The sequence below is a fragment of the Kribbella sp. NBC_00889 genome (genome assembly GCF_045207705.1).
In the GTDB taxonomy this organism is placed as follows: Bacteria; Actinomycetota; Actinomycetes; order Propionibacteriales; family Kribbellaceae; genus Kribbella.
The window spans coordinates 3,071,741-3,126,756 of the sequence record NZ_CP108783.1 but is presented as its reverse complement, the minus strand read 5'-3'; the positions used below and the strand labels follow the sequence as shown (position 1 = coordinate 3,126,756).

62 protein-coding genes (1 of these 62 cut by a window edge) are annotated in these 55,016 nt (G+C 67.7%); 23 read left to right on the top strand and 39 right to left on the bottom strand.

Annotated elements, in window-relative coordinates:
• Positions 1-87: 87 nt before the first annotated feature.
• Positions 88-954: a GNAT family N-acetyltransferase gene (locus OG817_RS15135; protein WP_406055162.1), complete on the bottom strand. Its 867-nt coding sequence runs from the start codon at positions 952-954 to the stop codon at positions 88-90.
• A gap of 266 nt (positions 955-1,220) precedes the next feature.
• Here OG817_RS15135 and OG817_RS15130 point away from each other — a divergent pair, with 266 nt between their 5' ends.
• Positions 1,221-1,775, top strand: a complete 555-nt coding sequence (locus OG817_RS15130) for a dihydrofolate reductase family protein (RefSeq protein WP_406055160.1) — start codon at positions 1,221-1,223, stop codon at positions 1,773-1,775.
• A 93-nt stretch (positions 1,776-1,868) separates the two neighbouring features.
• A complete protein-coding gene (locus OG817_RS15125) occupies positions 1,869-2,645 on the top strand; it encodes a maleylpyruvate isomerase family mycothiol-dependent enzyme (RefSeq protein WP_406055158.1) in 777 nt (258 codons plus the stop codon).
• 30 nt (positions 2,646-2,675) lie between these two features.
• On the opposite strand, the gene OG817_RS15120 is transcribed toward OG817_RS15125, so the two are convergent.
• The 11 genes from OG817_RS15120 to OG817_RS15070 all read right to left on the bottom strand — a co-directional run bounded on the left by OG817_RS15120 (position 2,676) and on the right by OG817_RS15070 (position 11,250).
• Positions 2,676-3,074 (bottom strand): class I SAM-dependent methyltransferase, encoded by a 399-nt coding sequence (locus OG817_RS15120; RefSeq protein ID WP_406055156.1) that lies wholly within the window; start codon positions 3,072-3,074, stop codon positions 2,676-2,678.
• Positions 3,071-3,343, bottom strand: coding sequence for a methyltransferase domain-containing protein (locus OG817_RS15115; protein WP_406055154.1), 273 nt, complete (start codon positions 3,341-3,343; stop codon positions 3,071-3,073). Before OG817_RS15115 ends, OG817_RS15120 begins: the two co-directional genes overlap by 4 nt.
• Before the next feature lie 48 nt (positions 3,344-3,391).
• Positions 3,392-3,907, bottom strand: coding sequence for a putative immunity protein (locus OG817_RS15110; protein ID WP_406055152.1), 516 nt, complete (start codon positions 3,905-3,907; stop codon positions 3,392-3,394).
• Between the two features lie 364 nt (positions 3,908-4,271).
• On the bottom strand, positions 4,272-4,991 hold the full coding sequence (locus OG817_RS15105) for a class I SAM-dependent methyltransferase (RefSeq protein ID WP_406055150.1): 720 nt from the start codon (positions 4,989-4,991) through the stop codon (positions 4,272-4,274).
• On the bottom strand, positions 4,991-5,329 hold the full coding sequence (locus tag OG817_RS15100) for a putative quinol monooxygenase (protein WP_406055148.1): 339 nt from the start codon (positions 5,327-5,329) through the stop codon (positions 4,991-4,993). Before OG817_RS15100 ends, OG817_RS15105 begins: the two co-directional genes overlap by 1 nt.
• Entirely contained in the window at positions 5,307-6,374 is a 1,068-nt protein-coding gene (locus tag OG817_RS15095) for a serine hydrolase domain-containing protein (protein WP_406055146.1), read from the bottom strand. Before OG817_RS15095 ends, OG817_RS15100 begins: the two co-directional genes overlap by 23 nt.
• Positions 6,367-6,762, bottom strand: a complete 396-nt coding sequence (locus OG817_RS15090; protein ID WP_406055144.1) for a tautomerase family protein — start codon at positions 6,760-6,762, stop codon at positions 6,367-6,369. The genes OG817_RS15095 and OG817_RS15090 overlap by 8 nt, the downstream gene beginning before the upstream one ends.
• Positions 6,763-6,789: 27 nt before the next feature.
• The gene (locus tag OG817_RS15085) at positions 6,790-7,863 is read right to left on the bottom strand and encodes an HAD family hydrolase (protein WP_406055142.1); all 1,074 of its coding nucleotides are present in this window, start codon (positions 7,861-7,863) and stop codon (positions 6,790-6,792) included.
• An 84-nt stretch (positions 7,864-7,947) separates the two neighbouring features.
• Complete coding sequence (locus OG817_RS15080) at positions 7,948-10,323, bottom strand: ATP-binding cassette domain-containing protein (protein ID WP_406055140.1); 2,376 nt, start codon at positions 10,321-10,323, stop codon at positions 7,948-7,950.
• 61 nt (positions 10,324-10,384) lie between these two features.
• Positions 10,385-10,795 carry a VOC family protein gene (locus tag OG817_RS15075; RefSeq protein ID WP_360448667.1) on the bottom strand — a complete coding sequence of 137 codons (411 nt, stop codon included), beginning with the start codon at positions 10,793-10,795 and terminating at the stop codon, positions 10,385-10,387.
• Positions 10,796-10,800: 5 nt separating this feature from the next.
• Complete coding sequence (locus OG817_RS15070; protein ID WP_406055138.1) at positions 10,801-11,250, bottom strand: helix-turn-helix transcriptional regulator; 450 nt, start codon at positions 11,248-11,250, stop codon at positions 10,801-10,803.
• Positions 11,251-11,330: 80 nt separating this feature from the next.
• Here OG817_RS15070 and OG817_RS15065 point away from each other — a divergent pair, with 80 nt between their 5' ends.
• On the top strand, positions 11,331-12,035 hold the full coding sequence (locus OG817_RS15065) for an alpha/beta fold hydrolase (RefSeq protein WP_406055136.1): 705 nt from the start codon (positions 11,331-11,333) through the stop codon (positions 12,033-12,035).
• 65 nt (positions 12,036-12,100) lie between these two features.
• On the opposite strand, the gene OG817_RS15060 is transcribed toward OG817_RS15065, so the two are convergent.
• Positions 12,101-13,111: a saccharopine dehydrogenase NADP-binding domain-containing protein gene (locus tag OG817_RS15060; protein ID WP_406055134.1), complete on the bottom strand. Its 1,011-nt coding sequence runs from the start codon at positions 13,109-13,111 to the stop codon at positions 12,101-12,103.
• A gap of 96 nt (positions 13,112-13,207) precedes the next feature.
• Here OG817_RS15060 and OG817_RS15055 point away from each other — a divergent pair, with 96 nt between their 5' ends.
• The 4 genes from OG817_RS15055 to OG817_RS15040 all read left to right on the top strand — a co-directional run bounded on the left by OG817_RS15055 (position 13,208) and on the right by OG817_RS15040 (position 15,930).
• Positions 13,208-14,149, top strand: a complete 942-nt coding sequence (locus OG817_RS15055; protein WP_406055132.1) for a helix-turn-helix domain-containing protein — start codon at positions 13,208-13,210, stop codon at positions 14,147-14,149.
• A 79-nt stretch (positions 14,150-14,228) separates the two neighbouring features.
• A complete protein-coding gene (locus OG817_RS15050; protein ID WP_406055130.1) occupies positions 14,229-14,648 on the top strand; it encodes a VOC family protein in 420 nt (139 codons plus the stop codon).
• Positions 14,645-15,439 carry an alpha/beta fold hydrolase gene (locus OG817_RS15045; RefSeq protein WP_406055128.1) on the top strand — a complete coding sequence of 265 codons (795 nt, stop codon included), beginning with the start codon at positions 14,645-14,647 and terminating at the stop codon, positions 15,437-15,439. Before OG817_RS15050 ends, OG817_RS15045 begins: the two co-directional genes overlap by 4 nt.
• A gap of 23 nt (positions 15,440-15,462) precedes the next feature.
• Positions 15,463-15,930 carry an NUDIX hydrolase gene (locus tag OG817_RS15040; RefSeq protein ID WP_406055127.1) on the top strand — a complete coding sequence of 156 codons (468 nt, stop codon included), beginning with the start codon at positions 15,463-15,465 and terminating at the stop codon, positions 15,928-15,930.
• An 11-nt stretch (positions 15,931-15,941) separates the two neighbouring features.
• On the opposite strand, the gene OG817_RS15035 is transcribed toward OG817_RS15040, so the two are convergent.
• The gene (locus OG817_RS15035; protein WP_406055125.1) at positions 15,942-16,250 is read right to left on the bottom strand and encodes an NIPSNAP family protein; all 309 of its coding nucleotides are present in this window, start codon (positions 16,248-16,250) and stop codon (positions 15,942-15,944) included.
• Between the two features lie 86 nt (positions 16,251-16,336).
• Here OG817_RS15035 and OG817_RS15030 point away from each other — a divergent pair, with 86 nt between their 5' ends.
• Positions 16,337-16,771: a GNAT family N-acetyltransferase gene (locus OG817_RS15030; protein WP_406055123.1), complete on the top strand. Its 435-nt coding sequence runs from the start codon at positions 16,337-16,339 to the stop codon at positions 16,769-16,771.
• 20 nt (positions 16,772-16,791) lie between these two features.
• Here the strand turns inward: OG817_RS15030 and OG817_RS15025 are convergent, their stop codons facing one another.
• Positions 16,792-17,580 (bottom strand): alpha/beta hydrolase, encoded by a 789-nt coding sequence (locus OG817_RS15025; RefSeq protein ID WP_406055121.1) that lies wholly within the window; start codon positions 17,578-17,580, stop codon positions 16,792-16,794.
• Positions 17,581-17,723: 143 nt separating this feature from the next.
• On the opposite strand from OG817_RS15025, the gene OG817_RS15020 reads away from it, so the two are divergent.
• The gene (locus tag OG817_RS15020; RefSeq protein ID WP_406055119.1) at positions 17,724-18,662 is read left to right on the top strand and encodes a helix-turn-helix domain-containing protein; all 939 of its coding nucleotides are present in this window, start codon (positions 17,724-17,726) and stop codon (positions 18,660-18,662) included.
• On the opposite strand, the gene OG817_RS15015 is transcribed toward OG817_RS15020, so the two are convergent.
• Positions 18,659-19,462 (bottom strand): MerR family transcriptional regulator, encoded by an 804-nt coding sequence (locus tag OG817_RS15015; protein ID WP_396390490.1) that lies wholly within the window; start codon positions 19,460-19,462, stop codon positions 18,659-18,661. The genes OG817_RS15020 and OG817_RS15015 overlap by 4 nt on opposite strands.
• A gap of 78 nt (positions 19,463-19,540) precedes the next feature.
• Between OG817_RS15015 and OG817_RS15010 the strand changes: the two genes are divergently transcribed.
• Together OG817_RS15010 and OG817_RS15005 are read left to right on the top strand one after the other, a co-directional pair.
• Entirely contained in the window at positions 19,541-19,870 is a 330-nt protein-coding gene (locus tag OG817_RS15010; protein ID WP_406055116.1) for a nuclear transport factor 2 family protein, read from the top strand.
• A gap of 106 nt (positions 19,871-19,976) precedes the next feature.
• Positions 19,977-20,741: an SDR family NAD(P)-dependent oxidoreductase gene (locus OG817_RS15005; protein WP_406055114.1), complete on the top strand. Its 765-nt coding sequence runs from the start codon at positions 19,977-19,979 to the stop codon at positions 20,739-20,741.
• 39 nt (positions 20,742-20,780) lie between these two features.
• Here the strand turns inward: OG817_RS15005 and OG817_RS15000 are convergent, their stop codons facing one another.
• A complete protein-coding gene (locus OG817_RS15000; RefSeq protein WP_406055112.1) occupies positions 20,781-21,464 on the bottom strand; it encodes a VOC family protein in 684 nt (227 codons plus the stop codon).
• A 59-nt stretch (positions 21,465-21,523) separates the two neighbouring features.
• Positions 21,524-22,294, bottom strand: coding sequence for a DinB family protein (locus OG817_RS14995; RefSeq protein ID WP_406055110.1), 771 nt, complete (start codon positions 22,292-22,294; stop codon positions 21,524-21,526).
• A gap of 84 nt (positions 22,295-22,378) precedes the next feature.
• Between OG817_RS14995 and pyrH the strand changes: the two genes are divergently transcribed.
• Positions 22,379-23,086 carry a UMP kinase gene (pyrH, locus tag OG817_RS14990; RefSeq protein WP_406055108.1) on the top strand — a complete coding sequence of 236 codons (708 nt, stop codon included), beginning with the start codon at positions 22,379-22,381 and terminating at the stop codon, positions 23,084-23,086.
• Between the two features lie 241 nt (positions 23,087-23,327).
• Positions 23,328-25,316: a GTP-binding protein gene (locus tag OG817_RS14985; protein WP_406055106.1), complete on the top strand. Its 1,989-nt coding sequence runs from the start codon at positions 23,328-23,330 to the stop codon at positions 25,314-25,316.
• Here the strand turns inward: OG817_RS14985 and OG817_RS14980 are convergent.
• From OG817_RS14980 to OG817_RS14970, 3 genes are all read right to left on the bottom strand, one after another.
• On the bottom strand, positions 25,273-26,094 hold the full coding sequence (locus OG817_RS14980) for a putative protein N(5)-glutamine methyltransferase (protein WP_406055104.1): 822 nt from the start codon (positions 26,092-26,094) through the stop codon (positions 25,273-25,275). The genes OG817_RS14985 and OG817_RS14980 overlap by 44 nt on opposite strands.
• Before the next feature lie 128 nt (positions 26,095-26,222).
• Positions 26,223-27,173: an SDR family NAD(P)-dependent oxidoreductase gene (locus OG817_RS14975; RefSeq protein ID WP_406055102.1), complete on the bottom strand. Its 951-nt coding sequence runs from the start codon at positions 27,171-27,173 to the stop codon at positions 26,223-26,225.
• 42 nt (positions 27,174-27,215) lie between these two features.
• Positions 27,216-28,106, bottom strand: a complete 891-nt coding sequence (locus tag OG817_RS14970; protein WP_406055100.1) for a LysR family transcriptional regulator — start codon at positions 28,104-28,106, stop codon at positions 27,216-27,218.
• 96 nt (positions 28,107-28,202) lie between these two features.
• Between OG817_RS14970 and OG817_RS14965 the strand changes: the two genes are divergently transcribed.
• The 8 genes from OG817_RS14965 (at position 28,203) to OG817_RS14930 (ending at position 34,283) form a co-directional block, all read left to right on the top strand.
• Positions 28,203-29,228, top strand: coding sequence for a hydroxyacid dehydrogenase (locus OG817_RS14965; RefSeq protein ID WP_406055098.1), 1,026 nt, complete (start codon positions 28,203-28,205; stop codon positions 29,226-29,228).
• Between the two features lie 12 nt (positions 29,229-29,240).
• Positions 29,241-30,383 carry an enolase C-terminal domain-like protein gene (locus OG817_RS14960; RefSeq protein WP_360439088.1) on the top strand — a complete coding sequence of 381 codons (1,143 nt, stop codon included), beginning with the start codon at positions 29,241-29,243 and terminating at the stop codon, positions 30,381-30,383.
• A gap of 10 nt (positions 30,384-30,393) precedes the next feature.
• On the top strand, positions 30,394-31,467 hold the full coding sequence (locus tag OG817_RS14955; RefSeq protein WP_406055095.1) for an ABC transporter substrate-binding protein: 1,074 nt from the start codon (positions 30,394-30,396) through the stop codon (positions 31,465-31,467).
• Positions 31,464-31,736 carry a carbohydrate ABC transporter permease gene (locus tag OG817_RS14950; RefSeq protein ID WP_406055093.1) on the top strand — a complete coding sequence of 91 codons (273 nt, stop codon included), beginning with the start codon at positions 31,464-31,466 and terminating at the stop codon, positions 31,734-31,736. Before OG817_RS14955 ends, OG817_RS14950 begins: the two co-directional genes overlap by 4 nt.
• A complete protein-coding gene (locus tag OG817_RS14945; protein WP_406055091.1) occupies positions 31,726-32,577 on the top strand; it encodes a carbohydrate ABC transporter permease in 852 nt (283 codons plus the stop codon). The genes OG817_RS14950 and OG817_RS14945 overlap by 11 nt, the downstream gene beginning before the upstream one ends.
• The gene (locus tag OG817_RS14940; protein ID WP_406055089.1) at positions 32,578-33,360 is read left to right on the top strand and encodes a sugar phosphate isomerase/epimerase family protein; all 783 of its coding nucleotides are present in this window, start codon (positions 32,578-32,580) and stop codon (positions 33,358-33,360) included.
• A gap of 44 nt (positions 33,361-33,404) precedes the next feature.
• Positions 33,405-33,848 (top strand): carboxymuconolactone decarboxylase family protein, encoded by a 444-nt coding sequence (locus tag OG817_RS14935; protein ID WP_396390505.1) that lies wholly within the window; start codon positions 33,405-33,407, stop codon positions 33,846-33,848.
• An 84-nt stretch (positions 33,849-33,932) separates the two neighbouring features.
• Entirely contained in the window at positions 33,933-34,283 is a 351-nt protein-coding gene (locus OG817_RS14930; protein ID WP_406055087.1) for a YciI family protein, read from the top strand.
• Between the two features lie 628 nt (positions 34,284-34,911).
• On the opposite strand, the gene OG817_RS14925 is transcribed toward OG817_RS14930, so the two are convergent.
• The 3 genes from OG817_RS14925 to OG817_RS14915 form a co-directional block, all read right to left on the bottom strand.
• Positions 34,912-35,463: a carbohydrate ABC transporter permease gene (locus tag OG817_RS14925; protein ID WP_406055085.1), complete on the bottom strand. Its 552-nt coding sequence runs from the start codon at positions 35,461-35,463 to the stop codon at positions 34,912-34,914.
• Between the two features lie 205 nt (positions 35,464-35,668).
• Entirely contained in the window at positions 35,669-36,718 is a 1,050-nt protein-coding gene (locus OG817_RS14920; RefSeq protein WP_406055083.1) for a LacI family DNA-binding transcriptional regulator, read from the bottom strand.
• 36 nt (positions 36,719-36,754) lie between these two features.
• Positions 36,755-37,465, bottom strand: coding sequence for an SDR family NAD(P)-dependent oxidoreductase (locus OG817_RS14915; RefSeq protein WP_406055081.1), 711 nt, complete (start codon positions 37,463-37,465; stop codon positions 36,755-36,757).
• Positions 37,466-37,520: 55 nt separating this feature from the next.
• Here OG817_RS14915 and OG817_RS14910 point away from each other — a divergent pair, with 55 nt between their 5' ends.
• Positions 37,521-38,054, top strand: coding sequence for a MarR family winged helix-turn-helix transcriptional regulator (locus OG817_RS14910; RefSeq protein ID WP_406055079.1), 534 nt, complete (start codon positions 37,521-37,523; stop codon positions 38,052-38,054).
• A 565-nt stretch (positions 38,055-38,619) separates the two neighbouring features.
• Here OG817_RS14910 and OG817_RS14905 read toward each other — a convergent pair.
• From OG817_RS14905 to OG817_RS14855, 11 genes are all read right to left on the bottom strand, one after another.
• Positions 38,620-39,435 carry an SRPBCC domain-containing protein gene (locus OG817_RS14905; protein ID WP_406055077.1) on the bottom strand — a complete coding sequence of 272 codons (816 nt, stop codon included), beginning with the start codon at positions 39,433-39,435 and terminating at the stop codon, positions 38,620-38,622.
• Between the two features lie 31 nt (positions 39,436-39,466).
• Positions 39,467-40,495: a winged helix DNA-binding domain-containing protein gene (locus OG817_RS14900; RefSeq protein ID WP_406055075.1), complete on the bottom strand. Its 1,029-nt coding sequence runs from the start codon at positions 40,493-40,495 to the stop codon at positions 39,467-39,469.
• A 45-nt stretch (positions 40,496-40,540) separates the two neighbouring features.
• Positions 40,541-41,329, bottom strand: a complete 789-nt coding sequence (locus OG817_RS14895; RefSeq protein WP_406055073.1) for an SGNH/GDSL hydrolase family protein — start codon at positions 41,327-41,329, stop codon at positions 40,541-40,543.
• A gap of 138 nt (positions 41,330-41,467) precedes the next feature.
• Entirely contained in the window at positions 41,468-42,514 is a 1,047-nt protein-coding gene (locus tag OG817_RS14890; RefSeq protein WP_406055071.1) for a mandelate racemase/muconate lactonizing enzyme family protein, read from the bottom strand.
• Position 42,515: 1 nt separating this feature from the next.
• Positions 42,516-43,829, bottom strand: coding sequence for an ABC transporter substrate-binding protein (locus OG817_RS14885; RefSeq protein WP_406055069.1), 1,314 nt, complete (start codon positions 43,827-43,829; stop codon positions 42,516-42,518).
• Between the two features lie 85 nt (positions 43,830-43,914).
• Positions 43,915-44,997, bottom strand: a complete 1,083-nt coding sequence (locus OG817_RS14880; RefSeq protein ID WP_406055067.1) for a mandelate racemase/muconate lactonizing enzyme family protein — start codon at positions 44,995-44,997, stop codon at positions 43,915-43,917.
• A gap of 2 nt (positions 44,998-44,999) precedes the next feature.
• Positions 45,000-45,857, bottom strand: a complete 858-nt coding sequence (locus OG817_RS14875) for a carbohydrate ABC transporter permease (RefSeq protein ID WP_396390520.1) — start codon at positions 45,855-45,857, stop codon at positions 45,000-45,002.
• Positions 45,847-46,800 (bottom strand): carbohydrate ABC transporter permease, encoded by a 954-nt coding sequence (locus tag OG817_RS14870; RefSeq protein ID WP_406055064.1) that lies wholly within the window; start codon positions 46,798-46,800, stop codon positions 45,847-45,849. The genes OG817_RS14875 and OG817_RS14870 overlap by 11 nt, the downstream gene beginning before the upstream one ends.
• Before the next feature lie 3 nt (positions 46,801-46,803).
• The gene (locus tag OG817_RS14865; RefSeq protein WP_406055062.1) at positions 46,804-48,231 is read right to left on the bottom strand and encodes an NAD-dependent succinate-semialdehyde dehydrogenase; all 1,428 of its coding nucleotides are present in this window, start codon (positions 48,229-48,231) and stop codon (positions 46,804-46,806) included.
• Between the two features lie 22 nt (positions 48,232-48,253).
• Complete coding sequence (locus OG817_RS14860) at positions 48,254-49,483, bottom strand: iron-containing alcohol dehydrogenase (RefSeq protein ID WP_406055060.1); 1,230 nt, start codon at positions 49,481-49,483, stop codon at positions 48,254-48,256.
• Positions 49,484-49,515: 32 nt separating this feature from the next.
• Positions 49,516-50,553, bottom strand: a complete 1,038-nt coding sequence (locus tag OG817_RS14855) for an Ldh family oxidoreductase (RefSeq protein ID WP_406055058.1) — start codon at positions 50,551-50,553, stop codon at positions 49,516-49,518.
• 138 nt (positions 50,554-50,691) lie between these two features.
• On the opposite strand from OG817_RS14855, the gene OG817_RS14850 reads away from it, so the two are divergent.
• Positions 50,692-51,396, top strand: coding sequence for a GntR family transcriptional regulator (locus OG817_RS14850; protein WP_406055056.1), 705 nt, complete (start codon positions 50,692-50,694; stop codon positions 51,394-51,396).
• Here OG817_RS14850 and OG817_RS14845 read toward each other — a convergent pair whose 3' ends face one another.
• The 4 genes in view from OG817_RS14845 to OG817_RS14830 are tightly spaced (at most 45 nt apart) and all read right to left on the bottom strand, a layout consistent with a single transcriptional unit that may run on beyond the window.
• On the bottom strand, positions 51,397-52,167 hold the full coding sequence (locus tag OG817_RS14845; protein WP_406055054.1) for an energy-coupling factor ABC transporter ATP-binding protein: 771 nt from the start codon (positions 52,165-52,167) through the stop codon (positions 51,397-51,399).
• Positions 52,164-52,922 (bottom strand): cobalt ECF transporter T component CbiQ, encoded by a 759-nt coding sequence (gene cbiQ / locus OG817_RS14840; RefSeq protein WP_406055052.1) that lies wholly within the window; start codon positions 52,920-52,922, stop codon positions 52,164-52,166. The genes OG817_RS14845 and cbiQ overlap by 4 nt, the downstream gene beginning before the upstream one ends.
• On the bottom strand, positions 52,919-53,938 hold the full coding sequence (locus OG817_RS14835; protein WP_406055050.1) for an energy-coupling factor ABC transporter permease: 1,020 nt from the start codon (positions 53,936-53,938) through the stop codon (positions 52,919-52,921). Before OG817_RS14835 ends, cbiQ begins: the two co-directional genes overlap by 4 nt.
• A gap of 45 nt (positions 53,939-53,983) precedes the next feature.
• A protein-coding gene (locus OG817_RS14830; RefSeq protein WP_406055048.1) for a dihydrolipoyl dehydrogenase family protein crosses the window boundary here: on the bottom strand, positions 53,984-55,016 show its 3' portion. It continues 326 nt past the right edge of the window; only the last 1,033 of its 1,359 coding nucleotides appear in the window; its start codon lies beyond the right edge, outside the window; its stop codon occupies positions 53,984-53,986.

The window sequence follows — 55,016 nt, the reverse complement described above, 5'->3', positions numbered from 1 at the left end:
CACGTCCGTTCGGCACGGCTTCCCGCTGGATGACCGTTTCGAAAGTCAAAGCCCCTGCTCCCCCGCCCGGTCGACGAAGTTCTTGCCTCAGGCAACGTAGAGCTGGGTTCTCGCGCCTGGTTCGAAGCCGATGGACTGGTAGAGCGCCCGTGCCTGCGGGTATCCGTCGTCACCGCGCGGACAGACCATCGCATCGGTGGCACCTGCCTCGCGCAAGGCGTGGAGCGCGGCAAGGTTGACCGCCTGCCCCAACCCTCGACGCCTGTACTCCGGGGCGCAGCCGACCGGCTCCACGAGACCGATGCCGTGCACCTCGTCGTACCAGATCAGCGCAGTGGCCACGAAGTCGCCGTTCGGGGCTTCGACGACCCAGTCGAGCTCGGGCCGGTAGGGCCAGGTGGTCATCACCGCGGCGAAATCCTCGTCGGTCACCTTCGACGGACCCCAGTCGGACCAGGCGGCGCGGTGCCCCGCGCCCCGCTTCTCCACCTCGTCGGGTCGCACGTGCCGGAGCGTCAATCCGTCCGGCACGACCGGACTACGGAGGTCGCTCAGCGAGATGCGGTGATGAGTGAAGAACGGGGCTTCTTCGTCCGGGTGGAAGCCGGCAGCCTCCAACGCGGCGACGAGGTGCGTCTCACTCTCGAGGATGCTGCAGGCTCCCGAGGGGGCGAGCGACCGGAACCACGCGATGACCTCGGCAGCGACCTCCGGCCGGACCGGATCGACCACCAGCGAGAGGTGATCGGGGAGCTCCGCCCATCCCCACGCGACCAATTGGCCGTTGTCCTCCCAGAGCGCAGTACGCCATGTGTCCCGGTGCCGGTGGAAGTTCACGCTGCGCTCCCAGGCGACGTCGCCGATGTGGAGCCGCGACCGCGGACTCCACGTCCGCTGGACCAGGTCCTGCATCAACCGGAGGTCGTCGGGGCCGTCGAAATCTCGTCGCCGCACTGCACCCTCCGATGGCTGGATCAGACCGCCCAGCATCACCTGAGCGTGGCCACTCCCTCAACCGATTTGGCTCCGAGTCCCTCCCGACTCACCTACTCCCCTGCCGGCCAACGGAGGCTATCCGGGCTGCCGCCGGAGATACGACCAAGTTCCAGCCTCCGCTCGAGCTTTCGGCTACGGGACGTAGATGAGATAGGAACGGTACTGCTCAGCGCCAGTCGTTCGACCGATGCGGACCGGGTGGGCCGGCTCCTAGCCTCGCTGGCATGGGAAAGGTCATCATTCACAACCAAGTCACCGTCAACGGCGCCTTCGAGGCGCCCACGCCCGATGAATGGCTGGAGCTCGACGCCGACAGCGGCGACGCCGGCCTCGAGCAGCTGATCCTGGCCGACGCGCTACTTCTCGGCCGCAAGACCTACGAGGGACTGGCCGCCGTCTGGCCACACCTCGGCGAGGATCCGGCGATGGGCCACTACGCGGAGCGGGTCAACGGCATGCCGAAGTACGTCGCCTCGCGGACCCTCACCGGACCGCTGGAGTGGAACGCCACCCTCATCGAGGGCGAGGTCACCCAGGCCGTCCCCGCACTCAAGAAGAAGCACACAGGCAACCTGATCGTCTCCGGCTGCGGGGAGCTGGCGGACACCCTCGCTCAGCAGGGTCTGGTCGACGAGTTCTGGTTCTGGGTGAATCCGCACCTCTGGCCGGCCGGGCCGCGGATCCTCGACGGAGTCGGCCCGATCCGCCTGCAGTTGGTCACGGCCACGACCTACCGATCCGGAGTTGTCTGGCTGCGCTACCGGCCTGCTGGGGTCTGAGGGGAACGATGATCGCATACGCTCTCGTATCGGCCGACGGCCCAGGCCCGGCTGCACCAGACAGTTATCCACGGAGCGCTTGGAGGGACAGCGATGGACACGTCCGCGTATTTGAACTCCGTTGTCGAGCAGACGGCTACGTTCGCCGAGTGGGTGGACGGCCGGGATGCGGCGACGCCGGTGCCGACGTGTCCGAAGTGGACGCTGGCCGATCTGGTCGACCATGTCGGTGCGACGCATCGGATGGTGGCGATGCTGGTGGGTGAGCAGCTGGCCGAGCCGAGTAAGGCGTTCGCCGCCTACGTTCCGGCCCCGGCCGATTCGGCCCAGTGGGGCGCCTGGATGATCGAGGGTGCGGCCGTGGCGCAGCGGGCGGTCGCATCGGTGGACGATGACGCGCCGGTGTGGGATCCGTCCGGTGCCGCGGCCGGGGTGCCGTTTTGGTCGCGGCGGTTGTTCGGGGAGGCGTGTGTGCATCGTGCGGACGCGGCGGCGGCGCTCGACCGGCGGTATGAGTTGGCGCCGGAGCCTGCGGTGGCGGCGCTGGAGGACTGGCTGGACACGATGACGTCGCGTGGCTATTGGGAGAACAGGGCGGACTTCGCTGCGGCGATGCGCGGCGACGGCCAGACCCTGCATTTCCATGCGACTGACGCGCCCGGGGAGTGGCTGGCCCGCCGGGAGGCGGACCGGGTGGTGCTGGAACACACCCACACCGAGGCCGACGTCACGCTCCGCGGCCCGGCCGCGGACCTCCTGCTCGTGCTCAGCAGGCGCCGCCGGCTGGACGCGGCACCCAGCCTGGAACTGGACGGCGACCGGGCACTGCTTGACCGCTGGATCGACCACATGGACTGGGTCAGCGACTGACCGACAGCACTGGCATCGAAGCCGGTCAGGTCAGGTGTCGCGTCGGGCTTGGAGCATGACGAGGGGACCGTACTGGCCGTCGGCTGGGATCCGCAGATCCGCCACAACGCGTAGCGCGGCGTCCTCCAGAAGGACGGTCAGCTGCTCGGGTCGCCATTGGTACGTCGTCCAGGTCACCGCGACCCCGCCGTACGCCTCGGTCCGAGCGACATCGTCATCGCCCCCGTGCGTCGCGATCATGAAGTGCCCGCCGGGCACGAGTGCGTCATGGAAGGCGGCCAGGACGTTCGGCAGGATCTCGCGTGGCAGGTTGAACAGCGACCACCAGCCGAGAATGCCGCCGAACGAGCTCGGCTCGAGGTCGAGTTCGGTGGACGAGGCAACGGCGAAGCTGCACTCGGGGTGAAGGCGCCTGGCGTGCTCGATCATCGAGGCGACAGGTCGACACCCGACACCTCGATCCCCCGCTCCTGCAGGTACGCCGTGACAGTCCCCGGACCGCAGCCGACATCGAGCACAGGGCCGAGACCGCGGACCGAGCCCGCGAATGCGTCGACAGCTGCCTGCAGCCACGGCTGGGTACGAATGTCCCCCATCCCCGTGGTTTCGAGCAGGTCGACATAGTTGTCGGCCACTCGGTCGTACGACGCGCGCACGACCTCGAGATCCGACGGCTGAACACTCGATGAAAGGGTCACCAGCCCGACCCTATCGACCACCTCTCCCCCGCTCCGGCACCGCCGCGCTCAGCAGTCGAAGACCGACCAGCAGATGGTGTTTCGTTGGTGCTGGTCGTCGAGGACGAGCGCGCGGATCGCCTTCGGGAGTTGGGCGCGCTGCCACTCGCACTCGGCTCGGCGTACTACCTCGGCCTCTTCCTTTGGCGCGGCAGCAACTGCGGCCTTGATGGCGTAGGCGGCCGCGCCCAAGTCGTGCTCGGCGACGTGAGCGACCGCTCCAGCTTGGCCGGCTGCGTATGCGGCATGCCGTGCTGCTCCACTCAGGTCTCTGGCCGCGCCCATCGCGTGGCCGCCCGCTGCGCGAGCCTCCATCATCTTGACCTCGCCACGCACCCAGGCACGGGCGTGCTCGATCGCCTGACGCGGCCGGGGGTCACCCGGCCGAACCGACTCGAACAGGGGCAGGACATGTTCCGCGCACGTGGCCGCCCAGAGAGCCAGGAGGTGGTGATCCGAATCGGTGAGGGTCCCACCTCGGCGGATCGTCACGAGGCGCGGGTCTCGGACCTTCGGAAGGATCATGGTCGGCACGCACCTCCGTACGGTGGCCAGGCACGATTCTTGTGTTGGGGTGTCGATTTCCGGGATCGCTGTTCGTCTTACTGCGACGATTCGGTAGGACGAGTCCGGTCATCGGAGGAGCCAGGCAATGAAGTACATCATGTTGATCTACCAAGGCGGCGCGCTCGAGCAGCAGGCCGCACTGTCCGAAGACGAGCAGAAGGAGGTCTACGCGACGACAGTGCGGGTCGAGGCTGGCAAGACCCTGACCACCGACCGGCCTGCGCATCGTCGACGGTCTCGGTCTGCACGACTTCCGCTACCTGCACTCGACCAGGGCCGAACTGCTGCGCCGCCTCGGCCGGATCGACGAGGCGCGCGACACCTACCGACGGGCCAGAGAACTCACCGAAGACGGCCCCGAACGCCGCTTCCTGGAACGCCGTCTCACCGAACTGGCAGCCACCACGATGCCCCACGGGACGGGCTCCTCGTCGGGCTCGGACACGTGATCGATCTGCAGTCCGGCAGCAATGAAGGCGTTGAGGAAGTCGGCTAGTGACAGGTGTCGCATGCCACCCACCTTGGTCCTGATGCCGTCGGTCCCCCACCACGGAGCCGACAGATGCCGTCGAGCCTCGCGGTAGATGGTGTGCACGAGCCGGCTGCCGTCCGGGCATGCCTCTACATGCGGGCCGTTGAAGCACGGATGTACGCCGTAGAAGAGGAATCGGCCTCCGGGCACCAGGACGCGCGCGACCTCGGACAGCATCCTGTCGAAGTGTTCGACATCGGTCGAGGTCCAGGAACTGACAGCCATCGGTACGACGGACGACTTGATCGGAAGCCGTTCGACATCGCCCTGGACCAAGCGATTCGACCGCCGGCGCGCCAGTCGCAGCTGATCGGTGGAGAGCTCGACACCGACAGGCGTCCAGCCGAACTCCGCGATCACGGCCAGATCCCGCCCTGTCCCGGAGCCGATGTCCAGGCAGGGACCTTGACCAGTCGGCAGGTTGGCTCGCAGTACGTCGTGCCGATGTGGAGCCGCGTCCAGTTGCGCGTCGTACCAGTCGGCCACACCGTCGTACCGGGCCGTCGCCATCAGGCCAACGGCGGAAAGGTCTTGGTGCCTGGCATGTTCTCGGCGAACGCCTGAAGCTCCGGTGAGATGTCGCCGTGCAACTGCATCGCCGTGAGCTCGCCGAGCTCGAAGGCCCGCTTCAGAAGGTCGTCGCAGTGCTCGTTGTGTGCGAAGGCTGCGGCGCTGTCGACGTACTCCTCGATCACAACGAAGCTGTCCGGGTCGGCGTCCTGATACCAGTCGTACCTGAGCGTCCCAGGCTCGTCCCGAGTTGCCGCAGCCAACGCCTTGGCCGCCTGAACGAACTCTTCCCGCCGCCCTTCACGAGCAGTGAACTCAACGCGCGAAGTGAGCGTCATTGTCAACCCTTTCCGTCGGAACCAGGTCGTCGTACAAAGCATCGAGCAGATCCGGCAGGCGCCGAGCTTGAGTGTCCGCGTCGGCCATCCCGTTCCAGTAGACGGCAACCACCACGTGCTCGGACGGGTCCGCGAAGCCGAGACTCCAGGTTCGACCGCCGTGGCCGAAGGTGCGAGCTGACGCACGAGTCCCGTAGCCGTGGGCCGGGTTGGACGAACCGAGCATGAACCCCAGTCCGCGGTCAACCGTCTCCTGCAAGTACTCGTCCCACCCGTCGCTCACCTGGCGGGCCGTCATCGCCTCGAGCGTTCGCGCAGACAGTAGGCGCTCGTCGAGAAGGGCCTCGTAGAAGTGGCCGAGTTGGGCGATCGGGCCGTGTCCTCCGCCGGTCGGGCGGCCCCAGGTGACCCAGGCTTCTGTGCCGGACGGACCAAAACCCGGGATGACGGCAATCCGGTCTCGGTGAGCCTGGTACGCATCGGCTGACATTCCGATCCAGCAGTCGTGCATGCCGGCCGGCTGAAAGATCTCGCTGCGGATGAACTCCGAGAAGGACCGGCCGCTGATTCTCGACACCAGCTCAGCGACGATCCACAGCGCGACCGAGTTGTAGGCATGGCGCGTGCCCGGGATCCAGCCGTCCGCCAACGGCGCCGCGCAGATGTCGGCCACCATTTCCTCCGGCGGCGCGATGCCGGTGATGGTGCTGGTCAGACCTCCCGTGTGGGTCAGCAGGTGCCGGATCGTGACGGCCTCCTTGCCGGCCGCGGCGAACTCGGGGATATGGAGACAGACCGGATCATCCAGGTCGAGCAAGCCTTGCTGCCACAAGAGTCCGATCGCAACCGATGGGATTGGTTTGGTCGCGGAGGCCCACTCGACGATGGTCGAGGTCGTCATCGGTACGCCGGGGCGCGCTTCGCCGACGGCCAGGCCGACACGCGTCTGCCCGTGCACGGAGGCGTACACCTGCGCTCCGGTGTGCCAGCCCCTATCTATGCCGTGCTGTACCTGGGCGAGGGTCCGCACCGGGGTGTCAGACATGCACGTCGAAGCCGAGGTCGACGTCGGAGGCTGCTTGGCCGCCGCGGATGCCCCAGTTCTCGGCCCCGCTTTCCCTGAGGGTGATGAGGACGTGGTCTTGGGGGATGCCGAATGGGGCGAGGCGGTCGACGATCTCGGCGTACAGGTTGCGCTTGGCTTGGACCGAGCGGCCGGCGAAGCAGTCGATCGTGACCAGGGTGAAGAATTCGGGTTGGGCCCGGTTCGGTGAGCAGGCGAATCGGTGCGGCTCGTGCGCGATCAGACGGACGTTCTTGTCCTCCGGTGGGATGCGGAAAGCGGCCACCAGCGCGCCGTGGACCGCGTCCATGAGGGCGACCTCCTCGGCCTCGGAGTACCGGCGGCGAACCTCGACGAGCGCGGTGGGCATGACGCGAATCCCTTCATCCAGCAAGAGTCACCGTTGGTACGCCGGGGTGACCTCGATGCCGTGGTTGGCGAGGAGGGTGATGAGGGTGGTGTGGCCCTGGGTGAAGTCCCACAGCTCGGCGGGGAAGCCGACGGATCGCGCAGACGCCACGTTGTCGGGGTTGTCGTCGATGAACAGGATGGTGGACGGGTCGGCTGCGATCCGGTGCGCGGCCTCGGTGAAGAAGGCGGGGTCGGGCTTGGCGGCGCCGAGGTCGTAGGAGTAGCAGCTGACGTCGAAGATGTCGTCGTACCCGAGCGTCGTACGCATGTGTCCGCCGCGATACTTCTCCTGGTTCGTGCCCAGGTGTACGCCATACCCGTGGCGCCGGAGCTGCTCCACGATCGCGAAGGACTCCTCGATACGGTCGACGCGGTGCCACACGTCCTGGTAGACGACGTCGACTGGTGTCTCGACGCCGTACTCCGCGAGTGTTGCCGCCAGCAACGGCATGTAGTCCCCCCGGCCCGCCAGCATCGGCAACTCGTCCTTCCAGGTCCGATGCAGGAACTCTCGCGTTCGCTCACCGAGGTAGGGCTCCATCGCGGCGTACCACCCGCCGGGGAGGTCCTGCAGTACGCCGTCCGCGTCGAACAGCACATGCCGGATCGGCGATGCGACGACCCCACGCTTGGATCCCGCGCTGGTCGGCGCCAGGACCAGGCCTTCCGGCAGCGGCGTCGGCTCACCGCGCTCGGCCGGGATGACGCCGATCTGGTACGCGTCCTCGTAGATCACCTCGCCGGGGCGGTCGGAGTGCACGACATCGAACGGGACATCGTGGGCGGCGAGGACCGCGCACAACCGGTCCACTCGCGTCTGCATCTCTGCGGGCAGCGGGGTCTTGAACCACGTCACCGCGCCGGCGGTATTCCCGTCGGCGTAGAAGCCCGGCTCGGGAAGGTACTGGAGAAACCAGTCGTCGATGTCGAGATAAAGCGCCACTTGCTCATCCGTCAACCGCCCAGCCCGCCGCAGGTGATCCACCGCCACGAACAGGCCCACCTCCACGCCAAGCCGCCCCCGATACCGAGCCTGCACGCGCAGATACGTTCCCGTCATCGCCACATCATCATCGAACCAGCCCACAAACCACGACCAAATATCAGCCCCTGGGCCCCAGCGCCACCGAGCCCGGGGCGCTGCTCAGGCTACGTAGTCGGCCAGGTGTTTGCCGGTGAGGGTTGTTGGGTTGGCGATCAGGGTGGATGGGGCGCCTTCGAAGACGATGTGGCCGCCGTCGTGGCCGGCGCCGGGGCCGAGGTCGATGATCCAGTCGGCGTGGGCCATCACGGCCTGGTGGTGCTCGATCACGATGACCGACTTGCCCGAGTCGACGAGGCGGTCGAGCAGGCCGAGCAGTTGCTCGACGTCGGCGAGGTGGAGGCCGGTGGTCGGCTCGTCGAGGACGTAGATGCCGCCCTTGTCCCCCATGTGCGTCGCCAGCTTGAGCCGCTGCCGCTCACCGCCGGACAGCGTCGTCAACGGCTGACCGATGGTCAGATACCCGAGTCCGACGTCCGCGAGCCGATCCAGGATCCTGTGCGCGGCCGGCGTACTGGCCTGTCCCGAGCCGAAGAACTCGACCGCTTCGGACACCGGCATCGCGAGCACCTCGGTGATGTCCTTGCCGCCGAACTTGTACTCCAGCACGGACGCTTGGAACCGCTTGCCCTCGCACTCCTCACAGGGTGACTCGACCGTCGCCATCACGCCGAGTTCCGTGTAGATGACGCCGGCCCCGTTACAGGCTGGGCACGCACCCTCGGAGTTCGCACTGAAGAGCGCCGGCTTCACCGCGTTGGCCTTCGCGAACGCCTTCCGGATCGGGTCGAGCAGACCCGTGTACGTCGCTGGGTTGCTCCGGCGGGACCCGCGGATCGCGCCCTGGTCGACACTGATGACGCCATCCAGGTCAGCCACTGACCCGTTGATCAGCGAACTCTTGCCCGAGCCGGCCACACCGGTGAGAACTGTGAGAACGCCGAGCGGGATGTCCACATCGACGTTCTGCAGATTGTGAAGGTCGGCACCGCGGATCTCCAGCGCGCCCGACGGCTCCCGCACCGACTCCTTCACCGAAGCACGGTCGTCGAAATGACGCCCGGTCAGTGTCTTGCTGGTCCGCAGTTTGTCGACGGACCCCTGGAACACCACCTCGCCCCCGCCGGATCCGGCGCCCGGGCCGAGGTCGATGACGTGGTCGCCGATCACGATCGTCTCAGGCTTGTGCTCCACGACCAGGACCGTGTTGCCCTTGTCGCGCAGTTGCAGGAGCAACTCGTTCATCCGCTGGATGTCGTGCGGGTGCAGGCCGATGGTCGGCTCGTCGAAGACGTAGGTGACATCGGTCAGCGAGGAGCCCAGGTGACGGATCATCTTGGTGCGCTGCGCCTCGCCACCCGACAGCGTCCCGGCCGGCCGCTCGAGCGAGAGGTAGCCGAGCCCGATGTCCACGAACGAGTCGAGCGTGTCCCCCAGCGCCTCCAGCAGCGGACCGACGGACGGCTCCTTGAGCTCACGCACCCAGGCGGCGAGATCGCTGATCTGCATCGAGCACAGGTCGGCGATGTTCTTGCCGTGGACCTTGGATGCCCGCGCCTCCGGGTTGAGCCGGGTGCCGTCACAGTCCGGGCAGGTGGTGAACGTGACCGCCCGCTCCACGAAGGCGCGGACGTGTGGCTGCATCGCGTCCACGTCCTTGGACAGGAACGACCTCTGGATCGCAGGGATCAGCCCGCTGTAGGTGAGGTTGATGCCCTCGACCTTGATCTTGGTCGGCTCCCGGTAGAGCAGGTCGTGCAGTTCCTTCTTGGTGTACTTCTTGATCGGCTTGTCCGGGTTGAAGTAGCCGGAGCCGCGGAAGATGCGGCCGTACCAGCCCTCCATGCTGTATCCGGGGATCGTCAGCGCGCCCTCGTTGAGCGACTTGCTGTCGTCGTACAGCGCGGTGAGGTCGAAGTCGGTGACCGAGCCCATGCCCTCACAACGCGGGCACATGCCGCCGGCGTACACGGCCTTGCGTACGACGGTCTTCTCGCCCGCGCCCTTCTCGGCGACCATGGCCCCGGTCGCGATCCGCTTCGGGACGTTGAAGGAGTACGCCTGCGGGCCGCCGACATGTGGCTTCCCGAGCCGGCTGTACAGGATCCGCAGCATCGCGTTCGCGTCGGTCGCCGTACCGACCGTGGAGCGCGGGTTCGACCCCATCCGCTCCTGGTCGACGATGATCGCCGTCGTCAGCCCGTCCAGTACGTCGACGTCCGGGCGCGCGAGCGTCGGCATGAAGCCCTGGACGAACGCGCTGTACGTCTCGTTGATCAGCCGCTGCGACTCCGCGGCGATGGTGCCGAACACCAGCGAGCTCTTGCCGGACCCGGACACGCCGGTGAACACGGTCAGCCGCCGCTTCGGGATCTCGACGCTGATGTCCTTCAGGTTGTTCACCCGCGCGCCGGTGACGCGGATCAGGTCGTGGCTGTCGGCAGCGTTCTCGGTGCGCGACCGCGTGGCCTTGCTCATTGAGACTCCATCTGTCGGGCGGAGCCGCGGTGGCGGCTTCCGTCTGGCACGGTCGTCGGGGTCAGGAAACCTGGTTGATCCGGATGTGGTTGCCGGCCGGGTCGCGGAACGCACAGTCGCGGATGCCGTACGGCTGGTCGGTCGGCTCCTGGATCACCTCGGCCTCGGTGGCCTGCAGCCGGTCGAACAGGCCGTCGATGTCCTTGGTGGCCAGCACGATGGTGGCGTAGGTGCCCTTGGCCATCATCTCGGCGATCGTACGGCGCTCGTCCTCGGTGATCCCGGGGTCGGCGGCCGGCGGAGACAGGACGATCGACGTACCGGGCTGGTCGGGAGGTCCGACGGTGATCCAGCGCATGCCGCCGTACCCGACGTCGGTGCGCACCTCGAAGCCGAGGATGTCGCGGTAGAAGGCCAGGGAGGCGTCCGGGTCGTTGTGCGGAAGGAACGTCGCATGAATGTTCAGGTCCATGCGAGTCACGCTACGTGCTGATCGCCGGCCGGTGCTTCTCGATTCCTGATCGGTCTGGTCACCTGCTTGGCCACGCACGACGGGATGCCCAGGGTCGAGTCCCCCGCGCGCTCCTTGTAGATGCTCGGCGGCATCCCGACCAGCTCGGTGAACCGGCTGCTGAACGTGCCGAGCGACTGGCAGCCGACCTCGAAGCACACGTCGGTGACGCTCATGTCGCCGCGGCGCAGCAACGTCATCGCCCGCTCGATGCGGCGCGTCATCAGGTATCCGTACGGCGACTCTCCGTAAGCACGCTTGAACTCGCGGCTCAGATGACCGGACGACATGTGCGCACCTCGAGCGAGTGCGTCGACGTCCAGCGGTTGCGCGTACTCCCGATCGATCCGGTCCTTGACCCGCCTCAGGCGTGCCAGATCCTGCAGTCGCTGCGCCTCGTCCGCCTTGCCCGTCACCCCAAAAATCCTGCCACGCCCCACCGACGATTACCTAACCCCCAACCACTTGACGTCGTCCGTGGGATAGACATGCCTCCATGCAGCTCAGGACTGTCGAGTGGGGTGAGGGTCGGCGGGTTGCTGTGTTGTTGCACGGGATGTTGGGGGCTGGGGAGCAGTTCTGGCGGGTTGGGCCGGCGCTTGCGGAACGGGGATATCGGGCGGTTGCGGTGGATCTGCCGGGGCATGGCGGGTCCCCTGCGGCGCCGGATGCGGACCTGGGGATGTTTGCTGCGTCGGTGGTGGAGACGGTGGGTTGTGAGCCTGAGTTGGCGATCGGTCACTCGTTGGGCGGGGTCGTGTTGGCGGAGGCGTTGCCTGTGCTGCGTCCGGCCAGGGCTGTGTACGTCGACATCCCGCTGGCTGATGACGGGGCTCAGCGCACGGCGGATGAGCTGACGTCAGGGTTTATGACCGCGCGGGCTGGGCGGACGGTTGAGGCGCTCCGGATCAGCAAGCCGGCGTGGTCGGAGAAGGATCGTGAGGTGGAAGCCTCGGCGGCCGAGCGGTTTGATGTCGCGACAGCGGTTGCGCTCGAGTTGGCGCACGGCGCGTCGCAGCCGCCTACGGCCGAGATCCCGTCGCTGGTCGTGCGTGCCGAGCCGAGTAGGTACGTGTCGAAGGCGAGAGCAGCTGAGTTGGCGGCGCTGGGCTTCGAGGTCCGCTCGGTGCCCGGCGCGGGACATTCCATCTGGTACGGCCACTTCTCCGAGTTCATGGCCGCTCTCGAGGGATGGATCTGAGGCAACGACCCGCTGCCGATCAGGTGCGGTGCTGCAGGGGATCCGCCAATTGTCCCGTATCCGGACTAGTCCGGCAGTTCGACCTTCAGGTACGGCGACAACGTGTCGAGGAACTCACGGGCGTCGAACATTTCCCCGGCTGATGCCAAGCCCGACGTCCGCGTCTCCCCGGCCAGGATCCGCCGTACGGCGCCGACCGCGAGCGGAGCCGTGATCGCGTAGATGTCCTGCCCACTCGCGGTGGCTCGCAGTTCCTCGTTGCCGGTCCGGATCACGGTGTCGACGACGAAGGTCTGATCGGATCGTCCGAGCGCGTCCACCGGCGTTGGCGGCGGCGTGTCCTCTCCCAGCAGGTCCTGGGCTGCCTCGACAGTCATGTAGGTGCGAACCTCGGGCACGTCCAGGTGGCTCGGGACCGTCACGACCTCCGTCATGGTGAACTCGGCGATCACGCGGCGCCGGCCGAGTGGCTCAGGGAAGACCCAGTCCTGCACGACAGGCTTGTCGTCGTGATACTGCAGCGCGCCTCTGGTGAACCGCAGCCGCCGGCCACCACGACGATCATGGGAGACCTGACCGGCCGCGCGCGTGCCAGGCGTGGGATGCCAACTGCTCAGGCCGTAGGCGACGTGGACCTCGTCGGCGGCGGTCCTCTCCCCCAGCGCCGCGGTCACCAGAAGATCACCCAAGCCGCCGTAGAACGCCATCGCCGGCACGACCAGGCTCCGGGCTCCCCTGTGGTTGGCGAACGTCGCCACGTTGGCCTCGATCTCGGCGGCCACATCGACGTACGGAATCCCGGCCCGGACCGCCGCCTCGACCAGCGGACCGCCCGTGACGGCGAACGGGCCGGCGCAGTTCACGACCACGTCCGCGCCGGCGAGCGCGCGGTCCAACGAACGCGCGTCGTCGACCGCGGCCGGGCGTACTTCGATGTCTCCCCACTTGGCGGCCAGCATCTCCAGCGCGTTGCGGTCACGGCCGGACGCGACTGTCGTGACTCCGCCGCGCAGCAGTTCCTCGACCACGAACCGACCCGTGTGCCCGGTCGCTCCGTAGACCACGACTGCACCCATCGTTCCTCCGATCAGACTGTCTCTGGCATCGAGTCTCGCCGTCCGGCAGGCGGAATCGTGAGAGTCCGGAACGACACCATGCGTACACTTTCGGACATGCACACTGTCGCCCTCGCGACCGCCGGGGAACTGCTGCACTTCGAGTTCGGGGTCGCGTACGAGATCTTCGGCAACCCACCGCCGGGTGAGGCGTGGTACGACGTCCTGCTCTGCGGACCCGAGTCGATCCAGGTCGGTCCGTTCACGGTCAAACCGGACCACGGTCTGGACCGGCTGGTCGACGCGGACACCGTGATCGTGCCGGCGTGCGCGGATGTCGACGTACCGCCGCCGACGGAGCTGGTGGATGCGGTGCGGGCGGCGTACGAGGCGGGTGCTCGGGTTGCGTCGTTGTGCACGGGAGCGTTCGTGCTGGGTGCGGCCGGGCTGCTGGATGGTCGGCGGGCAACGACGCACTGGGGGCATGCGAAGGAGCTGAGCGCGCGGTTTCCGCTGGCGGATGTTGACCCGGATGTCCTCTACACCGACAACGGCAGCGTGCTGACGGCCGCGGGCAAGGCCGCCGCGGTGGATCTCTGTCTGCATCTGGTGTACCTCGACCACGGTGCGGCCGTTGCGAACGCCGTCGCCCGGCGGCTCGTCGTACCGCCGCATCGGGATGGTGGGCAAGCACAGTTCGTCGCGACGCCCGTGCCTGTGTCGGGTGACCACATGCTGTCCCAGCTCCTCGGTTGGGCGCAGGAGCGGCTCGATCAGCCGCTGACCGTCACCGACCTCGCCCGCCGCGCGAACACCAGCCCACGCCATCTCACCCGGCTCTTCCGATCGGTCACCGGTCAGACTCCGCTCCAGTGGCTCCTGACCCAGCGTGTACGCCGCGCCCAGGAGCTTCTCGAGTCGACCGACCAGAGCGTCCACTCAGTCGCCATCGCCACCGGCATGGGCACAGCCACCACCCTCCGCCGCCAGTTCAAGCGCGTCGTAGGCGTCCCACCCGATACCTACCGCCGCTCCTTCCGGACTCCGATCTCAGCCTGACCCGACCTGGGGACGGAAGGGTTGCCTCGGGCATCGGGGTGTTGTCGAATGGGGGCTCGCCGAGGAGCGGGGTGGTGGGATGTCGACGTATCCGCGACGAATGCATACGGCCCTGGACACGACGGATGGTCGCGGGCTGGCTGAGTTCTACCGAGAGCTGCTGGGTCTGCGTTACCGGCCGGGTGACGAGCCGCCGGCTGACGGTACGGCGGATGACGACAGCTGGCTCGTGCTTGTCGATGACGAGGGCAACCGTCAGCTCGCGATCCAGAAGGTCGACACGTTGCCACGGTCGACCTGGCCGTCGGCCGACGTACCGATGCAGTCGCACATCGACTACGCAGTACCGACGGTGGACGACCTCCATCGGCACCGGCGCCGGGCCGAGGAACTCGGAGCCGAGCTGCTGTACGACCGGACCGGGGTTGGGTCCGAGCCTCTTTATGTCCTGGCCGACCCGGCCGGACATCCTTTCTGTCTCCTCGTGGGGGTGCTGTGAGCAAGCAGACTGGGTACGTCGCGGTCAACGGGCTGCAGATGTACTACGAGATCCACGGCTCCGGAGGGACGCCACTGCTGTTGCTGCACGGCGGCCTGTTCAACATCGACCTGCAGTTCGGCGCGTTGCTGCCGGCGCTGGCTGAGAACCGGCAGGTCATCGCGACCGACTTCCAGGGGCACGGGTACACCAACGACATCGACCGGCCGCTCGGCACGATCGACCTCGCCTCCGACGTGGTCGGGCTGCTGCGGCATCTCGACGTACCGAAGGTGGATCTGTTCGGGTTCAGCGTCGGTGGTGCGGTGGCGCTGTACCTGACGATCAAGCACCCCGAGGTGGTCCGGAAGGCCGTGATCTCGTCGGTGTCGTTCAGCCGCGACGGCGAACGTGGCGCGAACGACGAAGCCATCAGCGAGATGAAGGTCGAGATGATCGCCGGTACGCCGATGGAGGCGGAGTACCTGGCGAAGTCGCCGCACCCGGATCTCGAGCACCTGCAGGCATTGCTGACCAAGCTCGGCGGCTACGACCGGGGCGTCGACGGCTGGTCCGACGACGAGATCCGCGGCATCGCCGCGCCGACGCTCTTCACCGTCGGCGACTGCGACGCGGTCAAACTCGAGCATGCGGTCCGCTTCCTCCAACTCCGCGGCGGCGACGTCAACGGCGACATGACCGGCGTCCCCACCAGCCAACTGGCCGTCTTCCCCGGCACCACCCACTTCTTCGGCCTCTCCCGAACCAACCTCGTCCAAGACACCGTCACCACGTTCCTCGACGCCGAATGATCCCGCTGCACCTTCCGCAGCGCTTGACGGCTTTCACCTGCACGACCGACGACGCGGGCCGCATCCTGCTGGTCCGCCACGAACGCCTCGGCGTCGTCCGTTGGGAACTCCCGGGTGGGCACGTCGAGCCCTGCGAAACCGCGGTCGACGCCGCTGCCCGCGAAACGCACGAGGAGACCGGCGTCCACGTCACCGTCGGTCCACTGGTCGCGGACTGCCACCACCGCTGGCGGGACCGCACCGTGAACATCCTCTATTTCCACGCGACCCCGGCCGGCTCGCCCCACCCGCATCCCAGCGAGCCGGACATCCACGCCGTTCGGTGGCTCGCCCCTGACCTCCTGGATCCGGCCGACACCTCGGCGCTCGCCTGGCCCGTCATCCAGCACCTGGCGTACGACGGTCACCGGCAGCTCCACCTCGAAGCCACGCACCATCGGACTTCCGCCGGGTGGGAGCCGACCATCACGCGCCAACGGATCTGCTCATGACTCCGGACGGGTCAGTCGGGGAGGAGGGGGCGCATGAAGGTGCGTTCGTAGCGGAGGACGCAGCCGCTGTCGTCGCGGATCTTGTCGGCCGCGACGAAGTCGGGATGTACGCCGAACAGTTGGCGGTACTGCTCGTACGCCGCCAGGCTCGGGAAGCTGAACAGGGCCAGCGCCTTGTCGCTCGCACCTTCCGACGGAAGGAAGTAGCCGTGATGAGTCCCCCCGTGCTCATTCACCAACTCGATCCATCGCTGTGCGAACCGCTCGAACTCGGCCACCTTCGCCGCATCGATGGTGTAGTCGACAACACACGTGATCATTCCGCGCCTCTCCGCTTGACCGCCCTGGCCAGGACCAAGTTCACCACTCGCCCCGCTCATGGAGCTCCTCGACTAGGCTGCCCACCATGTTTCGTGAGGCGGACGCTGGGGACTTCGACGCCGTGATGCAGCTGTATCGGCAGCTCCATCCCCGGGACTCGCCAGGTGGCCGGGAGGCTGAGGTCTTCGCGGAGATCCTGCGGACGCCGGGGCTGCGATTGTTCGTGCTGGAGGTCGATGGGGTCGTCGTTGCGACGACGTACTTCAATCTGATCCCGAACCTGACCCGCGGCGCGGCGCCGTACGCCGTGATCGAGAACGTGGTGGTCGACGCAGACAGGCGCGGGACCGGGCTCGGGAAAGAGATCATGGCGCGCACATTGCAGACGGCGTGGGATGCGGGTTGTTACAAGGTCATGCTCATGACCGGCTCGCGGACCCCGGCGACGCACCAGTTCTACAAGGCGTGCGGATTCGACCCAGGTGAGAAGACGGCCTACGTCTCCCGCCCCACCCGCTGAAGCTCCTCGAGTGCGACCTGTCAGGCGTGTTTCAGGGCCCAGTCCAGTATGTCGTCCGCGATCTTCTCCCAGCCGTCCTGGGCCATCAGGAGGTGCGCGTAGCCGTCGTACTCGCGGGCCTCGGTGATCGTCTTCGACTTGTAGTGCTTGGCGTTCGAGCGCTGCACCTCGGGTGGCATGATGTGGTCCTCGGACGCGGAGACGAACAGCAGTGGCGCGCGCGCGTCGTTGTGGTAGTCGACCCAGGTGTCCTGGTGACCGGGCTGGAAGTTCGCCAGCACGCTCCCCCACAGAATCCCGCCGTTGGCCGGGATCGCGTACCGCTCGTAGAGCCGCCGCGCCTCGTCCTCGGCGAGGGTGTTGGTGAAGGCGTAGTTCCACTGCTCGAAGTTCATCGGGATCGACTTGTGCCGGTTCGCCGGGCTCTTCAGCACCGGGAACGTCGACTTGACCTGCGAGAGCGGTACGACGCGCACGCCCTCGGTCGGTGCGGAGCACATCGCGACGCCGGCGGCGCCGAACCCGTGGTCGAGGAGGACCTGCGTGAACGCGCCACCGGCCGAGTGGCCGATGATGATCGGCGGGGTGTCCAGCTCGCGGATCACCGACTCGAGGTGGTCGATGATGGCCGGCACGGTCAGTTTCAGGATCGTTGTCGGGTCGGCGTTCAGCGCCTCGACCTCGACCTCGAACCCCGGATACCCGGGCGCCAGCACCCGGAACCCGCGAGCCTCGTAGTGCGTGATCCAGTGCTCCCAGCTGCGCGGTGTGACCCAGAACCCGTGGACCAGAACGATGGTGTCGGCCATGATCGCGTACCCCCTCCGTCGTCGGGACTGCCCGCCTGCAACCTAGCTGCGGGTACGCCGGGCTCCGTAGGATGACCGTGCACGGATCTGGGCTGTGTGTGCACAGCTTCGCCCACCAGGTTCAGGGGTGGAGGGGGAAGGCGATGGCCGTGCTGCTGGATACCGCCTCGCTCCCGAGACAGGATCGGGCGGAGGCGTTCTACGCCGCGATGATGTCGGCGAGCGTGCCGTCACGCGTCGAGCACGAGGACGCGTCCGGGAACGTCCACGCACGGATGGACTTCTGGCTCCTCGGTGCGCCGGACCTGTTTCGCAACGAGGGCTCCGGCATCCGGCTCGTCCGGACGCCGAAGCACGTCCGCATCGGCGGTCCGGAACGGCTCGCACTCGCGGTCCAAGTGATCGGCGAGGGAATGTTCAGCCAGGCCTGCCATGATCAGCGCGTCCGCACCGGCGAACTCATGCTGGTTGATCTGACCGCGCCGTACGAGTTCGGATGGAGCGGTCACAGTGCGTCTCAGGCCTTCCAGATCGACTACCGCGACCTCGGGTTGAGCGTCGAAGCAGTCCGCGCGGCCGCGCACCGGCTGCCCGCAAGTCCGCTGTACGAGCTCGTGCTTCATCACCTCACGGTCCTGCCCGGGATCCTTGCGTCGATCAAGGGAACCACGTCGGCCGAGATGGTTGGTGCGGCGACGACCCAGCTCGTCCGGGCGCTGTTGACCTCCGTTGCCGACCACGATCCGCCCGCGCCGGCCGACGTACTGTTCGCCCGGATCCTCTGGTACGTGCGACGGCATCTCTCCGACCCGGAACTGACCGCGGCCCGCATCGCGGCAGAGCACAACATCTCGGTCCGCTACCTCTACAAGCTGTTCGCCGACCATCAGCTGAGCCTCGAGCAATGGCTGATCGCCGAACGCCTCGCGCACGCCACCCGGCAACTCACCGACCCCGCGAACCGGCATCGCCCGATCGCGAGCATCGCGGCCGCGTGGGGCTTCCTCGACGCCGGTCACTTCACCCGCCGCTTCCGCGCCGCCCACGGCATGACCCCGCAGGAATGGCGGCGGCTGCACTAGCCGGTCAGGCGGAACACCGGCCACGCGATCTCGGTGCGCCACGACGCCGGATCCGGGTCGTCCCGTGGACCCACGACGTACGTCTCCTGAACCGGTCCGTCGACCGCGAGGGTGTGGTCGACAACCCACGCCCCGAGGCGGCCGTAGGTGACGTCGATGTCGTCGTGGGGACCGTGGTGGACGGTGGCCGCGAGCTCCACCGCGGGCAGTTCGACCGAACGCACTCGCCCGTACGACGGCGGATCGGCGACCGGGAGGTAGACGAGTACGGCGCCACGGCCCGCCGAGAACAGCTCGTTGGCGTAGTGACCACCCGGGGGTCCGAGCTGACCGTGGACGGCGGCGGTGAGCTCGGCCATCGCTCCGTCGTACCAAGGCAGTACGTCGTCCAGGTCGACGACATCGGTGATCGCGGCAACCATTCGCGCCGGCTGAGTCCGAAGTTCGACGACGAGATCGCCGGACTCCGGCCGGAGCAGACGCTGCAGCGAGGTGACCGCCGCTCGGGTCCGGTCGAGCGAAGTCCGCAGACGGTCGAGATGGGCCGCGATCAACTCGGCGCGAGCGTGTGGATCGTCGGTCGCCAGGATCTTGCCGACCTCGGCCAGCGGTACGTCGAGCTCCCGCAACCGATGGATGACCTGGGCCGAAGGGATCTGCTCGGTCGTGTAGTAGCGGTAGCCGCTGGAGGCATCGATCGACGCGGGTTCGAGCAGACCACTCTCGTGGTACCGCCGCAGCGTGCGCACACTCAAGTGCGTCACCTGCGCGAACTCACCGATCGTCAGCCCCGGATGCACGCCGCCACTGTGCACCCTCTCCCGGCGAGAGAGTCAATTCCTTGACCCTCGCCCGCCGGGAGCACTCACAGTCGAGGCATGAACCTTCCAGCCACGATCACGAACTACCTGGCCGCTCACACTGCCCGCGACCTCGATGCGGCGACGCGGTGGTACGCCGCGGACGCGGTGGTCACCGACGACGGCACGACGTACCGCGGGCGCGACGAGATCCGCGCCTGGCTCGGCCGGGCGGCGAGCGAGTACACCTACACCAGCGAGCTTGTCGCCGCTCGCCAGGTGGACGACACGACGTACGTCGCGACCCATCACCTCGAGGGCGACTTCCCGGGCGGCACCGTCGACCTCGACTTCACCTTCAGCCTCGACGAGGACTTGATCACCCGACTGGTCATCGCTCCGGAATGAGCAGGATTGTGCAAGCGTCGGCGAGGAATCGTCTACCGACCCGCCCACAACGGACCGTCTACTGGAGAGGTACCTGTTCATGACGTTCTAGGAGAATGACACGATCATGCAAATCGCTGTGATCACTGGCGGGAGTTCCGGCATCGGGCAGGGCGCGGCTTTCGAGCTCGCCCAGCGCGGGGTCGGGGTGATCCTGACCTACCGCGGCAACCGGTCCGGCGCCGTGGAGACGGTCGAACGGATCGAGAAGGACGGCGGTACGGCGGTCGCCCTGCCCCTCGATGTCGGCAGCGGCGACGCCTTCGCCGGCTTCAGGACCGCGGTCGAGGACGCGCTGCGTGAGCGTTGGGACCGAACCTCGTTCGACTACCTTGTCAACAACGCCGGCGTCGGGCAGATGCCGGTCCCGTTCGAGGAGACGACCGAAGAACTGTTCGACCAGATGCTCCAGGTCCATCTCAAGGGTCCGTACTTCCTCACGCAGACACTGCTGCCGCTGATCGCGGACGGTGGGTCGATCGTCTACACGACCAGCACCTCTGCGCTGCCGAGCGCCCGGCCGGAGCCGGGCTACTCGGTCTACGCGAGCGTGAAGGGCGCGCAGGTCGTCCTCACCCGCTACCTCGCCAAGGAACTCAGCGCGCGCCGCATCCGGGTCAACGCCGTCGCTCCGGGTGTGACCCGGACCCGGCTCGGCGACGACGCGTTCTCCCGCTTCCCCGACCTGATCCCGCCGATCGCCGACCGCACCGCCCTCGGCCGCATCGGCGAGCCCGACGATCTCGCCAAGGTGATCGCGTTCCTGCTCTCCCCCGAGAGTGCCTGGATCACCGCCCAAACCATCGAAGCCTCCGGCGGCTACGACCTCTGACCGTCCAGCCACTCCCCGACTGGCGGCGCAGGCTGACCTTCAGCGGCTTTCCGTCGTACAGATGCAGACCTTGTTGCCGTCTGGGTCGGCCAGGACGGTGAACGCCGGTGCCTCGGCGTCGCGGGTGATGGTGCCGCCGGCAGCCAGCGCTGCCTCGATGCGGGTGCGAGCGACCTCGGGCGGTAGCCACAGGTCGAGGTGGAAGCGTTGGCGGGGAGTCTCGTGCGGATCGGTGCGCTGGAACCACAGGTTCGGGACCCGGTCGGTCGGATCACCGACGTCGACACCGTGCATCGTGTCCGTGCTGCCGGTGAGCACCGCCGCCCAGAACGGACCGATCTTCTCGGGATCCGCGGTGTCGATCGCGATCTCCAGCTGCACCACTCCGGCAGGATCAGCCTGCACCTCGTGCGACCCGGCAATCGCACTGATCCGGCGCGCGAGCTCGACATCTCGCTGAGTCACCGACGGGAACACGTACTCGACGCCGTCCGGATCGCGGTACACCGCATCGGGACTCGCGAGTGCCACATCCACGAAGGTCGCACCGACCCGAATGTCCGGCTGGGTCCCAGCTGCTGCGCAAGTCTCGCCGATCGCGGTCAGGAACTTGAGCCCGTCGGCGAACGACGCGACCAGGAACCGTGCGTGCAGCCGTTGAGCCAGCTTCCGCCAATCCGCCAGCCCGGCATCCTGGATCGCCTGCACCGTCAACATGTCCATCGCCAACCCCCTCGGTCACGGTTCATCGAACGCTAAGCCATCGCCCGGACAGTTTCCGATCACGACCTTTCCAGTACGGCGAGGTCGCGTTCGGCGTACTGGCGGTGCTCCCACTCCTCGCTGAGGATGCAGCCGAGGCAGTCGTCGACGAGATAGCTGTCGGACGCCGGGTAGCCGGGATCGGGCACCGGTGTCGTCCGCTCGGCGAGCCGCTCGTCGGTGAGTTCGGCGATGATCGCGCGTACCCTGCCCATCCGGTCGGCGCGCAGTGCGAGGACTTCGTCGAGCGCCGGCCGGACGGTCCGGTCACGCGGGACGGGCGGCGTGTCGTGCATTTCGTCGTGGGGCAGGTCGAGCGGGTCCCACGGGGACGGCTCGCCGAGGACGGTCCGCAGTACCCACGCGTCCGTCGCGAAGACGAGGTGACGCAGCGTCTCGATGAAGGACCATTCACCGTCCACCGATTCGTGCAGCAGCTCCGGCGGCAGGGCCCGGGCGCGGGCGATCGTCTCGGCCCAGAGCCGCTCGAGCAGCTCCCACGCCTCGGGATACCCGTCGGCATCGGTCGGGCGCATCTTCTCCCGGCCAGGCTGACGACGGTTGAGCTCGGCATCGATCAGCGGTACGACGTCGACACCCCAGACCCGCAGGCCGCGGATGTCACCATCGAGTGACACGTCGACCAGCCGCGCGCCGCGGATCGTCGCGCCGCTGAGGTTCACATTGCCGAACCGCGCCCCGGCCAGGTCGACGTCGTGAAACACCGCGTCCCGCAGCGACAGCTCCTCGAACCGCGCCCCGGCCAGATTGCCCTGCTTGAACTCGGTCACGGGCCCAGCTTCGCGCGCCCACCCCGCGCCGTCCAGGGCAGAATGGCACGGGATCAGCAGCGCCTTCCGACCGAACGGAGCAGCATGTATCGACGGCTTGTCGTGAAGTTGTCCGGCCAGGCGATTGCCGGGGGTGACGCGTTCGGGTTCAACAGCGAGAGGCTCACGCACCTGGCCAACGAGGTGATCGCGTTGCGCGCTACCGGCGTTCAGGTCGCGGTGGTTGTGGGCGGGGGCAACGTCTTCCGCGGCAACCGGGCCGAGGACTGGGGCATCGACCGGGTCGAGGCCGACAACATCGGCATGCTCGGCACCGTCATCAACGCCGTCCTGCTGCGCGGCCGGCTGGCAGCGCTCGGTGCCGACGACGCGCGCCTGATGACCGCGATCCCGATCAACAACATGGCTGAGCCGTACATTCGGCTGCGCGCCCTGCGACACCTGGAGAAGGGCGCGATCGTCCTCCTTGCCTCCGGCAACGGGCAGCCGTTCACCACCACCGACTACCCCGCCGTCCAGCGCGCCGTCGAACTCGGCGCCGACGCCCTGCTGGTCGCCAAGAACGGCACTGACGGCGTGTACGACGCCGACCCCAACAAGTTCCCGGACGCGCGCCGATTCGACCACCTCAGCTACCAGGAGGTCATCGACCGCGGCCTCGGCGTGATGGACCAGTCCGCCTTCATCCTGGCCCGCGACCACCGTCTCCCGCTGCACGTCTTCGACATCGACCGCGCCGGAGCCGCGTCCTCCATCAGCACCGGCACCCCCGTCGGCACCCTGATCAACTAGCTCGTAGTTCCTTGCTGATCCTGGCTGCTTCGAGGGGGTCAGGCACGTGCGCACCGGGAGTGGACGGGCGTGGCAGCAGCCTATGGTGTAGCGGAGGGCTAAACCGTTTGCCGGGTTCTACCGGTGACTGGTGTACTCGGACTCGTCCGAAACAGGTGCCAATCAAGGAGAGCTGCCATGCGACCTCGCTTCATGTTCGCCGTGGAAGCCATCGACACCTGTTCAAGGGACATGAAGCTGCGTGAAATTACTGAACCTCGGGATCCTGGCGCATGTCGACGCCGGTAAGACGAGTCTGACCGAGCGGCTGCTCTACGCGGCCGGCGTCATCGACGAGATCGGCAGCGTCGACAGCGGCAGTACCCAGACCGATTCCCTCGCGCTGGAGCGCCAGCGCGGTATCACCATCAAGTCGGCGGTCGTGTCATTCGTGATCGGTCATGACGACGACCCGGTCACGGTCAACCTGATCGACACCCCCGGCCACCCGGACTTCATCGCCGAGGTCGAGCGCGCGCTCAGTGTGCTCGACGGTGCGGTGCTGGTCATCTCGGCGGTCGAGGGCGTGCAGGCGCAGACCCGCGTGCTGATGCGCACGCTGCAACGCCTGAAGATCCCGACCCTGATCTTCGTCAACAAACTCGACCGGTCCGGCGCGCAGTACGACGCCGTACTCAAGTCGATCGCGGACAAGTTGACGCCGGCCATCGTCCCGATGGGATCGGCCACCCGGCTCGGCACCCGCGAGGCGACCTTCACGCCGTACAACGGGAGCGATCCGTACGGCGCCCTGCTCGAAGTGCTCACCGAGAACGACGAGGACCTGCTGCGAACGTTCGTGGAGAACGAGAAGGCGCTCTCGCACGACGTTCTCCGGTGTGCGCTCGCCCGGCAGACCAAGCAGGCCCTCGTCCACCCGGTGTACTTCGGCTCCGCGATCACCGGCGTCGGCACCGACCCCCTGACCGCGGGCATCCGTGAGTTCCTCCCCTTGGCCGGCACCGACCAGGAGCCGGTCGACGGATCGGTCTTCAAGGTCGAGCGCGGCCCCGCCGGCGAGAAAGTCGCCTACGTCCGGATGTTCTCCGGTACGGCGCACGTCCGCGACCGGCTGCGCTTCGGCGACACCGGAGAGGCCAAGCTGACCGCACTCGAGGTGATCGGCGAAGGTACGGCGGCCGCCGTCAACGCCGGCCAGATCGGGAAGCTGTGGGGCCTCGCCGACATCCAGATCGGCGATCGCATCACCGCGACCGACCAGCCGACCCCGGCCACGACCACCGGATTCTTCGCTCCGCCGACCCTGGAGACGGTGATCTCGCCGGCACGGCCGTCGGACAAGGGGAATCTCCGGGTGGCGCTGTCTCAGCTCGCCGAGCAGGACCCGCTGATCAACCTGCGCCAGGACGACCTGAGGCAGGAGACCTACGTGTCGCTGTACGGCGAGGTGCAGAAGGAGGTCATCCAGACGACGCTCGCGACCGAGTTCGGGATCGACGTCGAGTTCCGCGAGACCACCACGATCTGCATCGAGCGGCTGCTCGGCAGCGGCGAGGCGGTGGAGTTCAACAAGAAGGACGCGAACCCGTTCCTGGCCACCGTCGGTCTGCGGGTCGAGCCGGCGCCGGTCAACACCGGGGTGACGTTCGAGCTCGAGGTGGAGCTCGGCTCGATGCCGTACGCGTTCATCAAGGCGGTCGAGGAGACCGTCCGGGAGGCACTCCACCAGGCCATCCACGGCTGGCAGATCCCGGACGCGCGCGTGGTGATGACGCACTCGGGTTACTCGGCCCGGCAGAGCCATGCGCACGCCGTCTTCGACAAGAGCATGTCGAGTACGGCGGGCGACTTCCGGAACCTCACTCCCCTGGTCCTGATGACGGCGCTGCGACAGGCCGGCACCCAGGTCCACGAGCCGATGCACCGGTTCCGGCTGGAGATGCCGACCGACACGACCCGTGCCGTCCTGTCCGCGCTGGCCCGCCTGCGCGCGATCCCGCAGGTGCCGGCACTGGCCGCGGAAACCTCAACCCTGGAAGGAGAAATCCCTGCGGCGGCCGTGTACGAGTTCGAGCAGCAGCTGCCCGCCCTCACCCGCGGCGAGGGCGTGCTGGAGTCGGCGTTCGAGCGCTACCAGCCGGTGACCGGACCGATCCCGGAGCGCCCGCGCACCGACCACGACCCGCTCAACCGGCGGGACTACCTCCTGCACGTGCAGCGGCGGGTTTGATGCCATACACAACGGTCGCGCCGAGGTCGTCGTCAGCGACGATCTCGGCGGCCAGACCGTGCTCGACCATCACCGCCTTCGCCAGCGGCGCCTGATGCTCGCTCATCTCCACGAACATGTAACCGCCAGGAGCGAGCCATTCGGGCGCCGCCGCGGCCACCCGGCGCAACATCGCCAACCCGTCCGGCCCACCGTCGAGCGTCACATGCGGCTCGTACAGCCGCGCCTCCGGCGGCAACAACCGGATCTCGTTCGTCGGCACATACGGCACATTCGCCAGCAGTACGTCGATCCGCCCCCGCAGCTCATCCGGCAACGCGGAGAACAGATCGCCCTGATAGACCGACCCTCGCCATGGCACGAGATTGCGCCGCGCACACCGAACCGCGGCCGGCTCGATGTCGGCGGCGTACAACGACACCTGCCGTTCGGCCGCGATCGCGGCACCCAACGCACCCGAGCCACACCCCAGATCGAGTACGACGGCGCCCGGCGAGGTCATCCGCAGCGCTTCGGCGACCAGGAACTCGGTCCGACGGCGTGGAATGAACACCCCGGGATCAACGGCGATCCGCAGCCCGCGGAAGGAGGCCCAGCCGAGGACGTGTTCGAGCGGCAGCCCGGCGATCCGGCGATCGGCCATGGCCTTCAGTTCGGCGTCGTCGCGAGCGGTCTCGGCGATCATCGCCGCCTCGTCCTCGGCGAACACGCAACCGGCCGCGCGCAACCGGTCGACAACGCTGCCGAGGTCGAATGATGGAACAGAAGAAACAGACACAGAACCCCTTCGACTACGAGGCTCCCGCGGTCAGCGAACGACGCTGACCACTCGAGGCGGGAGCAACCAACCTGCCTGACTGGTGATCGGTCCCACCTCCTTCGTCCGCCGCTGCGGTGCTGACCACATTACCCGAAGGCGTTCACTCCCGTGAGCTCGGCCGAGACGGTCCACAACCGCTCCGCCGAAGCTGGGTCCACGGCGTACGGCCGGACGCCCGGGCTGTCGTCGGTGGAGACCTCCGCGACCTCGCAGTCCTCGCAGAAGACACCGCCAAGACCGTCGAGCTGCGGCGACGTCGCGGCCCAGACCTGAGTGGCCGCTCCCTGCTCGGGCGACTTGAAGCCCCGGCCGACCGGGTTGCCGTCCTCGTCGATCCAGCCGTAGCCGACCATCTCCTCGCGGGTCAGATGACGCTGCAGCGGCGTCAGGATCCCGCCTGGGTGCAATGCGAACGCACGCACGCCGGAATCCTTGCCGAGGGCATCCAGCTGGACGGCGAACAGCACGTTGGCCGTCTTCGCCTGCCCGTACGCCTCCCACTTGTCGTAGCCCAGCCTGAAGTCCAGATCGTCCCACCGGATGTCCGACCGCCGGTGCCCCGTCGACGACACCGACACGACGCGAGCGCCGCCGTCGGCCGTCAGCGCGGGCCACAGCCGGTTCACCAGCGCGAAGTGGCCAAGGTGGTTGGTCGCGAACTGCGCCTCCCAGCCGGGGCCGACCCGGGTCTCGGGGCTGGCCATGATCGCCGCGTTGTCGATCTGGATGTCGATGCTGCGCCCCGACGCGAGGAACCGGTCCGCGAACGCACGCACACTGTCCAGATCACCGAGATCCAGCTCGTCGACCTCGACACCCGAGACGTCGGCCAACGTCTCGCGAGCGGCGCCGGGCCGTCGCGCAGGTACGACGACGTGTGCACCGGCCTTGGTCAACGCACGGGTTGTCTCCAGGCCGAGGCCCGAGTAGCCGCCGGTGACGACCGCCAGCTTGCCGGTCAGGTCGATGCCGGCCAGGACGTCGTCCGCGGTGCTGTCGTGCCCGAATCCCGAACCGATCTTGTGCTGTGCTGTCATGCTCAGCACACTACGGATTCGAGTGCGCTCCAAGTCAAGCGGTCACGCGTCGAGGTGCGGGTTCTCCCGCAGTGACTCGGCCAGGCGTTGGAGAGCAGGGTTGGGACTGTCCGGACTCCAGCAAGCGTGCAGCGTCACGGAGTGCGCGTCGGCCGGATCGAGCTCCCGGTAACGAACCCCGTCGACCCCCATCGCCTTGATCGAGCGCGGGATCAACGCACATCCGAAGCCGGCTCTGACCAGCGCCAGCATCGTCGGAACCTGCGAGGCCAGCTGGCTGACGGCGTACCGGTCCATCCCGATCATCGCCGCACAGATGTCATGCAGGTACTGCGATCCTTCCGGGCTGTAGCCGATGTAGCCATCCGTCACGTCGACCAGCGCGACCGGCGAATCTCCCTCCGCCAGCGGATGGGAAGCCGGTACGGCGACCACCAGGTCCTCCGAGTGGACCAGCACCGACTCGAACTGCGACGGGATCGGTGGTCGAACCAGTCCAAGATCGATCTCCAAGTTCGCCAACGCCTCGAACTGCGACGGGCTGACCAACTCGGTGAGCTCTGCGGTCACCGCCGGAGACCGTTTCGCGATCATGGTGAGGAAGTCGGCCAGTACGGCGTACGCGCCGATCGCGGTGAACGCGATCCGCAGGGTCCCGGTCTGTCCCTCGGCCGCGCGCCGCGTCGCCTCCGGGGCGACTTCGAGCAGGGCGAGTACTCGGCGGGCGTGTTCGAGGAATACGTCGCCGGCCGCGGTCAGCCGGACTCCCCGGCCGGTCCGGTCGAACAGCCGGACCTCGAGGGATCGCTCCAGGCCCTGGATCTGCCGGGTCAGCGGCGGCTGGGTCATGTTCAGCCGCTGGGCGGCGCGGCCGTAGTGGAGTTCCTCGGCGACGGCGACGAAGCCGCGCAGTTGCTGGAGCGAGAGGTCCATACCGGCACGGTATCGGTTCATGCGAAATCGGGCCTGGACCTGCATAACGGAAAGCGCCTACCGTCAGAGCGACGCTCAAGCGAAGGAGCCCCCACGGTGCCGAAACTCGTTGCCCTGATGTCCCCCGAACGTGCCGACGACGTGGTCGACCCGCAGACCCGCCGCCTGCTCGAGGACCGGTTCGAGGTCGTCTGGGCGCAGTCCGCTCACGCCGCCGGACCGGCAGCGCCCGGCAAGCCGCCGGCGCTGGACCCGGCGGCCGTGCCCGGGCTGGTGGCCGGCGCCGACGTACTCCTGACCAGTTGGGGTACGCCGCATCTCGGCAAGGAACTGTGGGCCGACGGCAACGGACCGAAGGTGGTCGCGCACGCGGCCGGCACGGTCAAGAACCTGATCGACCCGGTCATCCTCGACCAGGGTGTCGCCGTCTTCTCGGCCGGCCCGCGGATCGCCTGGTCCGTCGGCGAATACTGCCTCGCCTCGATGCTCACCCTGGCCCGTCGCCTCCCCCGTTTCGACCAGGCGATCCGGCATGGTGGCTGGAAGCAGACCGGCTTCCGCGGCCACGAGCTCGCCGGTGCCAAAGTCGGCATCGTCGGCGCGAGCAGCACGGCCCGCGCACTCATCACGCTGCTGCAGCCCTTCCACTGCGACCTCGTGGTCTACGACCCCTACCTCACTGCCGAGCGCGCGGATCAGCTCGGCGTCCGCACCGCCGAACTGCGGGAGACGGTCGAGAGCGCGTACCTGTCGATCCACGTCCCGAACGTGCCGGAGACCAAGGGCATGATCACCCGCGAGCTGATCGGGCGGATCCCCGACGGCGCGGTCGTCGTGAACTCGTCCCGTGGACCCGCGATCGACCAGCAGGCACTGCTCGACCACGTGCTGGACGGCCGCCTGTACGCCGCTCTCGACGTCTACGACCCCGAGCCGCCGTCCTTCGACGCGACGATCCTCCAGGCGTCCAACCTGCTGCTCAGTCCGCACGTCGCCGGCGACACCGCGGAAGGTCACCTCGCACTCGCCGGGTACGTGCTGGCCGACGCACTGAAGTGGCTCGAGGCCGGCACTCGCGGACCCAGCTTCGTCGATCCGGCCGTCTGGTCGATCGCAGCCTGAGAGGAGGACCCGATGTCCCGGATCGCCCAGGTCGAAGTCTTCCCGGTTGCTGTCCCGTTCGCCCGCCGGTTCGTGCTCGGCAGCGGAGCGGTCGGCTCCCCCGGCGCCGCTCCGGATCAGGCCGCCGCGGTGGTGTTCGTGAAGCTGACCACCGAGGACGGCGTGGTCGGATGGGGAGAGCAGAGGGCGCTGCCCAGCTGGAGCTACGAGACCGCCGAGACGATGGCCGTCGTGATCAGGCGGCACCTCGCCCCGATTCTGCTCGAACTCACCCCGTTCGACGTCGAGCTCTTCCACCAGCGCGCCGCCAAGCGCCTCAGCCCCGCGGTCTCGAACGGCTTCCCCTTCGCCCGCGCAGCCGTCGACGTCGCGATGCACGACGCGGCCGGCAAGCTCGCCGGTGTCCCCGTGCACGCGCTGCTCGGCGGCAAGGTGTACGACGAGATCCCGCTCTGCTCAGCCATCGGGGTCGGCGACCAGGAGGCGGTCCGCGACCATGCGATCCAGTCGTCGGACTACCCGGCGTACAAGGTCAAGATCGGGGGCGATCTGGATGCGGACACCGAGGCGATCCGGACCGTGGCCGAGGTGGCCGGCGGCAAGCCCTTGTGGCTCGACGCGAACCAGTCGTACCGCCCCAGCGCGCTGCGGCAGCTGCTTGACCGGACCAGGGACATCCACACGATCCACTGTGTCGAGCAACCCGTGCCGAGCACGGACACGCTCGCGATGCAGCGGCTGCGTGAACTGATCGACCTGCCGATCGCGATCGACGAGGGCAGTTTCTCCGCGCAGGACCTGGCCCGCGCGATCCGGCTGGACGCCGCGGACCTCGTCGTGATCAAGGTCTGCAAATCCGGCGGCCTGAGGAACGCGCTCAAGACCGCCCAGACCGCGCTGTCGGGCGGTCTCGAGATCCTCGCCAGCGGCCTCACCGACTGCGGAGTCGCGTTCGCCGCCGCGCTGCATGTGTTCAGTCAGCTCGAGCTCGCCCTTCCCGCCGAGCTCAACGGGCCGGAGCTGCTGTCCGATCTGTACGTCGAGGGACTGAGCATCACCAAGGCCGTCGCAACGGTCCCCACCGCCCCTGGACTGGGCGTTCAGGTCGACGAGGAGCGAATCCGCGCCGAGTCGATCGACCTGCTCTATCGGTGAGGAGACAACCATGAGCACGAAGCTGTCCCGCCGCAGCTTTCTCGAACTCAGCGGCCTGGCCGGGTTGGGGCTGGCCGTGGCCGGCTGCTCGTCCGGTCCACCGGCCGGGTCGGCCACCTGGGCCATGTGGTCGAGCAGCGCCGCGGAGCGGAAGGTCTGGCAGGACTTCAGCGCGTACGTCGAGCAGCAACTCGAGGTGAAGTCCGTCCCGACCCTGACCCCGTCCGGCCCCTACCCGACCAAGCTCGACCTCCAACTGGTGAGTGGGACAGCCGGCCTGGTGACCGCGCTGAACGGCACGCTCATCCCGACGTACGCCGCCCGCGGTGCGCACCGGCCGCTGGACGACCTGATCGAGGGCGACTCCGACTTCGACCTGGACGACTTCTACCAGCCGATCCAGAAGATCTCGAGCTTCAACGGCAAGACGTACGCGATCGGGTTCGACGTCGCGCCCACCGTCATGTACTACAACAAGAGCCTGCTGCAGAAGCAGGGCATCGCGCTGCCGTCCCGGACCGAGCCGATGCCGTGGGCAACGTTCCGCGACCTGGCCGTCGAGCTGACCCACCCGCCGGACCAGTACGGCTTCACCTGCGCGCCGGCCATCGACGACCTGGTGTCGTGGATCTACTGCGCCGGCGGCAACGTGATGAGCGAGGACGCCTCCCGCAGCATCCTCGGCGAGCCGGAGGCGATGGAGGCGGTGCAGTTCGTCATCGACCTGTTCGTCAAGGACAAGGTCACACCGCCGATCAAGAACCTCGTCACCGAGAGCTCGCTGTCGAACTTCCTGGAGGGCAACGTCGCCTTCATGCAGAACGGCCCGTGGCAGGTCGTCAACGTGCGCAAGACCGAGTTCGACTGGGACATCATCCCGTTCCCGGCCGGTGCCGCCGGCAGCACGCCGCGGGTCTCCGGATCCAGCTTCGCGATTCCATCGGGGGTGCGCGAGGGTGCCGATCTCGATCTCGCGTGGAAGCTGCTGGAGACGCTCACCAGTACGGGCGCCTTGGACATCTACGCCAAGGCCGGCCGGAACAACCCGGCCCGGTTCAGCGCCGGCAGAGCTTGCGGAACGTGACGCTGCCGATGCTGTCACCAGCACTGTTCTTCGTGATCGTCATCTCGATCATCGGCTCGTTCCAGGTGTTCGACCAGGCCCTCATCATGACGAACGGCGGACCGGGCACGCGCACGACCACTTTGGTGATGTACATCTACCGGACCGGCTTCGAGAACTACGACCAGGGGTACGCCGCCGCGCAGTCGCTCGTGCTGTTCGCCTTCATCGTGCTGATCACCGCCACGCAGTTCTTCTTCCAGCGGAGGCTGGTGCACTATGACAACTGAAGCCCTCCCCCTGGTCTCCACCAAGGTCGTGCAGCGGAAGCTGGTTGTCTTCGCCTGCTTCCTGGTGACCGCGGTCACGCTGATCCCGGTCGTGATGATGGTGCTGGTCGCGTTCCAGTCCGACGCCGAGTCGATGGCCGCCAAACCGTCGTTCTGGCCGAGCAGCTGGCATCCGGAGAACCTGACCCGGGCCTTCGAACTGGTGCCGCTCGGCAAGTACCTGCTGAACACCGTGTACTTCGCCGGCGGGACGACCCTGCTGGAGACCGTGACGGCGGCGCTCGCGGCGTACGCGTTCGCCCGGCTGGACTTCCCCGGCCGGAGCTGGCTGTTCGGCATCTACCTCGCCACCTTGATGATCCCGTCGCAGGTGACGCTGATCCCGCAGTTCGTGCTGGTCGCGAAGCTGCACGGCATCGACACCTGGCCGGGCATGATCCTGCCGCACGCGTTCACCGCGATCGGGGTGTTCCTGCTCCGGCAGTTCTTCCTCGGCATCCCGCGCGACTACGAGGAGGCCGCCCGGCTCGACGGTGCCAACCGCTGGCAGGCGTTCATCCGGGTGATCGTGCCACTGGCGGTCCCGGCGATCGCGACCCTGGGGGTGTTCAAGTTCATCGGTCAGTGGAACAACCTTCTGTGGCCGTTGGTCATCTCGAACAGCGACGCCACCCGGACGGCGTCGGTCGGGCTGCAGGTGTTCCAGGACACCAACGGCACGCAGTGGAATCTGCTGCTGATGGCTGCCACCGTCACCACGGTCCCGCTGATCATCCTGTTCTTCCTGACGCAACGCTGGTTCGTCCGAGGTATCACCATGAGTGGGCTGGGAGGCCGCTGAATGACCTATCTGTGGTCCGTCTTCACCAAACCCTGGGCGGGGCTGCCCGGCGACGAGCTGGGCCGGCTCGTCGCCCGCCTCGGATTCGCCGGCGCCGAGGTCCCGGTCCGCGACACCGCTTACGTAACTCCCGCGGCGGCGGAGACCGAGCTGCCGAAGTTCACGGCACAGTTGCGGGCCGAGGGCATCGAGCCGATCAGCGTTGCCAGTGATCTCTCCGAGCGCGTCTTCGCCGCTAGTGCGGAGGCGGGCGTACCGATGATCCGGATCATGGCTGACGTCGGCCCAGACGGGTACGCCGCATCGGTACGACGCAATCGCGTGCTGCTCGAGGAGGCCGCCGTACTGGTGGAGCGGTACGGCGTCCAGGTCGGGGTGCAACCGCATCACGGGCGGTTCGTCGCGTCGACGCTCGGCGTACTGCAACTGCTCGACGGGCTGCCGGAGTCGTTCAAACTCGTGTGGGACGCGGCGCACGATGCGCTCGCCGGTGACGACCCCGCCGTCACACTTGAGCTCGGCGCCGACCGGCTCGGCATCGTCAACCTCAAGAACGCGTACTACGTCCGCACCGACGACGGCTGGAAGACCTACTTCGGCCAGGCCGGCGAAGGACTGTCCGACTGGACCGCTGTGTTCGCCGCCTTGGAGAAGCTCAACTACAGCGGGCCGATCTGTCTCACCAGCCAGTACTCCGACCTCAGTGTGCCGGTCGACGAACGCGTGAAAACTGATCTCCAGACCGCTGTCACATCATCGCGCCGGGATCCGTCGAGGGAATGAAGACAACACCACGGAACCTGGAGAAACCTCCCATGAATGCACGGATGACGAACCCCGCCGAGATCCTCCCGGACGCCACCAAGGGCGTCCAGAACATCTACAAGGCCATCGCCCAGGCCGGCGCGCCGGGGTCGACGCTCGAACTGGTGCACCTGCGGGCCAGCCAGATCAACGGCTGCTCCCCCTGCGTGTTCGGCGGGATCAAGTCGGCGCTCAAGAACGGTGAGACCGACGAGCGGCTGCACCAGGTCGCCGCCTGGCGCGACTCGGACCTTTTCACCGCCTCCGAGCGTGCGGCGCTCGAGCTCGCCGAGGCCGCGACCCGGCTCGCCGACCGGCCGGGCGCGGTCACCGACGAGATCTGGGCCGCGGCCGCCGAGCACTTCGACGAGCGGCAGTTGTCCGGGATCGTGATGATGATCGCGCTCACCAACATGTTCAACCGGATCAACACCACCGTCCGCACCCCGGCCGGAGCCACCTGGTAGGACCTGCGCTACGCATAGTCTGAGCGCCGGTGTCGAGAAGGGCACCGGCGCTCCGACGTACCCAGGACAGGACGGAGATTCGCGATGAAGTACATGCTGCTGATCTACGGGAACACCGACACCTGGGATGCCCTGAACGCGGCGGGAATCGAGCAGGTGCTCGACCAGCACCGCATCGTCGCCGAGGAGCTGAAGGCGAACGGCGAGTATGTCGACGGCCTCGGACTGACCACCGCGAGCGCCCGAGTGGTCAGGGTGAACGACGGCGTCCCGGCGGTCACCGACGGACCGTTCACCGAGGCGAAGGAAGTGCTGGCCGGTTACTACCTGGTCGAGTGCAGTCTGGAGCGGGCCACGGAGATCGCGGCCCGGCTGCCGGAGGCTCCGTATTCTCCGATCGAGATTCGCGCGCTGACCGATCCGATGGCGGACTGAGCGCCGTCCGTAGGGAGGGACAGCTACAGAAACTTGCCGGCCTCAGCTCGGCGTTGGGATCTGAGACCGGCGAGTCACTCAGCTCTGTGCTTGGCCGCTGGGTTTCAGCTCGGGTGTGCCGACGCGAGGATGACCCCACCTGATGCAGGTTGGTCACCCATGCCCCGGCCACCCCGGACGAACACAGTCGCGCCCCGCTCCGGCGCTGGTGCGCCTTCGCGGAGTCGCAGCGTGGTCGTCATACCGTTGCTCAGTCTGAGCACTGCCACGCGTCGCGGCCGCCCCGACGGAATCGACGAGTTCACCTCGTGGATGCCGGTGCAGACCGCTGGTTGGATCGAAGCCCGTCCGAGCTCTGCGTTGCCGTGACTCCTCACATCACGGCACTGCTCGGCGAGCCTTGTCATCGCTGACACGCGTCCCCCTTCTCTTGTTGTGACCCCCGAGTGGCGGGTTGGCGCGGCCGCCGCGCAGGCAGCAGCCGCACACTCCCCCGTTCAGTCCGCACCCGGAAAGAACGCGGAAGTGATCATGGAAGCCTTGCTGAGAGTGACGACCATTTCAAGGGATCGTGACCGGAATCCCGCGTGCCGGGACCGCTGTCCACGATTACCCCTGGATAGCGCGTTTACTGCCCGCCGAAGCCTGTCGTCGCGACACCCTTGATGATGTGGCGCTGGAAGAACAGGAAAACCACCACCAGTGGCAAAGCTGCCAGGATCGCCGAGGCCATGTTCTGCGCGTATTGCAGGCCATAGGCGCTCTTCACCGTCTGCAGGCCGACCGGCAACGTCATCAGGTCCGCGTCGGTGGTGACGATGAACGGCCAGAGGAAGTTGTTCCAGGCACCGATGAAGACGAAGATCGCCACCGCCGCGAGGATCGGGCGGGACAACGGCAACACGATGGACCAGAACACCCGCAGCCGGTTCGCGCCGTCCACCCGGGCGGCGTCCTCCAGCTCGATCGGGATCTGGTCGAAGAAACGTTTGAGAATGAGCACCATCGCCGGCGCGATCGTCTGCGGCAGAATGATTCCCCAGTAGGTGTCGACCAGGTCGAAGGCGAGCATCTGCCGGAACAACGGCACGATCAGCATCTGCGGCGGAATGATGATGGCGCCGATGATCGCGGCGTACAGCCAGCGCCGCCCGGCGAAAAATGACCCGGGAGAAGGCATAGCCGGCCAGCGCCGAGACGGCCACGGTGAGGAACGTGATCGCCATCGAGGTGATCAGGCTGTTCCACGCCCAGGACGGGATGTCGCCGGCCGAGAGCACCTTGCGGTAGGCGCTCCGGAGAGCAGACGACGCCGGGAAATGTCCCGATCAAGCGATGTCATACGGTCTCTCCTTCGGGCGGCGGGACCGATGATTACATGTCCGCTAGCGTGTAGTGCTGTTGCGTATCACGATCCGGTGCGGGACCATCACTCGGCGTGGCGAAGTGCTCTTGTCACTCATTCGCTCGCCGAGCAGGTCGAGAGCCGCCTCGACGAACGCGCGCCGGTCGAAGTCGACCGTGGTCAGCGGCGGGATCATGAACTGGCTCTCCAGGATGTTGTCGAACCCGGCCACCAGAGTCTGCTGCGGTACGGCGATGCCCGCGCTCCACAGTGCCGACAGTGTGCCCGACGCGATCGTGTCGGTGAAGCAGAAGAACGCATCCGGCAGTTCATGCTCGGCCAGGTACTTCCCCACCACCGTGGCCGCGCCCTCGGGCCGCCACCGGTCCAGCCCGATCTCCAGCGCAGGATCGATCGGTACGCCGGCCTCCTCGAGCGCCTGGTGATAGCCGGCAGTCCGCAACCGCGAGGCCGCCGTACCCGGGGCTTCGGCGGAACCGGCGAGGACGCCGGCACCACTCGAGCCGCGTGGGACTTCCGGCGTACCGACGACGGCGATCCGCCGGCATCCCTGCGCCAGCAGGTGTTTCGTCAGGTCGCGGGCCGCGGCGACATTGTCGATAGCGACCTGGCTGACCAGGTCCTGGTCCACGTCTCCGATCAGCACCAGTGGTGGCAGCGGGCCGGCCGACAGTACGGCGCTGTCGTCGAGGTTCACCGGGTTCAGGATCAGACCGTCGACCAGGTACGCGCGGGCCTTGGACAGCAGCTCGAACTCACGCTTGGGCTCGGCCGCGGTCTGCTCGATCTGCACGCCCCAGCCGCGCTCGTGCGCGAGTTCCACCACGAGATGGACGATCTCCGCGGAGTACGGCCGGAGCAGGTCGGGTAGCGCGAGCGCGATCATCCCGGAGCGGCCGTTGCGCAGGCCGCGGGCACTCATGTTGGGAACGTAGTCGAGCTCGGCCACCGCCTGCTCGACCCTGGCCCGCGTCTCCGGACGCACGAACACGACGCCGTTGATGACGTTCGACACCGTCTTCGGGGACACCCCGGCCAGCTTGGCGACGTCTTTGACGGTGGCACGCATGCCGCCATTGTCACATCTGGCCACGATGTCACACAGTCAGCGTGTACTCAGTGCCCCGCCGTTGACGTGCAGGACCTGACCGGTGAGATGGCGTGCAGCCGGCGAGGCCAGGAAGTGGATCGTCCCGGCGATGTCCTCGACCTGACCCTCACGGTGGGTCATCGTTGCTTCCAGCAACGTTTGACGGCGCTCGGTGGTCATCCGTCCCTGGAAGAACTCGGTCTCAGCGGTGTAGCCAGGCGCCACCACGTTCGAGGTGATGCCGCGCGGTCCGAGTTCGGTCGCCGCGTCCACGTTCCACATCGCCAACGCGGCCTTGGACGCGCCGTACGAGCCGGCACCACGGGCACCGGCGATCGAGCCGAGATGCACGACCGCTGTGGTAAGCCGCGATGCCAACGCCGTCGTCGTCAGCACAGCACTGAGCAGGTTGGCCTCGAGGTTGGCCAGCCAGTTCGCCTTCAGTTGCTCCAGGCCACCTTCCGGCGCGCCGAAGTCGGTGTTGCCGCCGGCATTGTTGACCAGTACGTCGATCCGGTCCGGCAGCGCATCCAGCAGTCGCTCGATCTGTGCCGGGTCGGTCGCGTCGCACACCACTCCCCTGGCTCCCAGATCCGCCGCGGTCTTGGCCAGCACGTCCTCGCGACGTCCGGTGATCACCACCTCGTCGCCGTCCGCGCGGAACCGCTCGGCGGTCGCCCGCCCGATCCCGGTCGCTCCCCCGGTCACCACGATCGTCCTCGTCACGTCCAGCCCCTCAAGTTTAGGTCTAAATGTTTAGATCTAAACGTAACATGTAGTCGTGGCCGACTCCTATCCCCTCGATTCGCCGAGCCCGTACCCCGCCGCGGAGATCGCCCGCGCCTGGCGGCGGGAGCGGCCCGGGACGCCGACCGACTCGATCGAGATCGTCACTCCCCTGTGGCGGCTGGCCAAGCTCTTCGCCGACGACCGGCGGCGGCTGCTCGCCGATCTCGGTGTCGACCCGGCCACGCTCGATCTGCTCAGTGTGCTGCGTCGAGCCGGAGCGCCGTACGAGTTGACGACCCGTGAGTTGAGCCGCCGGACGCTCGTCACCGCCGGCGCCATCTCGCAACGGGTCGCCCGCGCGGAGGACTCCGGCCTGGTTACCCGCCGGACCGCCGGTGATGGGACCCGCGCGGTCGTCGTGACTCTCACCCAGACCGGCCACGACCTGATCGAGCGGACCGTCGACCAGGTGCTGACCCGCGAGTCCGAGCTGGTCGCGTCCCTGTCCCCCGCCGGTCGCGCCGAGCTCGCGTCCCAGCTCCAGGAGTTGCTCGACGACGTCGGCCGGCGAGCCCGCAAGCCTTAACCCGAATCCGTGGACCGGTTAACGTCGTCGTCCTCGATGAGCCGTCAGCCGGACCGAATCCGCCGACGGGGCGAGCAAACCGGCAGTGATGCGCTCCCACTGACAGGTTATGTCGCCGATAGCGCACTGGTATGCCGCCGGCGATGACATAACCCGCCAGTGGGTCATCAGATGCGGGGTTTCCCGGGTCAGCAGACATGGACTCCCCGGCACGGCAAATGCCGCTGGCCGGGTGGGTGTCATGGCACACCGACAGCCGGCTCTCGAGGGGTGCCGTCGATCGGCCCGGCAGCCTCCCCAAACCAGTTCGGGGGGATCAACATCCCGCTCTGGGGAGCCGAGCAGTCCGGATTGGGGTAGGAAGGCTCCCCGAACCCGGTGCACACCCGGGCGTGCGGGGCAACGGTCGCTGTAACCCGCCAGCAGGCCAAGATCGCGCTACCGGTGCCCTCGGCAACCAACCGGTGTCCATGGATTCCGGCTTAGCCCGGGCGTAGAAGGTTCTGCCGACAGGCGAGCGTGCGGTCGCGATCCACCGGCGGAGCACCTCCGCGAGTACGTCACCTCAGCGAACGAGTTCGGCGGCGAGGTTCTCGATCACCTCGCGCCAAGCGTCTAGGTGGCCGGCGGAGGGGCCGGTCTGGGTGACCACCAGGCGGGCTCCGCCGTTGCCGTCGCGCAATGCCCAGGTGACCTCGCCCTGCGAGCAGGTGTAGGTCAGGAGCTCCGCCTCGGTCACGTCGGTCACCGCACCGGGATCAATGCCCTTGGCAACGAACCCGGCCGGCGGCCGGCTGCCGACGATTGCCGACTCGGCTCCGGTGAGCAACTGCCACACGGCTTCCTTCGGCCGCACCAACTGCCGCTCGAACCGCACTCCCCCGTCGTCCAGGACGACGCCCTGGTCGAGCCCGTATGCCTTGACGAAGTGCTCGTGCAGTACGGCGTAGTCGCGCTCAGGTACGGTGTCACCGAGCACCCGGTCGAGCGCGTCGAAGCACAGCCTCCAACCGCCGGAGAAGCTCGCGGATCCAGGCCGGTCGTCGTACGTCGCGGTGAGGTGCAAGGTGCACCCGGCGCCCGACGGGACGAGTTCCCAACGGAGCACCTCGACGCCCCAGGTGTACTCGATCAGGTGCGGTGGTTCGTAGGCGCGGATCACGCCACCGTTCTCGAGGTCGACGGGCGCGCCCGGGTCCTCCTCGAACGTGAACGTGACCGCACCGTCGAGCCGCAGGTCCAGCTCGACCGCGGCGGGGAACCACCCGGCCAGCTGCCCCGGCTCGGTGATCGCTCGCCAGACCTTCTCCACCGGATGCCGCAGTGCCCGCTGCATCCGCAGTACTGTCCGGCCGTTCTCCGTGCTCAAGGTCTCGGTCATGACCCATATATACCCGATCAGGCATATACGATCAACCGGCGAACCGGGCCACATCCGCGAGTTCATCGGCGAGGTCCACCCGCAGGCCGAAGAGCTCGTACGAACGATCGGCATGCCGCCAGGTCCCGATCACGCGCCCGCCCCGCACCACCGCCGGACGAAGCATTCCGCCACCCGGAAACACCTTCCGGTGGTACTCCTCGGCCAGAGCCTGCCGCCGATCCTGATACCCGAGCAGATACGCGTCGAACTCCCCCAGCAGGCGCACGGCCTCGCTCCCCCGCAGATCCTCGACCGCGACCAGCACATCTCCCTCGATCTCGAACGACTCGGTCGCCACGGCCCGCACCGAGGCTCGCGCGGCCGGCACCGGCAGCCCCGACCAGGTCGCGAAGTCCCGAGCCGTCGCCGGGCCGTACGCCGCCAGGTATCGACGGGCCAACTGCTCCGCATCGCCTTCCAGCACGAGCGGCTTCCCCAGCCAGTCGCGGACCGCGACCCAGGTCTCGTCCTTGTCATATCCGGGCCCGTAACACAGCCGTCCGAGCAGTCCGGTGTGCCGGATCAGCGCATACACCGCCTGCCCCCGCGGTTCCTCGATCAGCCCGGCCTTCACGAGTACGTCGGCCAACTCGGCGCGACCAGTCGGTCCGTGGATGAGCAGATGCTCCTCGAGAAGGTCGGCCGCTTCGGCCCGGACCGCCTCGGTCAGGCCGAGTTCGCCGTACCGGCGCTCGGTGTCCTTGATCAGCTTCGGACCGAGCAGCCCGAGCAGCGGGCCGGCATCCTCCACCGCGACGAGTTGCAGGGTCCCGCGCATGAACCAGCCGCGGATGACGGATCGATCGACCTCCTGCGCCTGCGAGACATCAGCGAAGTTCGTGGCAGTCGATCGAGCCCGCACGGCGTACGCCGCCCCACGCCAGGCCTGGGCCTGCAGGCCGGCCGTTCGGCGTACGACGTCCGCCACGGCAGCCGGACCGGGATCGGTGACGGGGCGATCCAGGCAGTTGGCCTCGAAACGCGCGGCCAGAAGCCAGTCGACAGACCTGTGCGGCACCCCTGCATCACATCATGAGCAGGGGTGCCGCAGACAGTTGCCTCGTCAGCCCAGAGCGGGCTGGACGAGGTTGGCGTAGTTGGCTTGGCCGGTGACGTTCGGGTGGTAGGACTCGGTGACCGGGTTGGACAGGCCGTTGATCCACTCCGGGCTGCCGCAGACGGAGTGGCCGATGAACAACTGGGTCGGGTTGACGAACGCGAACCCGGCCGCACTCGCCGAGGCGGCGATCTTCGAGTTGAGCAGGTCGGCGGTCGCGTTCAGCCGGGTCATCTCGTCCGGGCTGAAGAACGTGCCGGCGTTGCAGTCGGTGCCGTTGAAGATCCGCGGGTAGCCGACCACCACGACCCGGGCCGACGCCGCCCGGCTCCTGATCGACGAGTACAGGGTGTTCAGCCGGCCGGGCAGCGTGTTGTTGATGATCGACTGCGCATTGGCGACCGCGCCGGTGCAGTTGCCGAGCCAGGATGGCTTCGCGCACTCGGTAATGACCGACGAGAACCCGGCGTCGTTCCCGCCGACCTGCACGGAGACGATGTTGGTCGAGCCCGTCACCGACGGAAGCTGGTTCGCGGTGACGTCGGCGACCCGGGCCCCCGAGCAGGCCACGAAGGTCAGGTTGGCTCCGATCCGGCCGGCGTCGATGTAGGCGTACGCCTTGGTCGAGCGCTGGCAGGAGCCGCTGCTGGAGATGTAGGTGCGGGTGCCGACGCCCGAGGCGTAGGAGTCACCCAGTGCGACGTAGTTCGGTGCGGCCGCCTGAGCGACCCCGGGACTGAGGAGCATCGCGGCGCCGAGGGCCGCGGCGGTGAGCAAACTGGCGATGGACTTCATGGGGCGGACCGCCTTTGCGTGTGCGAGGGGTGGCGACAGAAGTACTCATCGTCACCTTCGCTGACTCGCGAGTAACACACAAGGGTCTGGTAAGAAGTTCACCGCCAGTTGCCGATCCTGGTAGGCCGAGGTCTCCGGTTAGTCGTTCCACGACGACAAGCCGGGGCCGAGCGGCAGTGGATAACAGCCGTCCACCAACTCGACCCGGCCGTCCGCGGGCAGCAGCCCACTCTCGACGTAGATCGTGTTCGGCAACGCGGCCAGAACGTGGATGTGAGCACCCCCGCCGTGTGAGGCGTACGGGACACCGAAGCCGGCCGCCATCAGTCCGATCTCCAGACAGTCGGTCAGCCCACCGGCACGCCTCAGGTCGGGCTGCACCACGCCGACTCCCCCGCGGGCGATCAGATCCCGGAACGCCGCCTGCCCGTACCGGTTCTCGCCGGTTGCGATCGGGATGTCCAGCTTCTCGGCCAGCCGGACATGGGCATCGGTGTCACCGGCCGGCAGTGGTTCCTCGAACCACCGGCAGTCCAGTTCCTCGTACACCCGGCCCCGACGCAGCGCCTCGGAGTACCCGAACGCCTGGTTGGCATCCACCATCAGCGGCGCGTCCGGCCCGATCACCGCCCGGACCGCCTTGATCCGCTGCACGTCCTCACTCAGCGGGCCGCCGCCGACCTTCATCTTCACGCCACGGAAGCCCTGCTCCATCGCCGTGGCCGACACGGTCTCCAGGCCCGCGACGTCCAACTCGAGCCAGCCGACCATCGCGTACGTCGGGATCGCGGTCCGCTGCGCACCGAGCAGCTTCCAGACCGGCACGTCCAGCGACTTGCCGAGCAGGTCCCACAGCGCCAGATCGATCGCCGAGATCCCGTACGACGAGAGTCCGGCCGTGCCCTGGTAGTCGGTGAGCGTCTGCAGTTTCTGCCGGATCCCGCGAATCAGCGTCGGGTCCTCGCCGACGATCGCGGGCGCCAGTTGCTCGGTGACGATCGAGGCCAGCACCGCCGGCGAACTCGCCACTCGCCCGAAGTACGTGTTGCTGACCCCAGTGATGCCTTCGTCGGTCTCGATCCGCACCCGGGTACGCCCGTTGCGGTCGAGCAACTGGATCGCGTCGCGAACGGGATGCGCCTTGGCCTCCGACAGCACCTCGACGCTGATCTCCGTGATCTTCATGTCACCCCTTGCCTGCGAGTACGTCTTCGACCTTCTGCTTGACGCTACCCAGCGCCGCGGCAGCGGTCTGCTTGCCGCTCCAGACGTCGTCCAGCACTGGGCGGTAGATGGTCCGGGCGCGTTCGATGTAGCGGCTGAAGTTCTCGTTCACCGCGTTGTCCAGCGCCTGCGTGACCAGGGCGAGGTTGGCCGGTCCCTTGTCGTCCGGTACGAACAGCGCCGACGAGCTCTTAGCGACCGGCATGAAGCCGCGCGACTCGGCGAGCAGCTTGGCCGCGTCCGCGGCGGCGCAGTACTTGAGGAAGTCCCAGGCCGTGTCGGGGTCCTTCGAGTCCTTCGGGATCGCCAGCACGGTCATCGTGTTGACCGTCTTGCGGGCGGCCTTCATCGGCGGCGGGAAGATGTCCCACTTCACCTTCGCGTTGCTGCGCAGGTACGGGATGCCGCTGGTCAGCGACAGCAGCATCGCGACCTTGCCCGTCCCCAGTTGCGAGAGCGCCCAGTTCGGGGTCTGACGGCCGGCCGTGACGGTGGCGAAGTCCGGGTGAACCTTGTGCACCAGGGCGAGGTCGGCGACCCACTGGACCGCCTCGGCACCCTGCGACTCCGCCAGCGTGAAGCGCGTGGCGTCCTTCGAATAGATGCCGTCGCCACCGTTGTTGACCGGCCACACGGTCTCCAGCGAGGTGTCGGGGAAGACCAGCGCGCCGTACCGTTCGCCGTTCGGCTTGGTCAGCTTCTTCGCGGCGTCGAGGAAATCGTCCCAGGTCCAGCCGCTGGCGGCCCAGTCCTTCGGCGGCAGCTCGACGCCCGCCTCGGCGAACGCGTCGGTGTTGCAGTAGATGACGCCCGGGTTCGTCATGATCGGCCAGGCCGCGTGCGCGCCGTCTTCCTGCTTGGGGAAGTTGAAGGCCACCGGGAAGTAGTCCTCGGCCTTGATCCCGTCCTTGTCCAGGTACGGCTTCAGGTCGAGCAGGGAGCCCTCCGCGTAGTACCCCTTGACGTAGTCGTCGTTGATCCGGATCGCCGTCGGTGCCGCGCCGGACGACAGTACGGTGCGCAGCTTCGTGTCGTAGTCGTCGCCCGGTACCGACTGGATGTCGAGCGTCTTGCCGGCCTGCTTGGCCCAGTTCTCGGCGACCGTGTAGAGCGGGGTGCCGCTGTTGGTGTCCCAGGTCAGCCAGGAGGCGTTGCCACCGCCTCCCGCGCCGCCGTTGCCGCTGCAGGCTGCCAGCGGCGCACCGACCGCGATCGCCCCGGTCGTGAGGCCGAGGGCTTTGAGCACCGACCTTCGAGAAAACTGTCCTGCGGTCATGGTCGTTCCTGTTCTGTCAGGGGTGACGCCACGCGGCACGCGTGACGGGTGTTGCAGTGCTCGGATGGGGCGGAGGTTGGCTGTCTCAGTTGGTGCGCAGCTTCGCGATCGCGTCCTCGTTCAGCTCGACACCCAGCCCTGGGAGTTCCCAAGGCGTGATCTCCCCGTTCACCGGGACCAGCGGGTTCTGCCAGATCGGCACGTCGTCCAGGATCGGGTTGTGCTCGATGTTGTACTCCTGCGGGTACACGCAGGCCGGCGTACTCACCCAGAGGTGGGCGTGTGCCGACGTACCGACCGTCTGCTGGGTGTTGTGCACGGTGATCGGCTTGGTGTAGGTGTCGGCGAGTACGGCGATCTTCTTGAACTCCGTGATCCCGCCGCACTTGATGACATCGGGTTGCAGGATGTCGACCCGGCCCTCCGTGATCAGATCGCGGAACTGCCAGATGGTGTACTCCTGCTCCCCCACCGCGATCGGGATGTCGACCGCGTCGGCCAGCCGTCCGTACGCCGTGTAGTCGTGCGCGGCGAGTGGTTCCTCGAAGTGCCAGACGCCGAGATCCTCCAGCGCGTGGGCGAGCTTGATCGCAGTGTGCTCGTAGTACGCGTTGTTGACGTCGACCAGGATCGGGAAGTCGTCGCCGACGAGTTCGCGGACCGCGGTCACGGTCGCGATGGTCTGGTCGAAGCCGTCGTCGTGCATCCACGGTGTCGACGAGTGGATCTTGTAGCCGTAGAAGCCCTTCTCCTGGAAGGACTTCGCCCGCTCGGCCTCCTCCTGTGGCGTCATGCCGCGGGCCATGGAGCTCGCGTACACCTTCATGCTCTGGCGGTACTTCCCGCCGAGCAGCTTGTAGACGGGCAGCCCGGCGGCCTTGCCGAGCAGGTCCCACAGCGCGATGTCGATGCCGGCGATGGCGTTCAGCTGAGCGCCGCCGGGTCCGAGCTTGTACGGCTTCGTGTACAGCCGGCGCCACAGCCGCTCGATGTCGGTGGCCTCCTCGCCGACCAGCAACGGAGCGAGCGCGTGTTCCACCACGCTGTGCGAGACGTGGGCGTTCATCGGGCTGACCTCGCCCACGCCCACCAGGCCCTCGTCGGTGTGCACCTTCACGAGGTGGAGTTTGTCGAGCAGGATGATCGATTCGATCCGGGTGATCCGCATGGCTATCCTTTCAGGCCGGACATCGTGATGCCCTGGACGAAGTACTTCTGGGCCAGCAGGAAGAGCAGCAACGGCGGCAGGATCGTCAGCGTCGCCGCCGCCATCATCAGATTGGTCTGGGTGAAGTACTCACCCTTGAACAGCGCGAGCGCGATCGGCATCGTCTGCAGCCGCGTCGAGTTGAGGAAGATCAGCGGTCCGAACAGGTCGTTCCACGAGCCCATGAAGGTCAGCGCGCCGACCGCGGCCAGCGCCGGCTTCACCTGCGGCAGCATGATCCGCCAGAAGGTGCCGAAGGTCGACGCGCCGTCGAGCTTGGCCGCCTCCTCCAGCTCCATCGGTACGCCGCGGAACGCCTGCCGGAGCAGAAACGTGCCGAAGACCGGAGTCAGCACGTTCGGGATCCAGAGCGGGTAGTGGGTGTCGATCCAGCCCATCTCGCGGAACAGCATGTACTGCGGGACCAGGTACACCATGCTCGGGATCATTGCCGTCGACAACAACAACGCGAAGGCCAGGTTCTTGAACGCGAAGTTCAGCCGGGCGAAGCCGTAGCCGGCCAGCGAGGCGAACAGCAGCAGGAACCCGACGTTCAGCGCCGCGAGCTTGCAGCTGTTCACGAAGAACGGCAGCAGACCGTCGCCGGCCTGGGAGTAGTTGCCCCACTGGAACGTCGACGGGATGAACGTCGGAGGTGACTGCAGTACCTCGTTCTCCGGCTTGAGCGACGCGCTCACCATCCACAGCATCGGCATCGCGAACACGACGGCGAAGAAGATCAGGACGAAGAGGACGACGATCCGGCGCGGAAGGTGCCGTGGTGGTTTGTTGACCGGAATCCGCAACGCTTCAGTTGTCATAGTGCACCCACCGCTTCTCCATCTTCCACTGGATCGCGGTGACGACGCCGACGATGACGAACAGCACCCAGCCCATCGCTGAGGCATAGCCCAATCGGCCGTGCCCGAAGGCTGTCTCGTAGATGTGGAAGATGAACACCGAGGTGGCGTTGTTCGGCCCGCCGGACGTCATCACGTAGATGATCCCGAACACCTGGAACGACGTGATGAACTGCGTGATCGTCAGAAAGAACAGGCTCGGTGTCAGCAGTGGTACGACGACGGCCCAGAACCGCCGCCAGGCCGACGCGCCGTCGACTGTGGCCGCTTCGATCAGCGAACTGTCGATACTCTGCAGCCCGGCCAGCAGGATCACCATCGGGTAGCCGACGCCCTGCCAGATCGCGACGATGATCACCGCGATCAGGGCCGTCTTGGTGTCGGACAGCCAGGCCGGCCCGTCGATCCCGATCGTCCTCAGTGTCGAGTTGAACAACCCGTTGTCCGGGTTGTAGAGCCAGAACCAGACGAAGCCGATCGCGACCACGTTGGTCACCGCGGGCGAGTAGTACAGGGTCCGGAAGATGCCGATGCCCTTGACCTTCTGATTGCACAGCACCGCCAGCCCGAGGCCGATACCGATGGTCAGGACGACCACGACCAGGGTGAAGATCACCGTGTTCCGCAGCGACGGGTAGAAGGTGTCGTCGACGGTGAACAGCTCGCGGTAGTTGCCCAGGCCGAGGAACTTCGGCGAGTTGAGTCCGGTCCAGTTCGTCAGCGACACCACGAGGGACGCCGCGACCGGCGCCAGCTGGAAGAACAGCACACCGAAGATCACCGGGCCGACGAACAGCCAGCCGGCCAGGTTCTGCCGTTTCGGTTTGGCCTTCACCCGCTTACGGGCCGGGGGTCCGCCGTCGACGTCGGTCGGTGTCAGAGTCGGAAGGACGGCGTTGGCCATCGGTCACACCTCGATCCCGATGTACTTCTCCTCGAGGAATTCGAGGATGCCTTCGGAGCTGCCTTCGCGGCCGAGCCCGGACTGCTTCGTCCCGCCGAACGGCGCCGCCGGATCACTCAGTACGCCGCGGTTGACCGCGACCATGCCGGCGTCAATCCGCTGCGCGACCGCGAGCGCCTGGGCGGGATCGCCGTACACGTAGGCGATCAGGCCGTAGATGGTGTCGTTCGCCATCGCGATCGCCTCGTCGACGTCGTTGAAGGAGACGATCGCGGTGACCGGGCCGAAGATCTCGATCTGGTTGATCGCGCTCCCGTGCCGTACGTCGGTGAGCACCGTCGGCGGGTAGAAGGCGCCAACCTCCGGCGTCTCACCGCCCAGGGCGAGCGTGGCCCCGTCGGCGACCGCCTCGTCGACCAGCCGGGCCACCTTGTCGCGTTCCTCCGGCGACACCAGGGCGCCGAGCTCGTTCGACCGGTCGGCGCCCGGGCCCATCGTGATGCCCTTCATCGCCACCGTGATCCGGGCGCTGAACTCCTCGACCAGCGAGTCGTGCACGTAGAACCGGTTGGCCGCCGTACAGGCCGATCCTCCGTTGCGCATCTTCGCGACCATCGCGCCCTCGACCGCGGCGTCCACGTCGGCACCAGGCAGGACGACGAACGGCGCGTTCCCGCCGAGTTCCATCGACGAGCTGACCACCTGGTCCGCAGCTTCCCGCAGCAGGAGGCGACCGACTTCGGTCGAACCGGTGAACGACAGCTTGCGTACGGCGGGATGGTGCAGCATCGCACTCACCGCGGGGCCGGCCGGCACAGGCGTCACGAGGTTCACGACACCCGCCGGGACACCGGCTCGACGAAGTACCTCGACGACGTACGCCGCGGTGAGCGGGGTTTGGCTCGCCGGCTTCAGCACCACCGAGCAGCCGGCTGCGAGAGCGGGAGCGATCTTGCGGGTCGCCATGGCCGCCGGGAAGTTCCACGGGGTGATCAGCACCGACACCCCGATCGGATCGCGCCGGACGACGATCGTCTTGTCACCCGACGGCGAGAGCCGGAAGTCGCCGCCGATCCGGACCGCCTCCTCGGCGAACCAGCGGAAGAACTCGGCCGCGTAGCTCGCTTCGCCGAGGGCGTCGGCGTACGCCTTGCCGTTCTCGGCGACGATGAGGCCGGCGAACTGCTCACGTTCGGCGGTGAGGATATCGAAACAGGTCCGAAGGATCTCGGAGCGCTGCCTGGGCGGGGTCGCCGTCCAGCCGGCCAGCGCATCGGCCGCCGCGTCCACCGCCGCGAGGCAGTCCGCCTCGGTGGCGGCCGCGAACTGGGCCAGCTCGGACCCGTCGGCCGGATCGTGCACAGCGAACCGCCGGCCGTCGGCGGCCGGGCGCCACTGACCATCGATGAAGAGATCGTGCGGAGAGATCATCTGGTGTGCTCCCAAGGCCTGGTCAGAACGGGTTACTGCGATCGCCGGCGTACGCGGCGCGAGTGATGGCGTACAGCGCCTCGGTATCCAGCGGCCGGGGGTTGTTGTCGACGAGCCGGGCCGACTTCAGCCCCATCGACGCGACGTACGAGAGCTGGTCCTCGGTCAGGCCGAGTTCCTTCAGCGTGGGTGGGATGCCGATCCGGTCCAGCAGACGTTCGACCGCCTCGATGCCGGCCAGTGCCTGCGCTTGTCCGCCGTCACTCGCCGGTACGCCGAAGATCGTCGCGATCTCAGCGAACTCCGCGACCCGGGCGGGAGCGTTGTAGCGCATCACGTACGGGAGGAGTACTCCGACTCCGACACCGTGCGCGGTGTGGGTCAGCGCACCGAGCGGGTACTGCAGCGCGTGCGCCGCAGCGGTTCCGGCGACTCCGAGGGCATAGCCGCCCGCGTTCGCCGCAAGCATCACGTCGGAGCGTGCCTGCCGATCGTCCGGATGCTCGAAGGCCTCCGGGAGGGCCCGGGCCAGCAGCCCGAGACCCCAGCGTGCGTAGGAGTCGCTGATCACGTTCTTGCCGATGAACACGCGACCTTCGCCGACCGCGGTGGGCGGCCGCTGGATCGCGGTGAACGACTCCACCAGATGCGACACCGCGTCGGCACCGGCGCTCGCGGTCAGTGCGGGCGGGCAGGTGTAGGTCAGCTCCGGGTCGCAGATCGCCACCGAGGGAACGAGGTACGCAGACGAGATGCCTGCCTTGAGTTCGCGGCGGCTGTCGCTGAGAACGCAGACCGGCGTCACCTCGGACCCGGTCCCGCCCGTCGTCGGTACGGCGATGATCGGCAGGACCGGTCCAGGTACGGCGTTCTCCCCGTAGTACCGGTCGATCGGGCCGCCGTGGCTGAGCAGCAACGCCAGCGCCTTGCCCAGGTCGAGGCAGCTGCCCCCACCGATCCCGATCACGACCTCGATTCCGGCGTACCTCATCGCGTTGTAGCAGGCGTCGATGTCCGAGGCCGGCAGCTCGGGGGCGGTGTCGGACCACACGCTCACGCCGATGCCGTGGTCCTTGAGGTCGTTGATCAGCTCGGTGAACTCGGCCGAGGCAGCCAGCCGCTCGTCCGTGCAGACCAGCGCCTTGCGCCCGTACTCCGCGGCGTGGCGGCCGAGCAGCGAGCGCTGACCGGCGCCGAACACCACCGTGCGCGGTGATCGTTGTACGCCGAACGAGGCAGTGGTGATCGTCATCGTGGCGGGTCCTTGTCCGGTCGTGGGCGGGGTCATTCGGCCAGAACTGCTTCGGGCTGAGCTGCATCCCGGGACGCGTCCTGCCTTGTGTCCAGGGCAATCAGCTCGCGCCACAACTCGTCGGCGATCTCGATGCCATGGGCCACCGATTCCTGATAGCGCGCCCGAGCTCCGTCGCCGGGAACCGCGACCGGTGAAGCGGGGTCGGCAGGCCTGCTGCCGCGGACCTGATCGAGGTACTCCGAGGCGGAGTACCCACCGCCGCTCATCAGGATGAACAGGTCGCCCTTGTTGCTCGGGCGGGTGTCGTCCAGCGTCCCGCCGACAGCCGTTCCGTAGGCGGCACCGGTCAGGAAGGTGACCATCGCACCCAGGCCGAGCCCGAGTCCGTAGCCCTTCGCTCCCCCGAACGGCGCGATCGATCCGCACTTGGCCGCCACCGGGTCGACCGTCGGGTTGCCGGCGGCATCCAGCGCCCAGCCCGGCTCGAGCGGTACGCCGCGGAGCGCGTGGTCATGGACCTTGCCCATCGAGACCTGCGACGTTGCCATGTCCAGCACCAGCGGATGCGGCCGCGCGGGAACACCGAGAGCCAACGGGTTCGTCCCGAGGATCGCCTCGGTACCGCCCCACGGATGCACCAGCGCCTCGCTCGTGGTCATCCCCAGACAGACCACGCCGCGCTCGGCCATCCGGCCGGCGTAGAAGCCGAGCATGCCGAGATGGTTGTTGTTCGTGATCGAGCAGACCGCGACGCCGTGACGTCCGGCCGCCGGAACGGCCGCCTCCAGAGCGCGGAGCGCGACCACCGGTCCCAGGCCCTGCTCGCCGTCGACGGACAGGTAACAGGGACTGAGCCATTCGTGCGTGCCCGTGTTCGTCGGGCTCGCGGTGCCGTTCGCCAGCCGGCGGAGCAGACGTGGCAGGCGGAGCAGGCCGTGGGACGGCACTCCTTTCGCCTCGGCGATCAGGAGAAGTTCGGCTTGCTGGGTCGCCGCCGGGGCGGGAACACCCGCGGTGACGAGTAGACGTTCGGCCAGGGACTGAGCTGTTGCGAGGTCTGTGTGCACGTCGACCATCCCAGGGGTGGATCGGTGGATCGTGGCGATTTTTGGCAGGCTAGATCAGATCAGATATGATTTGCAATGGTCTGTGGATACGGATTCACGATCTGGCCCACCACCCCGCCGGCCGGACAGGGAAGACAGATGAGCGAACGCGGTGCCGAGCGTCCCGAACGGACCCGGATGAGTGATGTCGTCTACGAGCAGCTGCAGACATGGCTGCTGGACGGAGCGATCCAGCCCGGCGAGCGGATCCGGGTCGACGTGGTCAGCCGCCAGCTCGGCGTGTCCCAGACCCCGGTCCGGGAGTCACTGAACCGGCTGGAGGCCGAAGATCTGGTCACCAAGACACATCTGATCGGATATTCCGCCAGCCCGAAACTGACTCCGGAGCGGTTCGAGGATCTTTTCGAAGCGAGGTTCCTGATCGAGCCGTACTGCGCCGGCCTCGCGGCCGGCCGGCACCAGCGGGTCGAGGTCGAGCAGATCGCCGGGATCGCCGCCGACCTGCGCGTCCGCTACCAGGCCGGCACGATGTCGTACGGCGCCTTCGCCCGCGAGGACGCCGAGTTCCACCAGGCGATCATCGCGGCCACCGGGAACAGCTACTTCGGAGAGATCTTCGCCAAGCTGCACTGCCATCTGCAGCTGTTCCGGCTACTGCGCGACTCCCGCGTGACCGAGGACGCGCTCGAGGAGCACGACCTGATCGTCACCGCGATCCGGCAGCGCGACACCGAGGCCGCGGACGCCGCGATGCACGCCCACCTGAACGCGTCCCGCAGCCGGCTGAGGTCCGCCTTCGAGTCGACCCCGGCAAGCGTCGAGGAGGCCGCCACGACGTCCTGATCAGCGCTCCGGGCCGGACACCGAGAGCGGGTCGAACCCGTACGGGAGCTCCAGGCGATGCGCACTCATCAACTCGGCATCGCCGAGCAGGTCACGGGTCTTGCCGTCGGCAACGATCCGGCCGTCGTCCATGAGCAGGCTGCGCTCGCACAGCTGCAAGGCGTACGGCAGGTCGTGCGTGATCATCAGCAGCGTGACGTCGAGCCCGGCCAGGATGTCGGCCAGCTCCCGCCGCGCCGCCGGGTCGAGGTTGCTCGACGGCTCGTCCAGCACCAGGACCTCGGGCCGCATCGCCAGGACCGTCGCCACCGCGACCCGCCGCCGCTGACCGAATGACAGGTGGTGCGGTGCGACATCGGCGTGATCCTGCATGCCCACCTGGACAAGGGCCTCGTGCACGCGATCGTCGAGCTCGGCGCCACGCAGCCCGAGGTTCGCCGGTCCGAACGCCACGTCGTCGCGCACGGTCGGCATGAACAGCTGGTCGTCCGGGTCCTGGAAAACCAGGCCGACCTTCCTCCGCACCTCGGCGAGATGCTCCCGATGCAAGCCCGTCCCGCCGATCTGGATCCGGCCGCTCCCGGTCCCACCGGCAACCGAGCCGAGGATCCCGTTCAGGTGCAGCACCAGCGTGGTCTTGCCGGCACCGTTCGGACCGAGCAGCGCGACCCGCTCCCCGCGCTCGACGATGAAGTCGACGCCGAACAGCGCCTGCCGCCCGTCCGGATAGGCAAACACGAGCCGCTCGACGTGAATCGCTGGACCGCTCACAGGCCCACCACCCTTGCCATGACTGCGATGAGGACCGCGAGCAGGGAGATCGTGAGACCTTCCAGCCATTGCGATCGGACTGCTCCGGTCTGACTCAGCAGAGGCATCCGGCCGGTGTAGCCGCGGGACCGCATCGCGAGGTGCACGCGCTCGCCGCGCTCGAAGCTGCGGACGAACAGGCCACCCACTCCCCCGGCGACCGCCTTCAGATGGCCCACTCGACCACCGGCGTACCCGCGCGACTCCCGGGCGATCCGCATCCGGTGCAGGTCGTCCGACACCACGCTGAGGTAGCGGATCATGAACGACAGGATCGCCACCAGCGTCGCGGGGAGCCGCAACCGTTCGAGGCCGGCCAGCAGGTCGCGGGGCGCAGTCGTCGCGGACAGCAGGATCGCCGCCACCACTCCGAGCGTCCCCTTGGCGAGCACGTTCCATGCGCCGAGTACGCCGGACTGCGACAACTCCACTCCGAGTACGTCGATCCGCGGGCCGGTCGCCACGAACGGCAACAGGAGCGCGAACACGATGAACGGCGTCTCCACCGCCAGCCGCCGCGACAGCACGTGCACCGGCAGTTTGGCCATGACCACAGCAGCCACGAGCATCGCGGCGTACAGACCGAAGGCCCAGAAGACCGCCGCCGGAGTGGACACGACGGCGAGGACGAAGACGAACAACGCGATGAGCTTCACCTGCGCCGGCACTCGGTGGACTCTGCTGTCCACCGCCACGAGCAGGCCGTCGCCGCTCACGATGCCTTGTTCGCCCGGAGTGAGGCCAGCTTGGCGATGGCCAGGCCGAGCACGATCGTGACCAGTACGCCGATGATGCCGGCCAGAGCACCGGAGACCTCGGAGTTGCCGATGCCGCTGACCCCGTAGTCGGCCAGCGGGCTGCCGGCGACGGCGGACGACTTGGCGGCCGTCTCGAAGCCCAGCTTCGCCCCGACGAACTCCAGCCCGTCCGGATGCGCGCTCGCGAACAGGCTCAGCCCACCCGCCACCACCAGCGTCACCGCGATCCCGACACCGAGCGGGCGCCCGGCCGACTTGGCCGCGATCGGCCGGTCCGGCGAGACGGTCGAAGTGTTGCCGTCGGCATCGACCAGGACGAGGTCCTTTTGCAGGTGGCGCGCGGCGTACACCAGATCGGGCCGCGTCGCGACCACCGCGCTCAGCACAGCCGCGGTGATCACGGCCTCACCGATGCCGACCAGAATGTGCCAGCCGACCATCGCGGTGGCGAGCTTGCCGAGCGGGATGTCGACCGCGCCACCGATCGCGTACAACCCGGTGAAGGCCAGCGCCGCGACCGGGACGGACACCAGCGCGCCGAGCGTGGCCGCGGGGACGACGCTGCCGACCCGGCGCGGCAGCGCCTTGAGCACGGCACGCGTCAGGAAGTAGCCGACGAGCACCGTGATCAGACCCATCAGGGTGATGTTCGTCCCGAGAGCAGTCAGCCCGCCATCCGCGAACAGCAACCCTTGAACCAGCAGCACCGTCGACATCACCAGTACGGCGGACCACGGGCCGACCAACGCCGCGGCCAGCGCGCCACCGAGCAGGTGCCCGCTGGTCCCCGCGCCGACCGGGAAGTTCACCATCTGCACCGCGAACACGAACGCCGCGGTCAGCCCGGCCAGCGCCGGCCCGGTCTCGCGGATCTCGCGGTTGGCCCGCTGCAGGCTGAAGCCGACCGCGCCCGCCGCGATCAGACCGGTCGCGACGGACGTCGGGGCGTCGAAGAAGCCGTCAGGAACATGCACCTGAACAATGGTGAGCTAGTTGCGACCGGATCGCAACAAGCAATTTCACAAAGCCTTCAGTGCTTCGCCGATCGCCCGGTGGAATGTCGGGTATGCGTAAATCATCTGTCGCAGAGAGTGCACAGGAACCGCCGCATGCACTGCGACCGCCAGCGCGCTGAGGACCTCGCCACCCGTCGGACCCGCACTGGTCGCGCCGACCAGAACACCACGCTCGTTGTCGGCGACGACCTTGATGAAGCCCTCGTTGCCGGCCTTGTGGATCCAGCCGCGGGTCGACGCCGGAATCGGGGTCGACCCGGTCCGCACGTCCAGCCCCGCCTCCCGGGCCTGCTTCTCGGTCATCCCGACCGCGCCGATCTCCGGATCGGTGAACGTCACCCGCGGCATCGCGTGGTAACTCGCCGTCGGTGCGTCCGGCTCCTCGAGGATGTCGCGGACCGCGATGTCAGCCTGGTACATCGCGTTGTGGGTGAAGACGCCGACACCGGTGACGTCGCCGATCGCCCACACCTTGTCGCCGGCCCGGACGTGGCCGTCCACCTCGATCCGGCGGGCCTTCGGGTCGAGCCCGAGCTGGTCCAGGCCGAGCTCGTCGGTCGCGATCCGGCGTCCCGTTGCCACCAGCAACTTCTCGCCGCTGACCGCGGACCCGTCGTCCAGCGTGACGGTGAACGTGTTCCCGGCGTACCCGACCTGCTTGGCGTGCAGGCCGGTGTGGAACGTGACGCCGTCGCGCTCGAGCGCCTCGCGGGCCAGTACGCCGGACTCCGGCTCCTCCATCGACAGCACCTCGGCGGCACCCTCGATCACGCTCACCCGCGATCCGAACCGGGCGAACACCTGGGCCAGTTCCATCCCGATCGCGCCACCACCGAGCACCACGATCGAGGCCGGCAGCGTGTCCGCCTCGATCGCCTCCCGGTTCGTCCAGTACGGCGTACCCGCCAGACCGTCGATCGGCGGGACGGCCGGGATCGTACCGGTCGCGATCACGATGCCGCGGGTCGCCTCGAACTCGCGATCGCCGGCCCGGACCGTGTTCCGGCCGGTGAACGTGGCGCGCTCCTTCAGCACC

What these genes read in the sequence shown, in the direction of transcription:
- OG817_RS15130 (WP_406055160.1), top strand. Translation starts at nt 1,221, where the DNA reads ATGGGAAAGGTCATCATTCACAACCAAGTCACCGTCAACGGCGCCTTC.
- OG817_RS15125 (WP_406055158.1), top strand. Translation starts at nt 1,869, where the DNA reads ATGGACACGTCCGCGTATTTGAACTCCGTTGTCGAGCAGACGGCTACG.
- OG817_RS15120 (WP_406055156.1), bottom strand. Translation starts at nt 3,074, where the DNA reads ATGATCGAGCACGCCAGGCGCCTTCACCCCGAGTGCAGCTTCGCCGTT.
- OG817_RS15110 (WP_406055152.1), bottom strand. Translation starts at nt 3,907, where the DNA reads ATGATCCTTCCGAAGGTCCGAGACCCGCGCCTCGTGACGATCCGCCGA.
- OG817_RS15105 (WP_406055150.1), bottom strand. Translation starts at nt 4,991, where the DNA reads ATGGCGACGGCCCGGTACGACGGTGTGGCCGACTGGTACGACGCGCAA.
- OG817_RS15100 (WP_406055148.1), bottom strand. Translation starts at nt 5,329, where the DNA reads ATGACGCTCACTTCGCGCGTTGAGTTCACTGCTCGTGAAGGGCGGCGG.
- OG817_RS15095 (WP_406055146.1), bottom strand. Translation starts at nt 6,374, where the DNA reads ATGTCTGACACCCCGGTGCGGACCCTCGCCCAGGTACAGCACGGCATA.
- OG817_RS15090 (WP_406055144.1), bottom strand. Translation starts at nt 6,762, where the DNA reads ATGCCCACCGCGCTCGTCGAGGTTCGCCGCCGGTACTCCGAGGCCGAG.
- OG817_RS15085 (WP_406055142.1), bottom strand. Translation starts at nt 7,863, where the DNA reads ATGACGGGAACGTATCTGCGCGTGCAGGCTCGGTATCGGGGGCGGCTT.
- OG817_RS15080 (WP_406055140.1), bottom strand. Translation starts at nt 10,323, where the DNA reads ATGAGCAAGGCCACGCGGTCGCGCACCGAGAACGCTGCCGACAGCCAC.
- OG817_RS15075 (WP_360448667.1), bottom strand. Translation starts at nt 10,795, where the DNA reads ATGGACCTGAACATTCATGCGACGTTCCTTCCGCACAACGACCCGGAC.
- OG817_RS15065 (WP_406055136.1), top strand. Translation starts at nt 11,331, where the DNA reads ATGCAGCTCAGGACTGTCGAGTGGGGTGAGGGTCGGCGGGTTGCTGTG.
- OG817_RS15060 (WP_406055134.1), bottom strand. Translation starts at nt 13,111, where the DNA reads ATGGGTGCAGTCGTGGTCTACGGAGCGACCGGGCACACGGGTCGGTTC.
- OG817_RS15055 (WP_406055132.1), top strand. Translation starts at nt 13,208, where the DNA reads ATGCACACTGTCGCCCTCGCGACCGCCGGGGAACTGCTGCACTTCGAG.
- OG817_RS15050 (WP_406055130.1), top strand. Translation starts at nt 14,229, where the DNA reads ATGTCGACGTATCCGCGACGAATGCATACGGCCCTGGACACGACGGAT.
- OG817_RS15035 (WP_406055125.1), bottom strand. Translation starts at nt 16,250, where the DNA reads ATGATCACGTGTGTTGTCGACTACACCATCGATGCGGCGAAGGTGGCC.
- OG817_RS15030 (WP_406055123.1), top strand. Translation starts at nt 16,337, where the DNA reads ATGTTTCGTGAGGCGGACGCTGGGGACTTCGACGCCGTGATGCAGCTG.
- OG817_RS15025 (WP_406055121.1), bottom strand. Translation starts at nt 17,580, where the DNA reads ATGGCCGACACCATCGTTCTGGTCCACGGGTTCTGGGTCACACCGCGC.
- OG817_RS15020 (WP_406055119.1), top strand. Translation starts at nt 17,724, where the DNA reads ATGGCCGTGCTGCTGGATACCGCCTCGCTCCCGAGACAGGATCGGGCG.
- OG817_RS15010 (WP_406055116.1), top strand. Translation starts at nt 19,541, where the DNA reads ATGAACCTTCCAGCCACGATCACGAACTACCTGGCCGCTCACACTGCC.
- OG817_RS15005 (WP_406055114.1), top strand. Translation starts at nt 19,977, where the DNA reads ATGCAAATCGCTGTGATCACTGGCGGGAGTTCCGGCATCGGGCAGGGC.
- OG817_RS15000 (WP_406055112.1), bottom strand. Translation starts at nt 21,464, where the DNA reads ATGGACATGTTGACGGTGCAGGCGATCCAGGATGCCGGGCTGGCGGAT.
- pyrH (WP_406055108.1), top strand. Translation starts at nt 22,379, where the DNA reads ATGTATCGACGGCTTGTCGTGAAGTTGTCCGGCCAGGCGATTGCCGGG.
- OG817_RS14975 (WP_406055102.1), bottom strand. Translation starts at nt 27,173, where the DNA reads ATGACAGCACAGCACAAGATCGGTTCGGGATTCGGGCACGACAGCACC.
- OG817_RS14970 (WP_406055100.1), bottom strand. Translation starts at nt 28,106, where the DNA reads ATGGACCTCTCGCTCCAGCAACTGCGCGGCTTCGTCGCCGTCGCCGAG.
- OG817_RS14960 (WP_360439088.1), top strand. Translation starts at nt 29,241, where the DNA reads ATGTCCCGGATCGCCCAGGTCGAAGTCTTCCCGGTTGCTGTCCCGTTC.
- OG817_RS14955 (WP_406055095.1), top strand. Translation starts at nt 30,394, where the DNA reads ATGAGCACGAAGCTGTCCCGCCGCAGCTTTCTCGAACTCAGCGGCCTG.
- OG817_RS14945 (WP_406055091.1), top strand. Translation starts at nt 31,726, where the DNA reads ATGACAACTGAAGCCCTCCCCCTGGTCTCCACCAAGGTCGTGCAGCGG.
- OG817_RS14940 (WP_406055089.1), top strand. Translation starts at nt 32,578, where the DNA reads ATGACCTATCTGTGGTCCGTCTTCACCAAACCCTGGGCGGGGCTGCCC.
- OG817_RS14935 (WP_396390505.1), top strand. Translation starts at nt 33,405, where the DNA reads ATGACGAACCCCGCCGAGATCCTCCCGGACGCCACCAAGGGCGTCCAG.
- OG817_RS14930 (WP_406055087.1), top strand. Translation starts at nt 33,933, where the DNA reads ATGAAGTACATGCTGCTGATCTACGGGAACACCGACACCTGGGATGCC.
- OG817_RS14925 (WP_406055085.1), bottom strand. Translation starts at nt 35,463, where the DNA reads ATGCCTTCTCCCGGGTCATTTTTCGCCGGGCGGCGCTGGCTGTACGCC.
- OG817_RS14920 (WP_406055083.1), bottom strand. Translation starts at nt 36,718, where the DNA reads ATGCGTGCCACCGTCAAAGACGTCGCCAAGCTGGCCGGGGTGTCCCCG.
- OG817_RS14905 (WP_406055077.1), bottom strand. Translation starts at nt 39,435, where the DNA reads ATGACCGAGACCTTGAGCACGGAGAACGGCCGGACAGTACTGCGGATG.
- OG817_RS14895 (WP_406055073.1), bottom strand. Translation starts at nt 41,329, where the DNA reads ATGAAGTCCATCGCCAGTTTGCTCACCGCCGCGGCCCTCGGCGCCGCG.
- OG817_RS14890 (WP_406055071.1), bottom strand. Translation starts at nt 42,514, where the DNA reads ATGAAGATCACGGAGATCAGCGTCGAGGTGCTGTCGGAGGCCAAGGCG.
- OG817_RS14885 (WP_406055069.1), bottom strand. Translation starts at nt 43,829, where the DNA reads ATGACCGCAGGACAGTTTTCTCGAAGGTCGGTGCTCAAAGCCCTCGGC.
- OG817_RS14880 (WP_406055067.1), bottom strand. Translation starts at nt 44,997, where the DNA reads ATGCGGATCACCCGGATCGAATCGATCATCCTGCTCGACAAACTCCAC.
- OG817_RS14875 (WP_396390520.1), bottom strand. Translation starts at nt 45,857, where the DNA reads ATGACAACTGAAGCGTTGCGGATTCCGGTCAACAAACCACCACGGCAC.
- OG817_RS14870 (WP_406055064.1), bottom strand. Translation starts at nt 46,800, where the DNA reads ATGGCCAACGCCGTCCTTCCGACTCTGACACCGACCGACGTCGACGGC.
- OG817_RS14865 (WP_406055062.1), bottom strand. Translation starts at nt 48,231, where the DNA reads ATGATCTCTCCGCACGATCTCTTCATCGATGGTCAGTGGCGCCCGGCC.
- OG817_RS14860 (WP_406055060.1), bottom strand. Translation starts at nt 49,483, where the DNA reads ATGACGATCACCACTGCCTCGTTCGGCGTACAACGATCACCGCGCACG.
- OG817_RS14850 (WP_406055056.1), top strand. Translation starts at nt 50,692, where the DNA reads ATGAGCGAACGCGGTGCCGAGCGTCCCGAACGGACCCGGATGAGTGAT.